48 protein-coding genes and 4 pseudogenes (1 of these 52 running past the window's edge) are annotated in these 57,671 nt (G+C 56.7%); 21 read left to right on the top strand and 31 right to left on the bottom strand.

Annotated features, from left to right (window positions below; translation table 11 throughout):
• The 3 genes from AC07VH_RS28990 to AC07VH_RS28980 form a co-directional block, all read right to left on the bottom strand.
• Positions 1 to 657, bottom strand: partial view of a protein kinase domain-containing protein gene (locus AC07VH_RS28990; RefSeq protein WP_494789505.1) — the 5' portion only. 765 nt of this gene lie to the left of the window's left edge; only the first 657 of its 1,422 coding nucleotides appear in the window; the start codon lies at positions 655 to 657; its stop codon lies beyond the left edge, outside the window.
• 631 nt (positions 658 to 1,288) lie between these two features.
• Positions 1,289 to 1,906: a hypothetical protein gene (locus tag AC07VH_RS28985; protein WP_494789506.1), complete on the bottom strand. Its 618-nt coding sequence runs from the start codon at positions 1,904 to 1,906 to the stop codon at positions 1,289 to 1,291.
• A gap of 79 nt (positions 1,907 to 1,985) precedes the next feature.
• On the bottom strand, positions 1,986 to 2,285 hold the full coding sequence (locus AC07VH_RS28980; RefSeq protein ID WP_494789507.1) for a hypothetical protein: 300 nt from the start codon (positions 2,283 to 2,285) through the stop codon (positions 1,986 to 1,988).
• A gap of 416 nt (positions 2,286 to 2,701) precedes the next feature.
• Here AC07VH_RS28980 and AC07VH_RS28975 point away from each other — a divergent pair.
• Positions 2,702 to 2,803, top strand: a pseudogene (locus tag AC07VH_RS28975) (DUF2274 domain-containing protein); the annotation flags it as partial.
• A gap of 220 nt (positions 2,804 to 3,023) precedes the next feature.
• On the opposite strand, the gene AC07VH_RS28970 reads toward AC07VH_RS28975, so the two are convergent.
• From AC07VH_RS28970 to AC07VH_RS28950, 5 genes are all read right to left on the bottom strand, one after another.
• Complete coding sequence (locus AC07VH_RS28970; RefSeq protein WP_489627769.1) at positions 3,024 to 3,257, bottom strand: competence protein CoiA family protein; 234 nt, start codon at positions 3,255 to 3,257, stop codon at positions 3,024 to 3,026.
• Between the two features lie 191 nt (positions 3,258 to 3,448).
• On the bottom strand, positions 3,449 to 6,949 hold the full coding sequence (locus AC07VH_RS28965) for a DEAD/DEAH box helicase (protein WP_489627768.1): 3,501 nt from the start codon (positions 6,947 to 6,949) through the stop codon (positions 3,449 to 3,451).
• On the bottom strand, positions 6,936 to 7,715 hold the full coding sequence (locus AC07VH_RS28960) for a HamA C-terminal domain-containing protein (protein ID WP_489627767.1): 780 nt from the start codon (positions 7,713 to 7,715) through the stop codon (positions 6,936 to 6,938). The genes AC07VH_RS28965 and AC07VH_RS28960 overlap by 14 nt, the downstream gene beginning before the upstream one ends.
• Before the next feature lie 223 nt (positions 7,716 to 7,938).
• Complete coding sequence (locus AC07VH_RS28955; protein ID WP_489627766.1) at positions 7,939 to 8,268, bottom strand: hypothetical protein; 330 nt, start codon at positions 8,266 to 8,268, stop codon at positions 7,939 to 7,941.
• 47 nt (positions 8,269 to 8,315) lie between these two features.
• On the bottom strand, positions 8,316 to 8,675 hold the full coding sequence (locus AC07VH_RS28950) for a helix-turn-helix domain-containing protein (protein WP_489627765.1): 360 nt from the start codon (positions 8,673 to 8,675) through the stop codon (positions 8,316 to 8,318).
• A gap of 238 nt (positions 8,676 to 8,913) precedes the next feature.
• Here AC07VH_RS28950 and AC07VH_RS28945 point away from each other — a divergent pair.
• Positions 8,914 to 9,643, top strand: a pseudogene (locus AC07VH_RS28945) (IS5 family transposase); the annotation flags it as partial.
• A gap of 104 nt (positions 9,644 to 9,747) precedes the next feature.
• Here the strand turns inward: AC07VH_RS28945 and AC07VH_RS28940 are convergent.
• The 5 genes from AC07VH_RS28940 to AC07VH_RS28920 form a co-directional block, all read right to left on the bottom strand.
• Complete coding sequence (locus tag AC07VH_RS28940; protein WP_494789508.1) at positions 9,748 to 9,993, bottom strand: hypothetical protein; 246 nt, start codon at positions 9,991 to 9,993, stop codon at positions 9,748 to 9,750.
• A 58-nt stretch (positions 9,994 to 10,051) separates the two neighbouring features.
• Positions 10,052 to 10,357 (bottom strand): cyclic-phosphate processing receiver domain-containing protein, encoded by a 306-nt coding sequence (locus AC07VH_RS28935; RefSeq protein ID WP_489627763.1) that lies wholly within the window; start codon positions 10,355 to 10,357, stop codon positions 10,052 to 10,054.
• A 302-nt stretch (positions 10,358 to 10,659) separates the two neighbouring features.
• Entirely contained in the window at positions 10,660 to 11,196 is a 537-nt protein-coding gene (locus AC07VH_RS28930; protein ID WP_489627762.1) for a hypothetical protein, read from the bottom strand.
• A 99-nt stretch (positions 11,197 to 11,295) separates the two neighbouring features.
• Entirely contained in the window at positions 11,296 to 11,718 is a 423-nt protein-coding gene (locus AC07VH_RS28925; protein ID WP_489627761.1) for a hypothetical protein, read from the bottom strand.
• Positions 11,719 to 11,859: 141 nt separating this feature from the next.
• Positions 11,860 to 12,210 carry a DUF2185 domain-containing protein gene (locus AC07VH_RS28920; RefSeq protein WP_489627760.1) on the bottom strand — a complete coding sequence of 117 codons (351 nt, stop codon included), beginning with the start codon at positions 12,208 to 12,210 and terminating at the stop codon, positions 11,860 to 11,862.
• A 629-nt stretch (positions 12,211 to 12,839) separates the two neighbouring features.
• Between AC07VH_RS28920 and AC07VH_RS28915 the strand changes: the two genes are divergently transcribed.
• Genes AC07VH_RS28915 through AC07VH_RS28895 form a run of 5 tightly spaced genes read left to right on the top strand, consistent with a single transcriptional unit; the run spans position 12,840 to position 15,419 of the window.
• On the top strand, positions 12,840 to 13,256 hold the full coding sequence (locus AC07VH_RS28915; protein ID WP_489627759.1) for a PAAR domain-containing protein: 417 nt from the start codon (positions 12,840 to 12,842) through the stop codon (positions 13,254 to 13,256).
• Positions 13,257 to 13,258: 2 nt separating this feature from the next.
• Entirely contained in the window at positions 13,259 to 13,762 is a 504-nt protein-coding gene (locus tag AC07VH_RS28910; RefSeq protein WP_494789510.1) for a DUF4123 domain-containing protein, read from the top strand.
• Positions 13,749 to 14,093 carry a hypothetical protein gene (locus tag AC07VH_RS28905; RefSeq protein ID WP_494789511.1) on the top strand — a complete coding sequence of 115 codons (345 nt, stop codon included), beginning with the start codon at positions 13,749 to 13,751 and terminating at the stop codon, positions 14,091 to 14,093. The genes AC07VH_RS28910 and AC07VH_RS28905 overlap by 14 nt, the downstream gene beginning before the upstream one ends.
• Before the next feature lie 2 nt (positions 14,094 to 14,095).
• Positions 14,096 to 14,683 carry a Tox-REase-5 domain-containing protein gene (locus tag AC07VH_RS28900; protein ID WP_070259999.1) on the top strand — a complete coding sequence of 196 codons (588 nt, stop codon included), beginning with the start codon at positions 14,096 to 14,098 and terminating at the stop codon, positions 14,681 to 14,683.
• A gap of 19 nt (positions 14,684 to 14,702) precedes the next feature.
• The gene (locus AC07VH_RS28895; protein ID WP_494789512.1) at positions 14,703 to 15,419 is read left to right on the top strand and encodes an immunity 52 family protein; all 717 of its coding nucleotides are present in this window, start codon (positions 14,703 to 14,705) and stop codon (positions 15,417 to 15,419) included.
• An 82-nt stretch (positions 15,420 to 15,501) separates the two neighbouring features.
• On the opposite strand, the pseudogene AC07VH_RS28890 reads toward AC07VH_RS28895, so the two are convergent.
• Both AC07VH_RS28890 and AC07VH_RS28885 read right to left on the bottom strand, forming a co-directional pair.
• Positions 15,502 to 15,678 (bottom strand): annotated as a pseudogene (locus AC07VH_RS28890) (transposase); the annotation flags it as partial.
• A gap of 19 nt (positions 15,679 to 15,697) precedes the next feature.
• The gene (locus AC07VH_RS28885; RefSeq protein ID WP_494789513.1) at positions 15,698 to 17,356 is read right to left on the bottom strand and encodes a glycoside hydrolase family 13 protein; all 1,659 of its coding nucleotides are present in this window, start codon (positions 17,354 to 17,356) and stop codon (positions 15,698 to 15,700) included.
• A 479-nt stretch (positions 17,357 to 17,835) separates the two neighbouring features.
• On the opposite strand from AC07VH_RS28885, the gene AC07VH_RS28880 reads away from it, so the two are divergent.
• On the top strand, positions 17,836 to 19,011 hold the full coding sequence (locus tag AC07VH_RS28880; RefSeq protein ID WP_141169613.1) for an ATP-binding protein: 1,176 nt from the start codon (positions 17,836 to 17,838) through the stop codon (positions 19,009 to 19,011).
• A 217-nt stretch (positions 19,012 to 19,228) separates the two neighbouring features.
• On the opposite strand, the gene AC07VH_RS28875 is transcribed toward AC07VH_RS28880, so the two are convergent.
• Genes AC07VH_RS28875 through imuA form a run of 3 tightly spaced genes read right to left on the bottom strand, consistent with a single transcriptional unit; the run spans position 19,229 to position 24,526 of the window.
• Positions 19,229 to 22,378: an error-prone DNA polymerase gene (locus AC07VH_RS28875; RefSeq protein ID WP_494789514.1), complete on the bottom strand. Its 3,150-nt coding sequence runs from the start codon at positions 22,376 to 22,378 to the stop codon at positions 19,229 to 19,231.
• Between the two features lie 2 nt (positions 22,379 to 22,380).
• Positions 22,381 to 23,850, bottom strand: coding sequence for a Y-family DNA polymerase (locus tag AC07VH_RS28870; protein ID WP_494804044.1), 1,470 nt, complete (start codon positions 23,848 to 23,850; stop codon positions 22,381 to 22,383).
• Entirely contained in the window at positions 23,783 to 24,526 is a 744-nt protein-coding gene (gene imuA, locus AC07VH_RS28865; RefSeq protein ID WP_489627751.1) for a translesion DNA synthesis-associated protein ImuA, read from the bottom strand. The genes AC07VH_RS28870 and imuA overlap by 68 nt, the downstream gene beginning before the upstream one ends.
• Positions 24,527 to 25,350: 824 nt before the next feature.
• Between imuA and AC07VH_RS28860 the strand changes: the two genes are divergently transcribed.
• The 4 genes from AC07VH_RS28860 (at position 25,351) to AC07VH_RS28845 (ending at position 28,034) form a co-directional block, all read left to right on the top strand.
• Positions 25,351 to 26,061: a PspA/IM30 family protein gene (locus AC07VH_RS28860; protein ID WP_494789516.1), complete on the top strand. Its 711-nt coding sequence runs from the start codon at positions 25,351 to 25,353 to the stop codon at positions 26,059 to 26,061.
• The gene (locus AC07VH_RS28855; protein ID WP_494789517.1) at positions 26,054 to 27,097 is read left to right on the top strand and encodes a hypothetical protein; all 1,044 of its coding nucleotides are present in this window, start codon (positions 26,054 to 26,056) and stop codon (positions 27,095 to 27,097) included. Before AC07VH_RS28860 ends, AC07VH_RS28855 begins: the two co-directional genes overlap by 8 nt.
• Before the next feature lie 10 nt (positions 27,098 to 27,107).
• Entirely contained in the window at positions 27,108 to 27,350 is a 243-nt protein-coding gene (locus AC07VH_RS28850; protein ID WP_489627748.1) for a hypothetical protein, read from the top strand.
• A gap of 126 nt (positions 27,351 to 27,476) precedes the next feature.
• Complete coding sequence (locus tag AC07VH_RS28845; protein ID WP_494804045.1) at positions 27,477 to 28,034, top strand: hypothetical protein; 558 nt, start codon at positions 27,477 to 27,479, stop codon at positions 28,032 to 28,034.
• Between the two features lie 80 nt (positions 28,035 to 28,114).
• On the opposite strand, the pseudogene AC07VH_RS28840 reads toward AC07VH_RS28845, so the two are convergent.
• From AC07VH_RS28840 to AC07VH_RS28820, 5 genes and pseudogenes are all read right to left on the bottom strand, one after another.
• Positions 28,115 to 28,216, bottom strand: a pseudogene (locus AC07VH_RS28840) (hypothetical protein); the annotation flags it as partial.
• Positions 28,217 to 28,456: 240 nt separating this feature from the next.
• Entirely contained in the window at positions 28,457 to 28,888 is a 432-nt protein-coding gene (locus tag AC07VH_RS28835) for a tetratricopeptide repeat protein (RefSeq protein ID WP_489627747.1), read from the bottom strand.
• A gap of 221 nt (positions 28,889 to 29,109) precedes the next feature.
• Positions 29,110 to 29,826 (bottom strand): PD-(D/E)XK nuclease family protein, encoded by a 717-nt coding sequence (locus AC07VH_RS28830; protein ID WP_494789518.1) that lies wholly within the window; start codon positions 29,824 to 29,826, stop codon positions 29,110 to 29,112.
• Between the two features lie 299 nt (positions 29,827 to 30,125).
• On the bottom strand, positions 30,126 to 30,407 hold the full coding sequence (locus AC07VH_RS28825) for a hypothetical protein (RefSeq protein WP_489627745.1): 282 nt from the start codon (positions 30,405 to 30,407) through the stop codon (positions 30,126 to 30,128).
• A 3-nt stretch (positions 30,408 to 30,410) separates the two neighbouring features.
• On the bottom strand, positions 30,411 to 31,463 hold the full coding sequence (locus AC07VH_RS28820; protein WP_494789519.1) for a PRTRC system protein D: 1,053 nt from the start codon (positions 31,461 to 31,463) through the stop codon (positions 30,411 to 30,413).
• A gap of 57 nt (positions 31,464 to 31,520) precedes the next feature.
• Between AC07VH_RS28820 and AC07VH_RS28815 the strand changes: the two genes are divergently transcribed.
• The 5 genes from AC07VH_RS28815 (at position 31,521) to AC07VH_RS28795 (ending at position 36,635) form a co-directional block, all read left to right on the top strand.
• Positions 31,521 to 31,877, top strand: coding sequence for a hypothetical protein (locus AC07VH_RS28815; RefSeq protein WP_494789520.1), 357 nt, complete (start codon positions 31,521 to 31,523; stop codon positions 31,875 to 31,877).
• 790 nt (positions 31,878 to 32,667) lie between these two features.
• A complete protein-coding gene (locus AC07VH_RS28810; RefSeq protein WP_489627743.1) occupies positions 32,668 to 33,747 on the top strand; it encodes an integrase domain-containing protein in 1,080 nt (359 codons plus the stop codon).
• Positions 33,744 to 34,451, top strand: coding sequence for a restriction endonuclease (locus tag AC07VH_RS28805; protein WP_489627742.1), 708 nt, complete (start codon positions 33,744 to 33,746; stop codon positions 34,449 to 34,451). Before AC07VH_RS28810 ends, AC07VH_RS28805 begins: the two co-directional genes overlap by 4 nt.
• On the top strand, positions 34,442 to 34,780 hold the full coding sequence (locus AC07VH_RS28800) for a hypothetical protein (RefSeq protein ID WP_489627741.1): 339 nt from the start codon (positions 34,442 to 34,444) through the stop codon (positions 34,778 to 34,780). Before AC07VH_RS28805 ends, AC07VH_RS28800 begins: the two co-directional genes overlap by 10 nt.
• Positions 34,781 to 36,032: 1,252 nt before the next feature.
• Entirely contained in the window at positions 36,033 to 36,635 is a 603-nt protein-coding gene (locus AC07VH_RS28795) for a hypothetical protein (protein ID WP_494789521.1), read from the top strand.
• A 116-nt stretch (positions 36,636 to 36,751) separates the two neighbouring features.
• Here the strand turns inward: AC07VH_RS28795 and AC07VH_RS28790 are convergent, their stop codons facing one another.
• Complete coding sequence (locus AC07VH_RS28790) at positions 36,752 to 37,138, bottom strand: hypothetical protein (protein WP_489627739.1); 387 nt, start codon at positions 37,136 to 37,138, stop codon at positions 36,752 to 36,754.
• A 316-nt stretch (positions 37,139 to 37,454) separates the two neighbouring features.
• Here AC07VH_RS28790 and AC07VH_RS28785 point away from each other — a divergent pair, with 316 nt between their 5' ends.
• Positions 37,455 to 37,787, top strand: a complete 333-nt coding sequence (locus AC07VH_RS28785) for a hypothetical protein (RefSeq protein ID WP_489627738.1) — start codon at positions 37,455 to 37,457, stop codon at positions 37,785 to 37,787.
• Entirely contained in the window at positions 37,735 to 38,166 is a 432-nt protein-coding gene (locus tag AC07VH_RS28780; RefSeq protein ID WP_489627737.1) for a hypothetical protein, read from the top strand. The genes AC07VH_RS28785 and AC07VH_RS28780 overlap by 53 nt, the downstream gene beginning before the upstream one ends.
• Positions 38,167 to 38,327: 161 nt before the next feature.
• Here the strand turns inward: AC07VH_RS28780 and AC07VH_RS28775 are convergent, their stop codons facing one another.
• From AC07VH_RS28775 to AC07VH_RS28745, 7 genes are all read right to left on the bottom strand, one after another.
• A complete protein-coding gene (locus AC07VH_RS28775; RefSeq protein ID WP_494789522.1) occupies positions 38,328 to 39,995 on the bottom strand; it encodes a choice-of-anchor X domain-containing protein in 1,668 nt (555 codons plus the stop codon).
• Positions 39,996 to 40,007: 12 nt separating this feature from the next.
• Entirely contained in the window at positions 40,008 to 41,471 is a 1,464-nt protein-coding gene (locus AC07VH_RS28770; RefSeq protein WP_494789523.1) for an esterase/lipase family protein, read from the bottom strand.
• A gap of 25 nt (positions 41,472 to 41,496) precedes the next feature.
• Positions 41,497 to 42,471, bottom strand: coding sequence for a hypothetical protein (locus tag AC07VH_RS28765; protein WP_489627733.1), 975 nt, complete (start codon positions 42,469 to 42,471; stop codon positions 41,497 to 41,499).
• Between the two features lie 327 nt (positions 42,472 to 42,798).
• Positions 42,799 to 45,216 carry an AAA family ATPase gene (locus AC07VH_RS28760; protein WP_494789524.1) on the bottom strand — a complete coding sequence of 806 codons (2,418 nt, stop codon included), beginning with the start codon at positions 45,214 to 45,216 and terminating at the stop codon, positions 42,799 to 42,801.
• A 60-nt stretch (positions 45,217 to 45,276) separates the two neighbouring features.
• The gene (locus AC07VH_RS28755) at positions 45,277 to 46,560 is read right to left on the bottom strand and encodes a metallophosphoesterase family protein (protein ID WP_494789525.1); all 1,284 of its coding nucleotides are present in this window, start codon (positions 46,558 to 46,560) and stop codon (positions 45,277 to 45,279) included.
• Positions 46,561 to 46,562: 2 nt separating this feature from the next.
• Complete coding sequence (locus AC07VH_RS28750) at positions 46,563 to 47,966, bottom strand: recombination directionality factor (RefSeq protein WP_494789526.1); 1,404 nt, start codon at positions 47,964 to 47,966, stop codon at positions 46,563 to 46,565.
• 143 nt (positions 47,967 to 48,109) lie between these two features.
• Entirely contained in the window at positions 48,110 to 49,012 is a 903-nt protein-coding gene (locus AC07VH_RS28745) for a site-specific integrase (RefSeq protein WP_494789527.1), read from the bottom strand.
• A 221-nt stretch (positions 49,013 to 49,233) separates the two neighbouring features.
• On the opposite strand from AC07VH_RS28745, the gene AC07VH_RS28740 reads away from it, so the two are divergent.
• On the top strand, positions 49,234 to 49,554 hold the full coding sequence (locus AC07VH_RS28740) for an H-NS histone family protein (RefSeq protein WP_494789528.1): 321 nt from the start codon (positions 49,234 to 49,236) through the stop codon (positions 49,552 to 49,554).
• A gap of 378 nt (positions 49,555 to 49,932) precedes the next feature.
• On the top strand, positions 49,933 to 57,671 hold a 7,739-nt coding region (locus AC07VH_RS28735), incomplete at its 3' end, for a hypothetical protein (protein WP_494804043.1).

Raw genomic sequence — 57,671 nt, 5'->3', positions numbered from 1 at the left:
AAACGTCAGCCCCTTCCAGAGCTTCGCATTTGGTTCGTCAAGCCTGAAGAGGTACTCTGGTGAACTGTATTGAGCAGTCGCTAAGAACGGGCGCTTGTTGCCGTGGTCAGTAATTGCCGCGTCCACGCCATCAGCGGCCTCAATGTCGCGTGCCACCCCAAGGTCGAGCAGTTTCAGGGACGAAAAGTCCGGTGACACATGAATGTTCTCGGGCTTCACGTCACGATGGACGATCCCCAGCTTCTCCAGATACTGAGCTGCACCCACTAGTTGCAATAGCAAAGTAGAGACGGTCGAGTCCGGCACTTCGGCAAGAACGTTTTTCAGCCCTGGCCAGTCTAGATATTCCATCTCCATGAATGCAGTTTCCGCAAATTCTTCAACGCGAAAAGTTTGAATCAGATAAGGGCAATCGTGACCGATCAGGCGGCGCTGCACTTCTAGCCGCCGTCGTTCAACATCACCACTAGCGCCTTCAAAGAACTTGGGGTCGAAAACCTTAAATGCCCGTAGTCCGTCCGCTGTTAGCACCTTGAAAACAGCAGCCGAGCCACCGGACGCCACGTACACGGGCGGGTTGGAATTGCCTAGATGCTCCAGGAAATTTAATAATTTTGCGGTTAGGACATCAATTACTTCTTGACTGAGCGCTGGCATAGATTCCTCCTTGCAACCAGCATATCAGTGCTTTGCAAAAATGCCAACTTAGTCAATACGATTTATTGCCACGGACTGACGTCTTAGGGTATCGTCTCCATGCTTCGCATGGCCGCATTCATGGCACCATCGCCCCGAGAAGACCTGACCAGCGCGAACGATAAGCGGCCATGGCAAGCTTCTGTTTTGGCGAGATACCGGCAGGTGTCATGTCGCGCCGGCCGTGAGCGCAACTCCACCGCCAGCGTGCCAAGCCACCGATCTGGCCGGGCGCACGAAGCAGATGACGGGCTAGTTTATCGTAGCCAACTGTGCCGCTATCGCGCGCAAAAGCAGGCTCTCTGCTGTTGCCTCTGCCAGCTATGCAATCCTTCGCCGGCAGTTATGGCTAGGGAAGGCCTGCTTTTGCTAGCGCGCGGTAGGAGCCTGTGCAGGGCAGGGGAGATAGACTCAGCCCCGATCTCGCCGTTGGATCAGGCAGCTACGAGGTCGCGCACCCGGTGCTTCGCAGGACACCTAAGCCTCAACACGATTCATCGGTTTTTCATCCTTCAAGAACCATGGATCAGGAAAGTCTAAGCTACTGGCGGCGATTCAACGGTACCGTCCGCTTCCGCCCCTTTACGGACGTTCAAAGAAGCTGCTTAATTCGTCGCAAAGCGCGCGATCCAGCAACTGAAACTTGAGGATGAACATGGTCAGCACATGTGATGGCGATCGGCAGAAGCGCCCTTGACGGTCGCTTCTCGATTTCCATGGCAACTGCCTCACCCAGAAAGAAGTCGGCGTCATTGGCGAGTAATTGAAGCAACGGCAGATCTTTAAGGTCCAGCGAAGGCAGAAGGCTGACGATTAGGTCATTGCATTCCTGACGGTGGAGCGTGAGAATGAAATTCGCTAGTGCCGCCTGGTCCCTAGCGACAGGGCTCAAACGCGGATGTAGCTCAGATACAGACAGCCCTTCGGCTTGAGCCTTACGCACGGAGTCTAAGAAATCAGTCACGCTTTCAAACACCATTCGCGAATCGCCGTCGTGCGAAAGAAAAAAAACACTTCCAGCCAATGGCTCGACCGTAATTAAAAAATGATGGTTGCTTGTGTTTTCGTCATCCAATACGTAGCCGTGGAGTTCTCGTACTGTCGGGTGAAACGCAAAGAGTTTGCTCTGCTCTACCACCGTCTCCGCGTCAAAGAGCGAACTGGATGTCCAGTCGGCGCGCTTTAGCTCATCGAAATACTTTTGCAGCATAGAATCCCTTGGCGATACTGAACGTCTGAAATTGGCCGGTTGCCGTCGTTGCCAGGTCCCGCCCCGAAGCGGACGACTGTTACTTGTTAGCTTTCCGGTCCAAGACTTCACCCAGGGAAGTGTCCGGGAACTTACGCCAGTCTCGAGGTTCCGTACTCCGGACAAGATTTTCAACAGCAGCCATGGCGTCGCTGTTCTCAACACCAACTACTGTCGCGAGAACGTGATTCTGCGCATGCCGCTCTGAACGGTTCGCTCGTGCTTTAGCTAGCGGGATGCCTTTGCGTGAGGCCTTGCTGTTTTCACCATACGTGTTGCGGCGGTCTTTCTCGTAGCTGAGGCACTTTTTCTCTTGAGGAGTTTTCGGTTGCACTGCCATCTATCTTTCCCTTTCACATCCATAACTGAAGGTCCGCTCTTGGCTGCGGACTCAATCGATCAACGCAACACTTTAACTTAAATGCATCGTTGCAGAGCGGAAATGATGCGAAACAGAACTCGAATCGATCGCGCCGCGCCCCCGCTAATGCAGGGATTAACGTTGCACGAGGTTTAGCCACGGAAGAGTTCATGGCGGAATCCACCGAAGCTCAAGCAGCTTGTGCTAGAGCGCGGCATGAGTCTCTGCAGGGCAGGGGGAGATAGACCCAGACCCGATCTCGTCGTTGGATCAGGCTGCTACGAGATCGCACACCAGGTGCCGGGGTGGACACCCAGCGCCCTAACGGATCCATAGGTTCTCCATTTTTCAAAACTATGGATCAGGAGAGTCTAAGCTACGAGTGGCGATTCAATGCGATGATGCTGATCCAGCACATGCTGGAAGCGTTCATGGCAGGGGACCGGGGATTCGGAAAAGGGAGAGCGACCAAAGCTGTGCCGTTGAAGTCTTCTTGACGAGGCCAAAGCCCACGCCTGCATGTTCAAACCGGAATGGACCTCCCAAGCGAGCGGTCACAGCAAGGCCAGCGAGGTAGAAGATATAAGGGCCAGCATTGAAGAAGACGTGGGCTGCAGCACGCTTCCACTTCTCGATAAATTGCTTGTTCGGTCCCATCCAGTGCATGACGGCGAATTCCTTGCCGTCGAGATTGATGACGCGCGAGCTGAGGTCGAGCTACATGCTGAAATGAGTTCGCAAAAAGGAGCTTTCGCTGTGTATGTGTACCAACCAAAACATTCGATGCTCGCGTCGATAAAAGGCTTCTCGTGCGATTCGCTCATCCTCGCTGATCGAAGAATGCTGCAGCTCAAGCACAGTTGTGCGCGGGGTGCCGCTTCCGACCAGGATGTCAGCTCGGTGCAGTTCTCCGGTCGCTGAGTCGCGCAATGCGACTTCGCGGAAGGACATATCGAAGTGTTCTTTCCAACCGAGGTGCTAAGGTCCTTCCGGCTCAGTCTAGGGATCACAGTCGCCCGGCTTGTGCCGCCAGTTGGGCGCATTCTCGATAGGCATAACGGCGGTTAGCACGTCGCCACAGTCGCGGCAGGTGCGCGCTTCTGGTCATCGATCCAGGCATAGAGCATCTTGGCCGTTCCCGTTTAGGCATCGACAGCCGGCCAGCGCAACTTTCCGCGGCCGACGCGTAGGGCATCCACGAGCCGGGTTTTGCCCGGCAAGCGTCCCGAGAATAGGCTGGGCTTGGGATCAACCGCTGGCTTCTTGAAGACGGCGATCCGCTGGTAGTCGGGGGTTGCCAGCCAAGTCCGGCCATCCCCTTCGTCAGTGACGATTCGATAGAGGCCAGCGGGCGGGGAGGACTCGGTATCGAGCAGGCGCTTGTAGCGTTCGACGGACCATTTCTGGATGCTTCCGCTGAGAGCTTCGGTTCGGAAGCGGGCCCATAACGCGGAGGTCTCGGGTGTTGGCCAGTCGCCTGCGTCGGTTTTGGCAGTAATCTCGTCGGATTCAAGCCAGGCCCGCATTTCTGCGGGCGTGACGAAGACTGGCTCAGCATCTTCGATGGCTGCCATTGCCGCGCGCCGTGACGGTAGGCCTGCGCGGATCAGCATCGCCATCATGAACTGCGGGACACCGGTTTCGACCGTAGCCGCAGCACCGCCCGCCACCGTATCCGGCGACCAGCCGAAGGACATGCGCCGGGTGCGGACGGCTTCTAGCGCCCAGACTAGCCGATAGGTGAAGGCATCTTCGACCGCCCGCATGTTCTGCGGTCCAATCTTGGAGACTTCTTCCCCGGACACCCAACTACGTAGGATAGCTTTCCAGTTCGGCGGCAGCGCGTTCGCCTGGTCGGGGATGAAGGGCCGCATGAACAGCAAGCGCTCGCCGAGTCCGCAGAGAGCATCGGCGAGTTCGTTGATGTCGCCGTTTAACGCTGCACTATCTGCCTGGTCGATGAGTTCGGCCAGCTCGTCCGCCATAGCATCGATGAGGAGGCCAGCTTCGAGTCCGACTCCCATAGCGAAATGCCCGCGTCGCGTCGGGGCCGTGGTGGCTTTCCAGATGAGACCAGCGCGTGCTTCGAATACCTTCCGGTGCAGTGGAGCGACATCCTCGTCCTCCCGAGCAATTTGGCGAGCCCAGAGCGACCCCCTGAGCGCCTCGTCCAGAAGCTTAGGTAGATCGGCGCGATCAGCGTCTAGGGCTTCGATCAGACCGAATACGGTGGCGTCGAGGCGTTCGACGAGCTGCGACAGTGGCTCCTCGTCGATGGTTTCCTCCTCGTCGTCCGTCTCGTCTTCATCGTCGGAGATAGCGTCGTATTCCACTGCGGCGGCCAGTCGTTCTGCCACCTCTGCTTCTTCGTCAGGTGACCTCCAAGCCTTGCGGGCGTTGGCGAGATATTCCCAAGCGTCATCTCGATCCAGGACGCCCTCGCGCGATAGCCGCTCAAGGATTTCGGCAACGATTTGGATAAGGCCGCTTTTAAGCGTCCTGGCCTTGGCAGAGACGACCAGTTCCCTCCATTCTTTCTTTCGCCAATTGATTTTGTCGAACATGACATGGACGATCAGCCCCTCGACATCGACGAATGCACGTCCGGCGCGGCCGGCCACGTTCGCGAACTCCTCGCCTTTGATCTTTTCTGAGGCGCGATATAGCGCGGGCACAAGCAGCACGGCAGCGTTGAGATTGAGGCCCTGCGAGAGCGTCGGCGAAGCGACAATGACCTTTAGCGCTCCTTCGGATAGGAGCAGTTCCAGTTCCCGAAGGAACGGGCTCGGCAGTCGGCCGTGATGAATGGCAACGCCCACCTTCAGGCTGGCCACGGCTGGGTGATCCTCGCCCAGCCATTCCTTGCCGACTTCCAGGGCGCGGGCGATCGAAGCCTCGTCTTCCAGCAACGAGTCCAGATAGCCGCGCTTGCAGAGGTCCACGACTTGTTTGCCGTAGCTCTCTACCCAGTTTGCTTGGGTAGAGAAGATCAAGGTGCGCTTGCCCTGGCTCGCGAACTCCCATGCCGCGAACAGAGCGAGGTGCGAGTTCTTGCGTGGATAGGGCTTCTTCTCCTTTCCGAGCGCTGTTTTTTCCGCGACGAATTTGTCAAGGAAGGGGCCATCGTCGTCTAAATCGAGCCGTAGTAGCGCGTCCTTGCCTCTCCAGGTAAGCGCGCCGAATCTCTGGCGCGTGGGGCGCCAGTCGGAACGCACCGGCTCCCCGGGTTCGTCGGAGCGAATCCAGGCGGTAAGGTCGTCGAGTTCGTCGCCGCTCGGCAGGATCGCGGAAAGGCAAACTATTCGGCGTTCTGCCGCATCCGCGCGCCGGAGCAGGCGCTGCACGAGAGTCTCATAGCGGATTTCGCGCTCACTAGGACCGATCATGTGGCCTTCGTCGAGTACGATCAGGCCGACATCGTCAATCAGCGACTGGTCGCTTCTCAGCGCGAAGTCGAGTTTTTCGGGTGTCGCAATGATGATCTCGCGTGTGCGGAGGGCGTCTTCATCACCGGCCGAAAGACCGCTAGCGCCGTAGAGAGAAGAGACGCCGAACCCTAGTGGCGCGAAGGTCTTCCTGAAAGAGCGTTCGGTCTGGGCCGAAAGAGCGCGCAGCGGTGTGACGATCAGCACCCGGCGTGCGGAGGATAGGGTCATTAACGCGGCAATCTCTGCCACCCGTGTTTTGCCCGCGCTGGTCGGCAGGGCGACGACCAGATCGTCCGTGACGTCTGTGGAGCGCTGGGCGGCTTCGCGTTGCGAGGGCCATAGCTCCACCTCCGAGGTCTTGCGGACGTAAAGCGAGGAAATGAATAACCGCCGCAGGTCGGGATATTTTTCCTCTGCACCCTCGGGCGGCTCAGTCGGTAAATTCTGGTGTAGCGAGTGTTGCCACAGGTCGTCGATCAGATGACGGCATAGGTTCGAGATCCACCACAGCGGGACGTTCTCAGCGTTGTTGGCAAGCCCGACAGCGGTGGTAAGCAGCACTCGTGCGGCTTCGATCGGCTCGACCTCGCCCGTCTCAAGCCCGAAGTCGAAAAATGCCAAGGCACGGCAGATCGTCGTATTGAGAATTGTCGACAGTACTTCGTCGACGTCAGCGTCTTCGCTCTGCAGCGCCGCCGCGATCTGCTCATCGCCGTGAGCCCCGTCATCCAACCAGTCGCGAACGAAGCCGCGAAGTTGGTCGAGATCGCGCAGTATCAGGTGTCGGATCGCTATTTCGCCTGGCGAGACGTTAAGGTCTTCCTCGGTCTCGTTGAATATCGAATAGGCGACGGCCGAGAAGCCTGCTAGATGGTAGGCTGCAGCAGCAATGGTGCGGCGGAATCCGCGATCAGGCGACTCTGGGTCGCCATTGCGCACGAGGGCTTCGAAGGCGTTGGCTGCGCGCTCAAAGGCCTTGCCAGTGAGTTCCGAAGCACCAGCCCGAGCACGCAGGGCCATTGCGCCTCGAAGCAGGGCAAAACCGTGCTCGGCAAGATCTGTTTCGATGGTTGCGCCAAGTGGCGGAGCGTTTTGCGGCAATACGCCATCCTCGCGCATCAACGACCAAGCTGCACCGCGATAGAGGAGGCGCCCGAGGATACCGTCAACAGTAGCGGCCTTAAGAAAGGCGCTTAATTCTTCAGTTGTCTCCAAGATCTTCCGCCTCCAGGTACATTGCCGCAATGAAATCCTGATGGTCTTCGACGTGAATGTTCACGACGTAGTGGTCCCTGTTGGTTCCAGTGGCTTCAAGGTTCTCTTTCAGGGAAGCGTGAGGGCCGTTACCCGACACGGTGAAGAGCATGTGGTCGATGCGACCGGCGCGCATGGACTTAAGACCCACTTCGTCGCGAAGATCGCGCCCCAGCGCGTTATCGCCAGCGTCGTTGCTGTCCAGCAGGCGATTGGCGACAAACAGCAGCGAGTCCGGCGTGCAGCGGCCATTGTCGCGGTCGAGGACCTTGCGGGCGGCGGTGACTGTGGTTTTGCCAAGCTTTTGGTTACTTTTAGCCTCACCCTTTAGTAGCCAGAGCTTATTGTCTTGGCCGTAGCCCGCGCCGATGAAGTCATCGCCGCGCATGGCCATGTTACGGCCGTCCTTGTAACGGAGCCGGCGCACCGGCACCCGCAGACCGATCTCTTCCTCCACCAGTTCAGTCGCGAGGATTTCGCCAAGATCGCCAGAGCGCCCCGTGGCTGTCTGAGGCATTGCCTCGCTGAGGATCTTGGCAGCAACCTTGTATCCGAGCCGCCCTACATCATCGGCGATGCGTTCGAGCCGGTCATAATGCGAGCGAATAGTCTCAACAAGATCCTCCCGGATATCGTCACGGCCGCCGACCTTCTCGACATAAGTCCAATAATACCTGCGCTTGTCATTTTCTTTAGTGGACTCACACCACTTCTCATATAGCCCCACGGCACTTCCCCCCGATCAATCAGTTCCAGTTCTGATAGCGGTCATGGGGCACCGGCGAGCACACCGTGACGACTGCTATTACCTAATATCCACTCCACGAGCACTTCCAAAAAAGCATCGTGAGTTGGCGCGCCGTATGCATCCGATCACTATTCACTGTAACCGACGTAGGATGTAACGATGGCGACCTCACAGATGATGGAGGTGACGGACAAGGGCGAGATTAGGCCAGCATGGTGGCGCTGTCAGCTTCCTGCTGTGCGCGCTGATCTTTGATGATCGCGCGGGTTTGCTTGGCAGTAAGCGGGGCTTTGGTCTTCGAGTCCTCATAGAGATCGCCATAAGCCAAGACTTTGGCAACGGTGTATCGCTTCCCATTCGGGCTGTTTTTTGTCATTTGCAGTGCGATGACTTCGGGGTCAACGTTCTCTTCGAGCATGCGACCGGCGCGCTCAACAGCAGAGCCTGCCCGCGATGCCGGGCTTGAGACTTTTTCGATTAGATCGGCGGCACCGTCAGCGACGTTCCCCACGACGTTAGTAGATTTCGACATGCTTGGACTCCTTCTGAACTCCCACTAAGGGGCCTTGCTTGGTGAATTTAGGCAGAAGACAATTTCTTAATCTGTGCCACGCGTGACTGAGAAATACCAATGCGCTTTGCTACGTCCGTCTGTGTTAGCCCTTGGTTGAGCAACGACAACACAGCGCTATTTCGATCTTCAATAGTTAGTAAGTGAGGCGCAAGTTGAGTCGCCTGACTTACATCACTTGCTAACCATTCGTTATGCTGGACACGTCCATCCCGATGCTGCACGTTCGTTGACACCATCCCGGTTCGGTTATCGACCTGAAGAGAAAAACGCACGACATCCGGGTTGTTAGTCAGGTGCTGCGCCAGCTCGCCGAACTGCTGATGAACCTCATTGGCCTGTAAAACCGGAAGTGGTACGGGCGCCATAGGCCTTGGCATCTTGATTTGCTCCGAGATGTTATTTCTAATATTAACTATATTAGAAATTCCTGTGGCATGTCAACATCGCTCGCAGACTGTTGTGCGGCATGGTGTCGGGATTGTTGGAAGACCTCACAGAACCTCGCGCAGTTGGCGAAACGCTGCTGTCGGCCTTGTTCGACGTCATGGCCCTAGTGGGGGCTAAGTTCCTGCGGAGAGGGGAAGCAGGTGCGCAGCAGTTATCGAGAGCGGACGTCCTCGCATTGACGATCGCGCCGCTTTGACCGGCATCCTGTTCGTCCTCAAGACAGGCTTGCCTTGGGAATATCTTCCCCGTGAACTGGGCTGCGGCAGCGGCATGAGTTGCTGGCGGCGCCTGCATGCATGGCAACAGGCAGGTAGCTGGCAACGCATCCATGACGCCATGCTGCAGCACTTGCGGGAATACGACCAGATTCAATGGGAACGCGCCAGTGTCGACTCGGCCAGCGTGCCATCCCCCCCTCGGCGGACAGCATACCGGCCCCAATCCCACCGACCGCGGCAAGCTCGGTTGCAAGCACCATCTGCTCGTCGATCAACGCGGTCTGCCTCTGGTGGCGAGCATATCAGGGGCTCAGGTACATGATTCCCGCATGCTGATTCCATTGCTTGAAGCTGTCCCATCCGTATCAGGACTGGCTGGACGGCCGCGCAAACGCCCGGCAAAACTGCACGCCGACAAGGCCTATGCGTCGCGTGCCCATCGCGCCGGGCTACGTAGCAAAGGCATTGCACCACGCATTGCCCGCTATGGCATCGAGTCGCGCGAACGCCTGGGTAAATGGCGCTGGGTGGTCGAACGCACACTGGGTTGGCTGCACCGCTTCCGCCGATTACGCATCCGCTACGAGCGCCGTGCCGATATCCATCAGGCATTCCTCTCGCTTGCCTGCATACTCATCTGCTGGAGATGCATTCAGCGGTTTTGTTAGGCGTTCTAAGTCTTTCTCACTAAATTCCGGGTAGTACGTCGGTCTGCATCTGGCCGCTTGACGCTGTTGGCAGCCCCCTACGCGGATGTTAAATCATCGTTTAGTTATTCAACGAAAGACAAGGCGCGAACTGCCTGTTCGCTGCACAGGAATGCTCCTATTTGGTCCTGTGCCGAAGGTGAAAGACCGCTGTATTCTTCTTCCAGCCACGATTTGGCAGTAGCGGTATCCCAAGGGCCAAGTGAAGCCATGTAGTCATCATATTCATCTTGAATCTCGCGCCAAGACGCATATAGTTTCCTAGAAATCAGTACTTCTTTTCTAGTCAGGATAATGTGCACTTCCGTCATGAAATATCCCCTATAGAATGCGCTTCACATACGCAAACCAAGTGTCTGCTCTTGGGCGTCAACTGACTTGACGCTCGATAACCAACCGGCGGATCGCAGCGATTCCTGCCTCCATCTTCTCACGTGCGGAGCTGTTGGCCGAATGAACGAAGATAATTGGAGGACTAAAACCGCGCAACGCGACCGCTTCCTCAATCCACAGAATGACGTCATAGCCGGTGCCGCGCTCGTCATCTCCAAGATCATGGTCAAGACTAATCTCGGCAACCTCGCCGGCGGCAAGTAGTGCTACTGCCTCGTCAGGCCAATATACTCGGGTCCAACCCTCCGGCGTACTTCGCTCATCATCGAGATAAACCTTCATTCCTTCGTTCCCTTGGATAATTTGATGAATATTTCTTCCCTTCCAATAATACCCTGTGCGAATGCTCCGAAGCTCGGACAACCTTTGGATTGAGCGCGGTAGGAGTCTCTGCAGGGCAGGGGACATAGACCCGATCTCGTCGTTGGATTAGGCTGCTACGAGATCGCACACCAGGTGCCTAGCAGGACATCCAGGCTCCTAACCGGATCCACCGTTTTTTCATCTTTCAAGAACCAAGGATCAGGAGAGGCTGAGCTACTGGCAGCGGTTCAACGGCACCGTCCGCTACCGCCCCATACCGGTCATTGAAGTATTGCTCCTGACTCTGGAGCTAGGCTAAATGGGCGCCAGCCGCCTGGTGGGTCCCATTCACCATCACCACGAATCCGACCCGCGCTCGCATCGTGAAGGACTACACCGTCGATCCCAAGCGGCGACTGCTCCCAGATCAGACCTCCTGTATGGTCAAAAGCAAGAACTTCAGATGCCGAAGTTACAAGCACTGCGATGCGGCTATTTAGGTTCTCAAGGTCGCGCGAATCGTACAGATGGCCAAAGTAACCGTCCAGCTGATGGCGACGAACTTCGCCAAGGTAAAGATCAACGACGAACACGAATTGCCCAAAGCCGATGTAAACGATGCCCTCAGCGAAACGTGTGCTCTGAAAGCACGAGTACCCTGCGCTGGCAAGAATGTTTACGCGAGTCACCGGCGCACTATGGTGAGCGATCAAGACACTGGCAACGATGTTGGATTCTGAGGTTGGGCCGCGAGCAACAAGGACGCGACCATGTTCACTGTGCTCGCCAAGACTAAGAAATTTAACTTCCATCTGCATTTGTTTCCAAGGGATACGTCGAGTGACCGCTTCTGGTTGCCGTCGTTGGCCGGTTGCGCCCCAAAGCCGCCGTACAAATGAAATGATAGCAGGCAAAGCTCAGTGCTTACGACGCCAGTCAAGGTATTCAAACTCGCTGTCGTCCCTGTCCAATTCAACGCGGTAGTAGGAACGCTTCGCCATCTCGCTAGGGGTATCGTGCCAGTAAAGTTCAGCAATCTTCTCAACTGTTAGACGTGCAAGTAACCGGTTGTAATAGGAGCCTGTAATCTCTCGAGCGCGCTGACTCGGCACCCCAAACCGTTTCTTTATCTCATCGATAGTTTGCTCTAGCAGATGCGGCATCGTGCATTCTATCGGTGCGTCCGAGTCACGAAAATTGGTGACTAGTTGTTTTAATGCCGAGTCCAGAATGTATCTCGCTACGCTAGAACCAGAGTTGGTTGTGAGAACGAGTTCCCCCTCTTGCTCCAGCTCTACGAGAGACTGCAAAATCTTTTCTACGAGCTGCTCGCCATCCATATAGAACTCCCGATAATTATGAATTTGCCGTCAGCCCGAAGCTGCCAGTCGGCGAAGGTCCGCTCCTGGCCGCTAGCTGAAGTCCAGAGGATGGAAATCCGACATTGCTTTACGCAGCAAGGCATTCTGCGCCGAATTCGCTCAGTCTTCGGTAGAATTCCAGTCTAAGATTTCCACGAAATCCTCATCACCGGACTTTCGTTCGAATGCCGAGCCGATCGGAGCGTCTAGCAAAGGAATAATGGAACGATCATAATTGACGATCGTATTCATATTGTAATACGCGAGATTTTCGACGTCGTTTGCGTACTCATCAGTTTCTTGCCCTGACATGAAGCACCATCCACTATCGTGGTCGTGTCTAGGACTTTCTCGATACATGAAACATACCGGAAGACCATCGACAGTGACCATGTCGCTTGCTAGGCCTGCACCATAGCCAGAGACTAGCGGTTGAATCTGATCTTTCGGCAAGAAGTAAATTTTCGTCATACCTAACGTCTAACATCCAAGTTCAACTGCGGCCAAACGGCCGTTGGCGGTAACATTCTGATTCGCAATGACCGCTAGTGGCTGCGGACTCAATCGTTCAACGCAACACTTTAACTTAAATGCATCGTTGCAGAGTGGAAATGATGCGAAAGAGAACCCGAATCGATTGCGCCGCGCCCCGCGAACCCCGGGATTAATGTTGCAGGGGGGGGGGAGCCCCGGAAGAGTTCATGGTGGAATTCACCGAAGCTCAAGCAGCTTGTGCTAGAGCGCGGCATGAGTCTCTGCAGGGCAGGGGAGATAGACCCAGACCCGATCTCGTCGTTGGATCAGGCAGCTACGAGATCGCGCACCAGGTGCTTGGCAGGATTCCCAGGTCACTTACATGATCTATCGCTTTTTCATTTTTAAAGAACTATGGATCAGGTGAGTCTAAGGTACTGGTGGCGATTCAGTCTACCTTTTACATCGGAATCAATGTCCCAATTCGCATTTAGAACAAAGAAAAGCTCATTGCGCTCCGATCCAACCGAATTATTATTCATTTTGAATCGTGCATACCTGACGTATCTGGAAAATATGCTATAAATGCAACTTATTGCGTTGCAGCACCTATTCAGGAGCATCATTTGAGCAGACCTCTCATTGTCATGGGCGACAAGACCAGTCATGGCGGCACGGTTATCAGCGCCGATTTCACCTGTGACATCAATGGCAAGAATATAGCGCGCGTCGGCGACATGACGGTATGCCCCAAATGCAAGGGCACGTTCCCCATCACGTCCGGGCCGAGCGACCTGGTAGACGGCAGTGGCAACGGTTTTGCGCGTCACATGGATTCGACCGCTTGCGGTGCAAAACTGATTTCCGGCCAAATCACGACGATCTGGTTGGACCAGTCCAGCGTGGGCAACCCGGCTGATGTCGACGACAATGACGTGATGGAAACCGCCGGCAACATCGCCGCAAATACCGACTCCGGCATTTGCCTCGAATGCTTGATGTCTGCGGCGGCCGCCGGCGCGACCACCGTTATCCGGGAGTAACAATGTTGCTCGACGTCACAGAACGCCTGAATCAACTTCAACAATATCAATCGGCGTTGTGCCTGTACGCACTGGTCGACGGTGTTCAATATGAGACACGCCGCCAAGCACGCCTGATGCAGGATGCGACGCGCCATTCGCTGTTCACCGGCACACCCGATGCGGCGCTTGCGCATGCTGGCCCGTGGTTGGTCGACGTGGCGAGATCGACGCCTTCCTTTGTTGAGGATCTGGCCGTACTTGAGCACGAGGCGTCTTCTGTTACCTGGCTGTTCGCCGTACAGGACCTCGGTGGCCTGGCGCAACTGCTGCAATTACACTTGGAAACACGGCTACCGGACGGCCGCGCAGCGCTGCTTCGCTTTTGGGATCCGCGCGTGTTGGTGAAGCTGGCACAAATACTTGAGCCGGCACAGCGGGAGGCGATGTTTGGTCATATTCACGAATGGCACTTGCTGCTCGACGGCAAGCGGGCAATCATAGGGAGGCGCGATGCTGACGTTTAGCGAGGAGCAATGGCGTGCCGTTCAGACGGGCGACATGAGCGATTTCGTCATCGCAGTGGCGGACCAATTTTTGGCCAAGCGTGCCGACATGGCAAGCCAGCCAGGCCGGGCGACCGTGATCGAGCGCATGCTGGCGGCGTACACCTACGCCATTCGAATCGGTTTCAGGTCCACGCCGCATATCGTACATCTGATGTACCTGTCAGCCGACGCGCCCGGGATCCATGACGACCCGCTGGTCGATGCCTACCTGCGCAAGCCCGGCGCCACGCCGGAGCAGCGGTTCGACGAACTGATCGCTGTAATGGATAAAAAACTGGAAGGTGAGTAATAATGGGTGCGCTACCGATATTGGTGATACCAGCAGTCGTGGAGAAAATTTTGTTAGCCTTGGGTGTCGCCGCCGCAGGTGCCGTGATCACGGACGAGGCATTGCGCAAACGCAAAAAAGAGGCAGAAGAGGCAAAAGACGCCCGCGTCACCCCCCTCGCGCGTGCCGAGACGCGAAGCGATACCAAAGAAAGATGTCGGTGCCCGCCAGACAAGGGTACGCTTATGGCTGTTCCACACAGCATGTCGCCAGCCGCACGCGATTACCAAGCCCGGATTACTGGCTTCCTGATTGGCATGGAATGGGTGTTTGAAGGAAAGGACTTTGACGGCTTCCAATCCCGCCTGTGCTTGTTGCAGGAAGCAAAAGCGGATTATGACCAGTTTTTTAAGGAAAACGGTGAACTTAGATACGATTTTCAAAAAAGTATCTTCCAGAACATGGTATTGAAACAGGCCACCGCTCAGTCCAATATTGTCAAAAATAACCCTCCAGCCTCGCTTAGCTGGTACTTTCAAACGCCACTCGCGTATGAACACATGCTGCCCAGTCTAAGTGCATTGGGTATTACCACTTATTACACTCCATAATATTATGATAATAAAATCCTTGTTCAAACGCGATGCAGCGAACACATCCATTGCGTTCCGACCTTCCGTCCAAAAAATCGCGACGATTGTCCGCTTCTTGCAAGAAACTGAGGCGTTTGGAAAGAACTGGTTTCTGTCGAAAGAGACAGAAGCAGAGTCGTTTCTGTATCCTGTTTTCGATGCCTCGGGAGAGCTTACTACTGCGGCCGAAGCCGTACTCGAGGCCGAGTTTAAGGATGAGAAATTTCGATATCTCAGTGCTTGGAATGGCGAACTCGGAGACGGCGAGGGCGCGAGTATTGCGCTTGGGTTCAGCGACAGTGAGTGGCCCTCTAGGAGTCTGGAAATCAGCGATCAAGGCGTCGGCGCAAAACGGCTTGGTATTGATGGCGTGAAAGAGATGCTGTCCATTATCGCGAGGTCCCTGCGGCCGGTATTGATTACGGTTGCACGTAATCAGTATTTTAAAAAACAGGTCTTCAAGGATCGTCCCGGTGTTGGCTGGATGTTGTACCTGCCGCGCATACTCACGGTCCAACAGGTGCCAGAGGCACGCGCTTTAGTGCCCGTGATGGCGATGGATGAGCAAGGTAAAGACAAACAGATCGGCACCATCATCGTGAGTGTCACCGACGAGCCTTTCAATGATGAGAATCCTGAGCACGTCAAGATCGCTAATGCCATTGAAATTCGTCTCGTCGATCAGGACTTGCTGCCTCGTTATGTCGATATTTGACGAAGGATAACTCACTTCGATGGTACGAAAATATCCTGCCATGCAGGGGATAATCACTGTTCGACAACAAGGTTAAGAACGCCTAACAAAACCGCTGAATGTATCTCCAGCAGATAAGTATGCAGGCAAGCGAGAGGAATGCCTGGTGGATATCGGCACGGCGCTCGTAGCGGATGCGTAATCGGCGGAAGCGGTGCAGCCAACCCAGTGTGCGTTCGACCACCCAGCGCCATTTACCCAGACGATCGCGCGACTCGATGTGATTGCACAGCATCGTTTTACCCGCGCCCCGCCTCACACTCATACGCGATCACAAACGATTCGTATGGCTGCAGGCTGAGGTGGTCGGTCAAGCTGTCACGCTGGGCATAGTTGCTGATCAAGCCTTGCCCGGCAATGCCGTGCAGCATCGCCGGCAGATCCAGTTCGAGGTGTTCGCCGGAGAAGTTGTTGACGACAACCAGCTGTTGGCTTCCCAAGCTGCGCCGATAGGCGAACACCTGCGGGTGCTGCTCCAGCAACGGCAGGTATTGTCCGTAAACCATGACGTCCCAGTGCTTACGCAGTTCGATCAGCTTCTGGTAGTGGAAGAAGATCGAATCGGGTTGATCCAGCGCGGCCGCGACGTTGATTTCGGGGTAATTTGGATTCAGTCTTAGCCATGGCGTGCCGCTACTGAAACCGGCGTTGTGTGTGCTGTTCCACTGCATTGGGGTGCGTGCATTGTCCCGTCCGTTGGCGTGGATGCCGGCCATCATCGTCTCCGGTGACACGCCGGCGGCCGTGCGTTCGTGGTAGAGGTTGAGCGATTCGATGTCGCGATAGTCGTCGATGGAATCAAAATGGACATTGGTCATGCCTATTTCCTCGCCTTGATAGACGTAGGGAGTGCCCTTGAGAAAATGTAGCGCGGTGGCCAGCATCTTGGCCGACTCGACCCGATAGCGGCCGGGATCGCCGTATTTGGATACGGCGCGCGGCAGGTCGTGGTTATTCCAGAACAGTGAATTCCAGCCGGCATCGGCCAGCTCGGTCTGCCACTTACTGATGATCTGCTTGAATTCAAACAGATCGAATGGCCGCGGCTTCCATTTTCCCTCCTTGGCATCGTGGGTCATGGTGATGTGCTCAAACTGGAAGACCATCGACAGCTCCTGACGCGCCGGGTCGGAATACAGCTTGGCGGTCTCCGGGGTGGCGCTCCACGTCTCGCCCACCGTGACTACATCGCGTGCGGCCAGGGTCGCTTGGTGCATTTGCTGCAGCAGCGGGTGCAGTTGTGTGCCGTTGGCGATAATCTGCTGGTCGACCTGTTTGCCGATGAGATCGATCACATCCATGCGGAAGCCGCCGATGCCCTTGTCCAGCCACCAGTTCATCATGCGATGCACCTCTTCCTGTACTCGGGGATTTTCCCAGTTCAGGTCCGGTTGTCGTTTCGAGAACAGATGGAAGTAATATTCACCGCTGGCGGCATCGTATTCCCATGCACTCCCGCCAAAATACGAACATTGCTGGTCGGGCGGGGAGCCATCGGCGCCTGCATTGCGCCAGATGTAGTAGTCACGGTAGGGGCTATCCTTGGATTTCTTCGCCTCGACGAACCAAGCATGCTCGTCAGAGGTGTGGTTGACCACAAGATCCATCAGGATACGGATGTCGCGCTTGGCCGCCTCTGCGATCAGCTGCTCCATCTCGGCCAATGTGCCGAATTCAGCGGCGATATCCTGATAGTCGGAGATGTCATAGCCGTTATCGTCCATCGGCGACCGGTACACCGGCGACAGCCAGATCAGGTTGATTCCCAGATGTTGCAGGTAGTCCAGTCTGCCGATGATGCCGGCCAGATCACCGACCCCATCGTGATTGCTGTCTTGAAAACTACGTGGGTAGATCTGATACACGACGGCGTTATGCCACCATTGCTTATCCAACATGATTATCTTTCTCGCTTATGGATTGGCGGCACTGTCTTGCAACGTGCCAAGGGATCGCCAGGGGGAGGGCAGACCCGATCTCGTCGTTGGATTAGGCAGCGACGAGATCGCACACCACGACCCTGGCAGGACACCCAGGCCCAACACGACCCATCGGCTTTTCATCTTTCAAGAACTATGGATCAGGACTGGCTAAACTAGCGGTGGCGATTCACCATGTAGACGTTGACGACGTCATCGCTATCAACCTCCAAAACGTGAACCTGCAACACAAGCTCGCTGCGGCTGCGGCTGCATCAGTCGGATATAACATCTTCGCCATCGCTTATGGCCGAAAAGGCTAATCCGTACCGATGAAAAAAAGAAGCCCGCTGGAACTTTCTACAAGGATAGAAGTCTAACAAAATCTACTAAAGTATAAGCATGTATAACGTGAAGACCTTATACTTTACTAGAATTTCCTATCAATGGAGGTTTGCATGGACCCCGTAAAAAACCCTTTCGCACCCGGCGCAGGTAGCCGCCCACCGGAACTCGCAGGGCGACAGGCGATTATCAATGATGCGCGCGTGGCTATCGATCGAGCCCTGCTTGGAAGACCTAGCCGATCTCAAGTGTTCCTGGGCCTTCGTGGCGTAGGTAAAACCGTACTTCTGAATGCTGTTGAGACCATGGCCAACGAGCGCGGCCATCTAACTTCCAGCATCGAAGCGCCGGAAAGTAAGCCGCTAGGAGAATTGCTTTTGCCGCGCGTACATCAGGTGCTACGCAAGCTCTCTCTTATCGACAATGCTAAAGGCAAAGCATACGAGGCACTGCGTGCGCTACGATCCTTTGCCGCTGTGTTCAATTTTGAATACGGAGACATGTCAATCTCCGTCGATCCCGAAGTAGGAGTAGCAGACAGTGGCGACCTGGAGAACGATCTTCCTGAGTTGTTCGTACGTATTGGCGAAGCTGCAAAAGCCGCAGGAAAGGCTTGGACGCTCCTCATTGACGAGCTCCAGTACCTTAGCCAGAAGGATCTGGCAGCTCTCATCGTTTCGCTCCACAAGATCAATCAGAGTGAGCTCCCCGTCTTGTTTTTCGGTGCCGGATTACCCCAAGTAGCAGCATTATCTGGCGAAGCCAAATCCTATGCAGAGAGATTATTCCACTTCCCAGAGGTCGGTGCCCTGTCTGAAGTCGATGCCAAGGCAGCCATCCGACAACCTGTAAATGAAGAAGGTGCAGTGATTGATGAGGGGGCTCTAACCGAAATATTCCTTAAAACCAAAGGCTACCCTTACTTTTTACAGGAATGGGGCCACCAATCCTGGAACCTTGCCGTCGGGGATACGATCACCCTTCATGACGCAAGACAGGCAGAAGCAACTACCCTGAAGCGTCTGGATGAAGGCTTTTTTAAGGTGCGTTTCGATCGATTAACTCCGAAAGAGCGCGAGTATGTCATCGCTATGGCAAGGTTAGGGAACGGGCCATACCGCTCTTCAGATGTGGCCGACGCGCTCGGTGAATCCTCGCAAAGCCTAGGGCCGCGCCGTGCCCAGATAATAAGCAAAGGAATGATCTACAGCCCATCTCACGGAGACATCGCATTCACTGTTCCGATGTTTAATGACTATCTCACTCGCAATTTGGCCAATCTTGGCTGACCGGAGCCTTGTCCTCATGCCTGCCCAGATCCCTGCACGCATGCTTCACAGTATAAGACGTGACCGCCAGGGATAACGGTTGGCAAACTGCACGTGTCCGTGGCCGGGAAATATGCTTTGAATGGGCTGTTCACTGTCCCAGGCAGAGGATGCGGATTGAATCGCTACGATTGCTGTACGCACTTTGTTGCCATCATTAATTGCGCAAGGACACTCGTTAGTGAAAGTTCCTGCTCTTCGTGTCAAGCTGGCCGAGCAAATGCGAGCAATCGACCAGCCGCTTGGCGATCAAGTTGCGCACGCCACTCTTCGATTGCCAGATACCGTACACCCCCAAGAGTGAGGCATTCATCAGTTCGGCGCGCTGCTTTTCCACCAGCGTGGGCCAGACAATGATGTTGATGGTGCCAAACTCATCTTCCAGGGTGAGGAAGATCACCCCCTTGGCCGTCTCCGGCCGCTGCCGCACGGTAACAATGCCACACCCCCTGGCCAGCTGGCCATCGCTGAAGGTGTTCAGGATATCCGACGGTACAAAGCGCATCTTGTTGAGCCGTTCACGCAGGAGAGCGAGTGGATGACGGCCCAGTGTCAGGCCGACATGCCGGTAGTCCGCCACGATGTCATCGGCTTCCGTGGGCGGCGCCAGCTCCAGCACGGGTTCGGCAATGGTCGTCGCACGCATCAAATCCCGCTCCGGCACGCTCGCCGCGGCATCCCACATGGCCATGCGCCGGTTGCCCGTCAGCGTTACCAGGGCATTGGCCGACGCCAGCGCCTTCATATCCCCCGCATCGAGTTGCGCGCGCATGGCAACATCGCGCGTATTCTTGAATGGTGCTGCAGCGCGGGCTTCTTCGATGCGCCAGGCCGCCTCTTTCACCATCCCGTTGATATTATTTAAACCAAGGCGTACCGCCAGTCTGCCGTCCGCCATCGGCTCCAGGGATGCTTCCCATCCGCTCGTACAGACATCGACGGGTCTTACCTCGACGTCATGCCGGCGCGCGTCCTGCACCAGGGAGGAGCGGCTATAAAAACCCATGGGCTGGCTGTTGAGCAGGGCGGCCAGGAACTCGGCGGGATGGTGGCACTTGAGCCAGCTGCTGGCATAGGCCAGCAGGGCAAAGCTGTGCGCATGGGATTCCGGAAAACCATATTCGGCAAAGCCGCGTATCTGGCCAACAATCGACGAGGCAAACTCGATGCTGTAGCCTCGCTCGGCCATGCCGCTCATGAGTTGATCTTCGAACTGTTCTAGGCCACCTTTTCTTTTCCAAGCGGCCATGGCGCGGCGCAGGCGGTCGGCTTCACCGGCCGTAAAACCGGCGGCCGTCATGGCGATCGACATGACTTGTTCCTGGAAGATCGGTACGCCCAACGTGCGCCGCAGTACCGCCTCGATTTCAGGGCTGGGATAGGTCACTGCTTCCAGGCCCTGGCGCCTGCGCAAATACGGATTGATCATGCCGCCCTGGATGGGCCCTGGCCGGATGATGGCCACCTCAATGACCAGATCATAGAATTCGCGTGGCTGCATGCGCGGTAGCATGGACATCTGCGCCCGCGATTCGATCTGAAACACGCCGACGGTATCCGCTTTGGAAATCATCTGGTAAGTGGCGGCATCCTCGTGGGGAATATCGGCCAGTTCAAAGCGCTCGCCACGCTGCTCCGAGATCAAGGCCAGGGCGCGGGCAATACACGACAGCATGCCCAGCGCCAGAACGTCGATTTTTAAAAGGCCCAGTTCATCGATGTCATCTTTATCCCATTGAATCACGGTGCGCTCCGGCATGGCGGCGTTTTCAATCGGCACCAGGCGGGAGAGGGGGCCGCGCGAAATGACGAAACCGCCCGGATGCTGGGAAAGATGACGTGGAAAACGCATCAGGCGCTCCGCAATTGCCGCCCATTTTTCGGCGATCGGGGAGTGCGGATCGAGTCCGCAGGTGGTAAGCCGCTGCTGCAGGTCGGCCCGCCCACCCCAGCTATGCGAGGCCTTGGCCACCTTGTCGACCACCGATAAATCCACGCCCAGCGCGCGCCCTACATCGCGCAGGACACTGCGCGGGCGGTAGGAAATGACGACGGCGGTCAGGGCGGCCCGCATGCGGCCATATTTGCGATAGATGTATTGAATCACCTCCTCGCGCCGCTGGTGTTCGAAATCCACGTCGATGTCGGGCGGCTCATCGCGTTCGCGTGAGATAAAGCGCTCGAAGAGGAGGGTGCCACGCGAGGGATCGACTTCGGTGATGCCGAGGCAGTAGCACACGGCCGAATTCGCCGCTGATCCGCGCCCCTGGCAGAGGATTTTTTGCGAGCGGGCGAAGCGCACGATGTCAAATACCGTCAAAAAATACGGTTCGTACTGCATGACGCCGATCAGTTCCAGCTCATACTCGAGCTGCGCCTGCACGTTGTCTGGAATGGCGTGCGGGTAGCGCCAGTGCGCCCCAATATAGGCTTGCTCGCGCAGGTAGCTGGCCGGGGTCTGTGCCTCCGGCACGATCTCGCCCGGATACTCATAGCGCAGTTCATCAAGCGAGAAGGTGCAGCGCTGGGCCACGCGCAGGGTTTCATCGAGGGCGTTGCGCGGATACAGGTTACCCAGCCGCAAACGCGAACGCAGATGCGCTTCGGCATTCGAGGCCAGTTGATAGCCGCATTGCGCCACTGGCGTATTCAGACGAATCGCGGTCATGGTGTCCTGGATGATTTTCATCGAGCGCAGGTGCATGACCACATCGCCCGTGGCCACCACAGGAAGGCTGAACTCGGCGCCGATGGCTTCGACCATGGCGCGGTGCCGGTCATCCTGCGCGCGGTGATGCAACGTCAAAGCGACGCGCGCGCGGCCTGGTGCACTACGCACCAGCCACTCGGCTTGCCGCTCGATCTCTTCATAGGAGGTGTTATATTTGGGGCACAGAATAAGCTGGCAGCCAGGCAGCCCTTTTAAGTGAGCGAGAGGCCCGGTGGGGTTGGCGATGTCGCGCGGCCACACCAGGTAACTCCCCTTGTCGGCGCGCGTGCGCGCAGCGGTAATGAGTTCGCTCAGGTTGCCGTAGCCGTCGCGGTCCATGGCCAGGATCAGTACGATAAAAGCTGGCGTGCCGTCTTCCGGGGTCACTCTCATCTGGCTGCCAATGATCAGGTGGATGTTCCACTCCCGCGCGGCCACATGCGCCTTGACCACGCCGGCCAGGGAGCACTCGTCGGCCATGGTGATGGCCTGGTAGCCCAGCTGGGCCGCGCGCGCCACCAATTGATCGGGCGGAGAGGCGCCGTGCAGGAATGAGTAATGGCTCATACACTGCAGCTCGGCATAGTCGGGCAGCGTGGAAATTGGCAGTTTGTCCATGATCAGCCGAACATGCCGTGCAGGTACCAGCGGCCGTCAACGACACGCTCGAGGTAGATCCAGTAGCAGGTGGCATCGCTTCCTTGCGCGATGTAATAGTCGCGGGCCGCGATTTGATCGTTCCACCAGCCGGCCTCAATGCGTTCCGGCCCCTTGAGCATTTTTAGCGGGGAACCATAGAAGGGACGTTCGCCGCGCAGCAGCAGTTGGATAGGTTTAGGTAGCAGCCAGAACGGGCGCTCAAACGCCTCATCCTCGGCGTTGACTGCCTTGCGCTTTTCGGTGGCGGCAGCCCAGGCATTGCTTTCCTCCGGCCGATGGTCATGATGCTCGACAGGCGAGAGGACGTTGTCGCTGCCAAGACGGGCACTGAGTAATTCCAGTAGGCGCTTATAGTCGGCGGGGTTGCCGCCCGGGTCGGGAAACAGGTCTTGTGTCGGTGGCGCCATCGCGGTGAGCAGGCGCGCTTCCAGGCGCAGGGCGATGACCGGGGCAACCAGTTCCGTGCGCGCCAGGCGCTCCTTCAGCAGCCGTATCAGGTGTTCATCGCGCCAGGTCGGCTCCGCCAATCCGATCTCGATCGGCGTGGGCGGGATCGCAGTCTTGCCGCGCTCATGCTCCAGCAGCAGAACAAAAACGCTCACCGCCTGCTGGCGCGCGACCAGCCAGCCGACAAATTGCTGCAGCAGGCCAGTGGCGCCGTCCAGCAGGGCATCAGCGTGTTCGATCCGGTCAAAGGTTTCGATGCGCGCAGAGAAGGTCTCGGGGATGGCGATCCATGCAAACAGTTCAGGAGCGAGCCCATAGGCACGGTCGAGCTCATCGAGCACTTGCTTGTTCATCCTGCGTTGAATGCCAGGGCGGGGCAGGCGCCGTAGCGCCGCCAGACGATCAGCACCAATGTCGGTGAGCCACTCCAGGTGATTTGCCGTGCCGGGCAGATACGCGCAGGGCATGCGATCGAGCTGGCGCTCGAGTGAGCGCATGTGCACGGTGCGCCGCAGAATGATCTGGCGTTTGGCGGGCTGCCAGCGCGACAGCAGCCAGGCCCCCATGGCCGTCGGCGCCGTGCCGAGTTGTGAAGTCACCCCAAGCGCTTGCAGGGCAGCGCGAATGCGCCGGCTGATGGCGGCGCGTCCGTTAAATAGGCGCAAGCTGGCGGTCACGTCCAGCAGCAGGCTGAAGTCGCCGGCATGCGCCACTTCCGGGGTGAACTGGAGGAGGGCGAGCGCGATGGCATTGCTGGTGATCAATTCACGCTCAACATTACGCTCCAGGATCACGGTATCTGGCGAGACAGCCGCCACGCCGCCAGGGCGCATGCCGATACGCACGCCTTCGGCATAGGCTTGTTGCGAGACCGTGATAATGCGGCCCTTGTCGACCACCGCATACGGCCCCGGCTCACACCAGCGCGGCCTGAGGCATTCGAGAGGCAACAGTGGGAGGTGTACGCTGAACCAGAACCGCATTTTGATCGTCCAAAAATCGTTGACGGGCCGGCATGTCAGCCAGCGGGATAAAGAGTGGCGCCTCATGATGTGGGCCACGCCGTTTAACAATGTGAGTGGAAATGCCACCGGCGGCAGGGCGCAATGCCAGGCGCAACGGCGCTGGTGACGCATCTGCCGCTGCGCTCATCGGCCGGACCAGCCAGAAGAACGTCTCGGTGGTCTGTGCCGCCAGATTGAGGCGCCGCAGTGCTTCGTCGCGGATATTCGTCTGCCACAGCAATACCGCACCGCAGCTGCCATTGCGCAGGATCTGCTCCGTGGACCAGAGCGCATCGGCGGTGCTGGGGGCGCGTATCCAGAGCAGGTTCGCGCAGCTCAGGTCCATGAACTTGCAGGCGGCGGAGTTGGGCAAGTACGGCGGCTGCACCAGGGCGATCCGACGTTGTTGCGACAATTGCGCCAGCACTGGCCGTAACAAGTGCATTTCCCCGATACCAGCTTGCTGAACTAGCAACTCCGTGAAGGTCGATTGCGGCCAACCGTTGCCCGGAAGCTCGCGATCCAAGGCGCTGTGACCGGTAGTGACGGTGCTGCTTGTTCCTCGACTCAGTTCACTTGCCCGCCAGACGTCACGCAGCAGGGCGCTATTGGCCAATGCGGTGGTGCTGGTGCGTTGAAGGGGCGGTGAAAGCATGGCGACTGGCGAGCGAGGTTATTGATTAGTCTCAAACTACTGTACATAAACACAGTATAGGCTGAGAACGTCAAAAACTGCAAGGTCCATGAATTTCTTGAATTGAAACTAATAGTTGCGATGGTGCAAGAGAGTAAATAGGGAAGCATCATTTCATATTTGTTGCTGCGCAAACTTCAGTTCGAGCTGCAAGTGCCCTCGGTGTGGTGCGGCGCGCTACAAGAATGTTCGAGAACACAACCTGACCATTTTGGTTTGTTCTGAGCACTGTGGGTGGGACTATCAATGCAGTTCTGGTGGTTATGCGCCTATAGGGCCAAAGCCCGCATTTTGAATCGGAAAATCGTTCTGGGCGGATAACAGAACTGGGTTTGAGCCCAAGATGAGTGGCCGGATATTTGGAGCGTTCCTAAAGTCGGTAAGTGTCGCCAAGGCCAACCTCCTGGCTGTTGGCCTGGTCGGAGAATTTGCCGCAGGTATGTTTCGAAATCAGTGCCCAGTTTGAGGAAAATACTCAATAAAACTACTTTTCAAAGGCTCACCATCGTTCCATGCCTGGTCCATCCCCTATCTGGGCGCACGGATGCCAACCGTGCCATGCCTGCGTCGCAAGCTCCACCCTCATTTTCATCTCCCTTCCGCTACGGTTTCACGTCCTTAGATTTCTCACGAGAAAGTGAGCCTTGATCCATCGCAAAGAGCATTGTTTTTACAGGATTGAGGATTGACTTTGCAGATAGTGGGATGCACGATGGATTCGCTATGGATGCACATTGGATGCAACTATAGCGAAGTACAGATGCTCGTTATTAGGGGGAATCGACATGTTTGGATTGCTGAAAAAAATCTGGATACAACTGACCGGCGTGCTGCATGATGTCGTCGATAACAATAGTGATGTCGGACGCATGGCGCGTCAGGGCGTGCGCGAACTGGAGCAACAGATCGGCAAGGCGGAGGACAGCATAGCTGCCGTCGATGCCGAATTGCGCCTGATGAGAAAGGACCATCAAACCGCCTTGAAGGACGCAAACAAGTGGGACGAAGTTGCCCGCACGGCGGCCAACGACGGCCGCCGCGAGGAGGCTCTGGGTGCGATCAATAACCAGGTGCTGGCGGAGGAGCGCGCGCAGGCGTATGAGAAGAACGCCAACGACCTGGCACCGTCGCTCACCGTGCTGAACCAACAGCTTGCCGAGCTGCGCATGCAGAAGCAACAGCGCGATACGGCCGCCACCCTGCTTGAAGCGCGCAGCAAGGTTGCCAAGGCCAAAACCAATGCGGCGCGCACCATCGGCAATGTCGGCCAGAACCCCGGCGTAGATTTCGAGGCGCTCGATCGCAAGGTCGATCGTCAGGCGGCGACAGCTGCTGCCCTGAGCGACATGGCGAGTGCGCGCGCGGCCGTCCATCCTGAACGGCATCTTGCAGATATTCGCCGCCGCGATTCCGTCGCCGCCAAGGCCGCCAAGTTGGGCCTGTTGACGATAGAGCCGGCTTCCTCAGGGCAGATTGTCGGAGATAAACATGAGTAGGCGTTCATACCTGTCACTGCTCCTGCTGGTGACGGATCCCGTGATCGCCCAGCCGCTAGCTGTATCCGCTATGGGTGGGGTTGGTTCGGCGATATGGCAGATATTGGACGTCTTGAGCATCGTCATATGCTTGGTCGGCCTGGGGCACATGTGTGTCATGTTTTTTCGCGTTATGACCGGCCGTTCGAGTGACGAAAACTTATTTGCCGCGGTACCGATAGTGTTGTCAACAGTATTCGGGAGGGGGTTTATCGGATTGATATTTGGTCGACTGGCTCAACAAGAGGACATTCGCCCCAGCCCGTTCTCGCAGCTGATCGAGTGGGTGGGCAACCACCGGAGCGGCCTGGCCCTTGGGGCCTGTAGTATCGCAGCGGCTGCCGGCGTTGCGTACATGGCTTACCGGGCGCACGACCGACGTACATTGTCGCGTAAGGCTCGCCGCCAGGTGCGTGAAGTGCTCAACGCCCTTGACATTGTCGAGCACTACCGCATGTACTGGGTCGGCACGTGTCCAGTGCACGAAGTCGCGAAGCGTCTCCGTTCAAGTCGCATCGAGACCCTCGATGCTACGAGGGATCAACTGTTGGAACTGCTGGAGCATACCCACAACGGTGTGCCGCTGGGCAACGAGATGCTGAAAAAATTCAAGCGCTTCAAAAACGACGTGGAGAAGATGGCCATCGACGGCGCCGACACACGAGTTGTATGGCCACCTGGCGCCGAGGTAGTTAACAGTTGCAGTGAGCGGCGCGATGGCGCTAAGTCGGGAGCCACCCTCAGTCAGGAACGGCCGGACCGGACTGGACGGCATGGTATCGACTGTGTTTCACGACCATACACTCAGTCCGGTGAACATGTTGCCGGTGGACTTAGCCTCGCTCCGGTCGGCCTTGTCCCCGCCGCAGCGACTGTGCGACAGGCCGATTTCACCCACGGCCACGCTGGATGCCGCATGAGCGATGACAGCGGCGCGGTATCCGGAAGGGACGGCTTAGGCTGCGGCGGTAACGAGCCTGATAGCAACTATCAGTAGGAGAAATTGGATGGACCCTACACAACCGCAAAACATTGTGGATGCATTAACCGAATTGAGCAGAACGAATGAAGGCAAGTCGAATACTGCGCGCCTGCGTGAAATCCTCCCTGTGGTTGAGGCCACGCTGCAATCAGGCGTCACTCTGGAAAAAGTGTTGCTGACCCTGAATGACCAGGGTTTCGACTTGTCGATGACGGGCTTCAAATCGGCGTTGCAGCGCCTCCGTAAGGAGAAACGGTCCAAAGCATGAGAGGGGTGCCGTAGTCGCAACTGCCCTCGGCGATTTGACACAATACTCAATCAATCCACCATGCCATTTCTATTCGCCCTTACGTTACTTGGATGGGCCCACATTATCGCGATGTTCCGAACGCTCATGAGCGGCCGCCAGCCCATCTTCCACGTGCTCGCCCTCTTCAGTTTTATGCTGGCCTTTCTGGACGCAGTCTACCTTTCTCCGCTTAACAGCCGAGGCGTGCCAGGTGATGCGCGTAACTGGGTACCGATGGCCGCGCTTGTATTCGGCCTTCTCAGCATGTTCGCCTTCGGATGGCAGTTTTACTCGATTTATCGCAGTGGCGGCGATAAAACAAAATCAGGATGGAGCTCCGGCTTGAGTCTGGTGTTTGTGGTCTTGGGGGGATACATGGCCGGCACAGCGGTTGACCACATGACATTTTTCAGCGATCCTAACAGCTCCGGAAAGGCTGCTGCCGACGCGCTCGGCGTGAAAGACGTTCAGTGTGAGCAGATGGTACTGGTGCGCCTGACCAGCACTGGAGCGGACTACCGCTGCCCCGTTTCGATTTCGCTTGGCGTCATGTCCTCGACGCCTTTCGTGCCCTGGCCATCGTATTTGCCCGGCCATAGCCCCGAACTGAAGGCCGCGATCGAAATGGCTTTCCGCGAGACGCACCGCCTTGACGGCAAGTAACAGCTAGTCATAGTGAGTGTTGTCAGTTTTCTGGCGCCGGTTGAGCGATGTCCATGCCTTGATGAGAGGATTGAGACGAAGGGCTTGCATTCGGGGCAACGAGCATGGCACTTGGCAACGCTCTTGCGTAACTTGGCCTCGCCAATACGGTTGACGAGCCACATCAGGCGCGCCCGATCCATGTCACTCTCAACCACAACATGGAATTGATCTGGCGGAAGTTCACCGATCATGGCGACATCCCGCGTCGTGCCGCTTTACTATTTCAAAAACTTCTCGTTGAACGCCTTTTGCCTTTGTTTTTCCACATGCTTGTCGTATCTGTCCATCGCCAACAATCCCGCGATACTCGCGAGTAGGAGGACGACGACGATCATAAGAATTTTACGCATTTGGCACCCCGACACAATTCACCATGTTTGCTAACTGGTTAGCCCGGCTTCCCGAAGTATCTGCAAAAAGATGTGCCCATCCTCTTCCTCGGTAAAGATTTCCTCACCGTCGAGCATGTACGCCTTGAGCAACTCTGAAATGCCTGCCTCTTCGTTTTTCAAGGCCAGTTCCGTCTGTCCAAGGCGATAATGCACAAACGGGTTCTCCTGGCCGTCAGGACCATTGAGCGCGTCGAACAATGCCTCGCGCGCCGCAGAAAAGTCCACAAGTTGGTAGAGCGCATCGCCGATCGACGCCTTCAGCCAGGTATACGCTTCCCAGTCAGCCTGCGGCGGAGGGAGCAGATCAAGGGCCTGCTTCCATCTCTCCGCTGCTTGGGTGAATTCGCCTTGATCGGCCAGGTCATTGCCCATTTCTGATAGCAAATCGATCTGCTTGCTTACATTGGAAGGTAAGTCCATTCAGTTTCCCTTTTGCTGGTGTTCAAGCGCGCGGTTCATGTCATCGAGTTCATAATACGGAACCCCTTGGGGAAAGTCAGGCTGAGGCATCTTCTTTATGCGCCATATCAGTAAATCGCAGTTCATCCCATTTATTATCGCTCGCAAGAAACTCTGACCGTCCAGTGAAAGCATCAACACGTGAGGCATTCACAGAGGGTATTCTCTGAGCACCATATGGCCTACGGCGTACTTTCAGGATATGTTTTGCACTCTCTCATGAATTCACATCGGCGACACTGTGATGACGATTCCGCGTGGTCGGCTGAAATCGTTTGATTTAATAAAGCCATTCTGCGGTGATAAAGCGCGGTAATTTGTTTGTGGTTGAGTAAGAAAACCTTCATGGCTCTACGCTCAGGTATCTCAGGGTGCTGAACAACGACAAAGCCATAATTATTCACCTTGGCTCCGCTTACCAATTCCAGAATCATCTTTTGGACAGAGAGTTCGATCACGTCCGACATGAACACGCGCTCAAGACGACGGATTTTGTACTCCATCAACGTGAGTCTTCCTTTGTGGCGATAGGCCCGATCAACACGCGCGATGAGTTTGATGGGGTGATCGAGTGAGAAAGTTTGCTCTGCGTAAGCCAGGCTGGCGTAACGCAATTCGTCCGGGAACCACTTGGGGCGCGTTCGACACCTGGCATGCCGTCTCACTCCACGTACAATACAGAGCAACAGAAGCACCCAACCCACATGCAAGAGGATCGATAGAACTGTGGAAGTGCTCATTTTTTTTCGTGAGTGCGTGCGACAAGGCGAAGTGGCACCTGGCGCCTCTTGTGCGCTTGTCGATGTCGCGGCCAGCACAGTTGTTCGCGTAATATCAAAAACACCTTCCGAGCGGGTCTCACCATGTGAAAGCGCATCTTGTACGCTGCCGATAGCCATGCCGGCATTATTTGGTACAGCCGCCTGTGGAGTCTGGTAGTGCGTGTAGCCAATTGCTTGGGCCTGATGAACGCCCGTTCCGGCAGGCTTGGGAGCGCTAGTGAAGCGGCATCCAAGTCCAATGTTTCGATGAAGAACGTCACGTGTTGAAGCTCTCCATAGGCTCGTGCCTGCTCGCGCTCGGACGAGCAGCGCGGGCCAAATCTGTCGGCCAGGACGATCTTGCGTTCGCAATACCCCATTTCAGCCAGTTGGCTAGCACTGAGTCGAGGTAGCTCTTCGTTTTTCATGTTTCACTCCTATTCGCTTCTTGATGGGCCAAAAAGCTCCATCGATGCCAAGGCGACAACGGCATCCTGCCCCGGCGTGTTTGGTTTACTACTTGGCCTAGTGAGCCACTGCGCCTCCATGGACGATGCGGTTTGTCCGCATTGCTGTACTACCAGTCCCGCATAGGCCAGTGTGCGCAGCCGATTCACGCGGCGCGGCCCCTTTGGGAACTTGATGAGATCGTCATACAGGGGAGGGTTGTCCGCGCGTTCCAGTTCTACACTCAAGCGGATGGTCAGAGGTGTGCCCATGGTTTATGTCGCCGTGTTTAGCGGCGCCGTGCCACCTGTCCGAGCCGATGACGCGTCGGCCTGCTTGGCCAGCTCAGTGCCGGCAAACTGAAAACCCTTGACGTTGGCAAAGATCGGATCCTTGAGTTCCTGCAGCTCGTGATGCGGGAAGGCGGTTTTCAGTGCTTTGCGATAGAAGAAGGCGCCACCGCCGACCAGAATAATATTGTTGATGTCGGCAGCGTCGCCCACGTAGTGCAGCATCTCGGCGACAGCCTGCTCCGGGATCTTCTGCGCGAGCGGCAGGTGCTGGGCAATGTCGTATTCCTTTTGAAAGATGACCGGCTTTTTTCCCGTTCGCAGCGCCACATCGATCGCGTCGTATTCCCGGTAGTGAGAGCCTGTGGTTCGGCTGATACCTTCGGTGATCGAGTGGAGCACGTCAAACATGCCGCGCGGTACTGAATGGCTGCGCTTGTCAATTTGCTGCATGCCTTGCGTCACCAGCCAGTCAAACGTCCGCCGCCCCGGATCGATGATCAGATTCCGTTCCTTGCGCATCTGAGCAAGGCGTCCATGGGTCAGTCCGCAGTACATCAAGGCCCCGGACGGCTGAGCAATTGCTTTGACGCGCGCTACCGTGATCTTTTTGCCTTCGGCCAGGACGTGTTCACCGGTGACGCGGCGTTCCAGCGCTGCTACTTGCTTCTTGAGCTTATACGTGGCCACGGGCAGACCAAGTACCAGTAGATCGATCCGGTCGACACGCATGTAATGCAGTGCACCCAGTAGCAAAGCCAGATATTCGGGCGTTGCACTGTAGCTGTCGTGCTGCAGCACATTGGCATTGAAGATGTCGGAAGCGAGATGTGCGTCGGGCCCGACTTCGTAGTTCAAATCGTCAACCGGGACGCAGATGGTACGGCGTTTGGTGCCCCAGGTTTCTTGCTCATAGGCCGTTTCACATGGGTGGGCCTGTGACGGGAACATCGCGCAGCGCACATCGCCAGGGCTGACCGCTGCAATGAATTTGGTGTTTCCCCGGCCAACGTCCACGGCCCGCACGATGGGTTCCACTTCGTCCTCCTGATTGCTGCAAGTGATCAACAGTAATAGTGGGGTGGTACGTACTCCATGGGAAAAGCCTGGCTTTTTTGGCAGAACTTGTCGTGTGTGCGAATTCAGACGCGCTGGGGAACGAATGGAGTCGCGCTGCGGCGCAGCTATATTGGCATCTGCTGGCGTGAGAACGCATCGCATCTGCGCTGGAATCGTGCCGCACCGCAGACGTATGTTGGTTGTTCATCTGTGCACTTGGTTCAGTCCGTTCCGATGTTCAATACCATTTACAATCAGAGGAATGACGACGCGGCGTTCTTCATAGGGAGAAATCCTCGCCAGAAGCACTTACCAAATAAATTCGACCTCAATCACAAATTTTCAGCGCCGAAAATCGGCTTGACATTCGAAAAAACTGATCATATTCTGTGACGACTGTCTGGACCCACTTCCAGGGACATCGCGTTCCGAATGTGGCGCTGGCAAGCGTGGTATGCCGTTGCAGTCGTTACCTGTCTATCGAAGCGAAGTTGGTCGGCCGCGCCCTGCGGTCGAGTTGAGTGGTATGTCAGTGAAGAAGTAGGTCGGGCTGCCCCTGCCGGGGGTAACTGCTCGCGCGTGATTTCTCGTCAAGAGACGCTTGTCAAATCGGAGAGGGCCTTGCGGCGCTCCGTCGCTAATTTACGATCCTGGTAGTGTCGATGTATCGCCTGCGGCCGCGAACCGCAGGAGAGTGATTTATCACCTATTCAATCTTCCTGCTGTACGAAGAGCCTATCGCGGTGCCTTGTTGTGACGTTGCCGGAGAAGCTTCGATCAACCTGGTTAGTGCGCAATCACGAAGCGGCCTGGTGGTAGGGCTGATGGGATGACCGTGAGGGAAGAGGGGCAAGGTCCTGGTTCAATTGAGAGTGGCCGGGGCACCTAAATGTCTTTGTGGCGCAAGCGCCGCACTGCTCGCGCAAGACGCGGGGACTAACACAGAAGGAGAAATTCGCTGGTTATTCGCATGAGCATTTTTAAGACACCGCGCCTTCGGGCAAACAGAAAATCCGCCATCGACGCTGAGATAGGGACAGCGCGTTGGAATGTCTAGAGTACATCTCCCTCGTTGGCGCAGCAGGCCGGGCGCCGATGCCAGTTGAAGGCCACACCGGGGGCATGCGCGCCGGACAGTGCAGCATGCCAAATCGACAATCCTGAGTATCGGGAGGGAGAAGTCATGACCCACAACACACAATGGAGGGAGCAGCTCGATGCGGTGCTGGACGCATTTAATGAAAAGCATGCCAGCGCAGGGAAGGGGATTTCGCATAGCACCAGACAGGCGCGCAGCCAGGGCTTGTACCGGATATTCGCGTTACTGCGTAAATTGGGATTCAAGCCAGTACCTGAAAACCTGGCGGAACGGCACGTGCGCGCGTTGATGGCGTATTGGACGGCGCAGCCGTTACCGGCAGATGTGTTGCTCGACATGCCGATGAGCATACCGCGCCGGGCGTATCCCTGCAGCGCGGCCTACATTCAGCAGCAAATGAGCTTTATCCGGGTCTTCGCCAGCTGGATCGGCAAGCCGGGCCTGGTGCGCAGTGCCGAGAGCTATGTGAGCGATCCGGCGCTGGTACGCCGGTCCTATGGGGCGCTGATCGACAAGGGGTGGGAGAGCCATGGCCTTGCCGTCGAAGAGGTCATTGCCGCCGTCGATGCGGTTGACAGCCACGTGGGAGGGCAGCTGGCGATGATGATCGCTTTTGGCCTGCGCCGCAAGGAGGCCGTGATGTTTTGCCCGCGCGCAGCTGAAGTACCGGCGTATGCCTTGCCGGCCCAGCATCCTCGATCCGATCACTATATTAGTTTTTTGCGCATCAAGCGTGGGACGAAGGGTGGCCGGCTGCGCTATGCCGCGGTGCGCACAGCCCAGCAGAGACAAGCGCTGGCGCGCGCACGCTGTCTCGCCCGGCAGGACTGGGGGCATATCGGCCATCCTGGACTGTCCTTGAAACAGTCGCTGGACCTGTTTTCGAATGTGGTGCGTTCAGTGGGGCTGACCAAGAATGACCTGGGCGTTACGCCGCATGGCTTGCGGCACCAGTTTGCCGGTGATCTGTACTTTGATATCACGCAGGTGCAGCCGCCTGTGCGGGGCGGCGAGCTGTTGATCGATCGTGAGGTCATGGCGGACGCCTATCGGCAGGTGGCCGAGCAGCTGGGGCATTGTCGGAGGCAGATCAGCAACGCGTATTTGGGATCGCCGGTGGGCCGGCGCAATGATGAAGTGGATTTAATGGGAGCGGCATCATGAAACGGGGACATTGGCAGCGTTGGTCGTCAGGACATCCGCGTGCGCGGTGGGTCAAGCGCACCGTGGCCGGTGATGGTAAAGAAGAGCGAATCGAGGATGGAAAACCTGGCGGCTCCCGTGCGCCGCGTGCGCCGCGCGAGCGCTATGAAGCCGTTCTGGCCCGTTCACGCGGCGTGAGCGGCATGCTGTTTCGATGTGCGTCGCAGTTGTTCAATGCTGTGCGTCTGCGCCGGCTGCCTGACCATCGCCGGCGTATTGGTCAATCGCGCGCGGTGTTACGGGCGGTGCGGCAGTTCACAGGGGAGGGGTACGCGGCACGGTGCCTGGCTTATTTGCGCAGTGTGGATCCGCTGGTATTTGAAGAGGTAGTGCTCTCGGCCCTGGAAGACGCCGGGCTATTTGTCTTGCGCAACCCGAGGTACTCCGGGGATGGCGGGATTGACGGCAAGGTGTGGTTGCCGGGGCATGGCTGGTGTGCGGTGCAGTCGAAGCGCTATGGCGGCCATGTGAACCATCATCACGTGGCGGCCTTTGGCGAGGCCATTTGCCATCATGGTGTGGGGGCCGGACTATTTCTGCATACCGGGCGCAGCGGTGCTGCCGTGTATCCCCATCTGGCCAGAAGCAACGTGGTGCTAGTCAGCGGAGCTAGTTTGGTACAACTGGTATTGGGGAGGCGCGCGGGGGAGGTGGTATGGAACTGAATGCGGAGAGCCGCCAGTTGTTACGAGCATGCCGGACGGCCGGATCCACCTACACGGTGATCGAGAAGAGCGGGAGCAAGGGTATTGAGGTGGCTGATGCCCGTCTCGCGGCGCAAGCCTATTATGATGCGCCGGTCGAGGGGCGGCCGTTTGTTATCTGCAATTTCAGTCACACATCGTGCGTGATTGCTGACACGCGGCGCGTCTCGCGATGTGGTCGTCTGGAAAAGCATGTGATCGTGACTTGTGACGATGGGGGAGAATTCATGCGCTGTTTTAATCAATTGGTGCATGAGCGCTTTAGACTGCTGCAAACAAGCCAGATTTGAGAATGAACGACGTGCCCGTCAAAGCAGCGGGTTGTTATAGGCAGATAATTTTTTCGGACCCGGATGTATTTCAGCAGGTGAGTCGACCGTTCCAAACTTCTTCGCAGCAGTAACGGGTTGACAGGCATCCGGTTGCCGAAGGGTGACTGCAGCCGATGACTGTGTCCGGATCGCTATCGGTGATCAGCCTGGGAACGCATCGAGCAACCTTGAACTATCGATTTTCGGTGAACTTTCGTCCTGGTGCGGCTTGAATTCGTCAATAACTACTGCAAAAATAAGAGTGCTTTCTGTGAGAATCGCTCTCACATTGCTCCTGCCGCATCCATCGCGGATGTCTGGCAGGATCTTGCCACTCACGTGGTGAGCGTTGCGGTCGTCACCCGTCATTCAGTCGTCGAGTAGGATTTCGACACGTTGCTTCGGCAACCGATCTTTGCCTGGTCACTTGCCAGGCTGATTTGCGCAAGCAGAGGATCGTTTGCGTCAAGGAAGTACAGTTCACTGGATACTTCTCAGGTTAGGCCCCTGTTCTTAGGAATGGTGGGCCTTCTTTCGCTTGCCTATCGGTTTTTAACGATAGCCAGGCATATCTTCTCGTGTGCGGGGCATCGCGGTCCCCGTGCGGGGCCATGGTGCCTTCTTTTTTTGGAGAGCAATCATGTCCCAACGACAATTTCTACAGGATCAGCCATACCCGCTTTGCATTTTGCTCGGCGGCACCGGGTTACGTGAGGTGTGCGGGGAGGTGCATGTCGCGTGTGCACTGCTCCGGTCAAGCTCAGGCGACTCTCGGATATCGCACGCTTCGGCACGCGGGCAGATGCCAACTCAGTTTCATCTTGGCAGTATGTTTCCGTACCTGAGGTCAGGCATAGGATCGTTGTTCACCTGTGTTGTTCACATCGCGACGAAGCGCTGGTTGCGGCGAACCCAGCTGATGCGGCGCCTTGCCCGGAGTGATTCACATTCCAGACAAGGCGCTTGCTGAGGAGGCCAATATGGGAACCAGGGTATTTGGAAGGGGCGTCGAGCCTGGCGGAATGGAACTCGACAATGAGTACTTTGAGGCGGAGTGTCCGGCATGTTCGCATGAACGGGCCAGGTATCACAGCTGGGAAAGCGCCGAGTCTGGCTCGATCAATCAGCACTGGAGCATTAATTGCCCCGCATGCGGTTATTCGTTGCCAGATGAGGGGGAGTGCTAAATAGATTGTCTCGCTTGCTTTTTATTGGGGCGAGGCGTGTGTAGATGAGGGAACACCAGCATCCGATGGGATGCCGGCGTTCCCTTTTGTTTTTGGTGGAGGACATCATGCAAAACGGTGGAGAGGTAAGGACCGGAAAGCGGCGGCGCTCCTTGGTCGAGGTTGAAGAAGAACGGGTTTGGGCGAGCCTTTATCGGCACGCGGCGGATCCGATGATTGCCGCCGAGTTGGTGGCGCATCTGGAAAAGAGCAGTGAATTGCGCTTTCAGCATAGTGGCCTGTACCTGCGCTGCAAACATGTGCTGCGAAGGGAAAAAGCGCGTCAGGTGCGCCTTCGAAGGATGGGAGCGGGGATCCGTTGGGTCATGCATATGGCGATCGGTGCTCCTCTTGGCTTTGCTACAAGGCTGTGCAGGTCGACAGGAACGATCTTCCTGGCCTGTCTGCCGGAACGCGAGGAAAAGGCTGGCGCTCAGCTACGCAGCTTGACCACTGGGGATGCCAATCCGGTGGATTCGGGCCAGGGGGTATCTCCGTCAGAAATTGCTCACCCCTTGCGTGACAACGCAGCGGCTGACGCTGGGCAACAGGCCAATATCGGCGCATCTCAACGTTCGGCAAAGCGAGCTGGGGGAGGGGGGCGTTAATTCACGATCGCATTTGGGAGCGCTGCGATGAGGTCGCCCTTCAAGGATAAGCATTGTTGCTGATGATGTGATCTCTGGGAGCCGCCTGATGCCTGGGCGGATTCCCAGCAAGCCAGCTATCGGTGAAGTATTGAGCAGGCCGACATGCGGCACGATGCCACCGTCTCGTCGATAAGCTTATGCAGTAGCCGCGTCTCGTCAGCCCGTCCCTGTAAATGCTGTTTGCATTGCTCGACGTAGGCGTCGAGATCGGCGAGCCTTCTGATACCGACAGGTTCGAAGCCGGTGATGTAGCGCAGACGCTCGACGTCTCTCGACGTCAGGCGGATATGTACGCCAAGTTGCAACATATTTTCTCCGATTGCAGCCCTCATCAGATCCGTCATCCAGCACAGATCGTTTTCCGTATATGTGTTGCTCAGGATAGTCATCCATCGAGCAGATTTCAAGTTGCCAGCCTGTACAAGGCTGGCCTCGTCCAGGCTCGTGCCATGTGCCGGCATCGATTGCCCAGGGCGTTTCAATCCCCTCAAGCATGGAGGTCATCATGAAACATCAATTTTCACCTTGGAAGAGGAGTGGGACACCATGCGCCAGCGCAGCTGGAGAGGTCGATCCGCTCATCGAGCAGTTAGAGGCGCTGCCTCCCGGTACGCGGGTTGTAACCCGGGACGGCGCGCAGTTTATTCGAACAAACAGGACGTGCATTTGCTTTTGCGACCTGACGACAGGGCATCTGTGTTCAGCAAAGGATCTTTGCTATGTACATGGAGGTTCCACTGGCGGTGAGATCGGGCATTTGCACTGAGGAGTATTGTCATGAACGAAGTCATCAACATAACCATTGGTTTGATTTATCACGAGTACCGCCGTGCGCTTGACATCCGTTACGACGAAAGGCGGCGACACGACTTGATGAGCGTGATGTTGTATCGCGCCGAGGAGATGGGATATGACGACTACAAGCGGGGCAATGAGCAGGTGCCGCGCTTGTTTAACCAGGAAGTCGGACTGCGGGACGCCTGGTTGATGGGTTTTGCGCAGGCAGCGATCAGCGACAGTGTGGAGCAGTTGAGGGAGTTGCAAAGGAGGCGTCAATATGATCCTGCCGAAGAGGCAGAACGTCACGGAGGCGATGATGGACGATACTGATGAGGTGCACGGAATGGCCGTGGTGCGGCAATACATGGAAGCAACTGACCGGTGGCACCCGGGTAGCCTTGATCCAGTGTATCTGGAAGCATTTCAGGCCGCACTACACTTGGGCTACGAGGATTTCTTTGACGGACGAGAGGAAATGCCGCTGGTGTTCCTGTTCAATGAGTCGCTACAGAAATTGTGGCTGGAAGGAATCCGTCTGGCCAGGACGGCGGCCGACATGCGGTTATGCCGTGCGCACGGTGGATGGAAATGCGATTGTGCCAATACCGTGGACGGTATGTGCTGGAGGTCCCGTTTGCGTCAATTGAAAGTGAGCGAGCGGAAAAGTAGGGTGGCGCGCCTTGTCTCATGGTTTGCGTATGCGCCTTGAGTGGCCATGCTGACAATGGTGAGTCATTGATACAATGTACCTGCAGCGCTGGGGGCACGCAGACGTATTGGGGATGATGAGCGGTAGGTCGCTCATCGTCCCTGATCGTCCAGACTCGCCTTCATGCAGGACGCGATGTCCAGAGACGAAGAAGTGCACCATTAACGCAAGGTTTGGAGCGCCCTTGCATCCCTGATATCAATAATGCCGTCGTGGTTGATATCCCTGCGATCGCCGGGAATAGCGGCCCGCAATCCCCGATACTGTGTCACCAATGCCATGTCGGCACCGTCAATGCTGCCATCGTTATTGAGATCGCCATTTTTACTAGGCAAAAATTGCCAGCGGGAATAGGTGTCGCTGGTTCCTATCGACGTGAGCCGCGCGCTATTGCCTCCCCCTACCACGACGAGCGAGATCGCCCGGTACGGCCCATCAACGGCAAGGAATTTCTCGGAGCGAATGTTGACGACAACCGTGTTGACGCCAGCTGCAAGCGAGCGCGAAGCATTGAAGAGGGCGATATCTTCTCCATGTTGTCCCACAACCTTGAAGGAGATCTGATAAAAGCCGGGAGAACTCACTTGTATCGGGAAGGCGACGTCGAACGACGCAATGTAGCCTTGCTCAATGACTGGTGTCATGGTTAGCTGCTGTTGCAGGACAATTGGTTCCGTACACAGATCTTCCAGCGTGACATTGAACATCCCGGCATCGCGCTTGCGAAAACCCAGGGTCAATTCGGATGCGCCGACCCGCAGGCTTTCAATCAGCGCGACGCTGTACGGGCCGTCGCTGGCCAGCGTTTGTCGAATCGTCTTGGCATCGAACAACGCCGTGACGCTGGCGGCGCCCAGTGGGAGCAGTCTGGATTTACGGATGTCCATGGTTTTGCCGTTCGGCGCGCGTAGCCGTATTAAGGTGGCATACGTGGCCGCTTCCAGCACATTGAAATTTTGCAATACTTGCAGTCCGCTGACGCAGTTGCCAGCACTACGCACGACGTTAAAGGCACTGCTGCCCGCGCTGAGCAGTGGATTGATGACGCGAACCTGCGAAACTGCCGTACGCTGTATCGGCCCTTCCGGTGTCTGGATTTCAACTGAACCAAGAATATCGTAGGTACCGGCAGTGGCAAAGGTATAGTCGATGGTGTAGACCCCATCGTCGGCGAGCCCGTCAGGCTGCTGTCCATTGTCGTGCGCGGCAATGGCTTGGCCCGGCGTGCCCTGGCCAACACTGATCGAGGAGAGCAGACCGCGGATTGGTGTGCCGTTATCGAGTACGATCATGCCAATAGCGACATCCTCGCCGGCCAGCAAGGTCGTACGTTCGATTGCGATGCCGACTTGGTAGCGCGAGCGGGCGCGCACCGTTGCCATGGCCACGGTTCTGTTGTGCGCGGCCGGGAATGTCAGGCGTAGAATCCAGGTGCCGTTTGACGGGGCGGGAAGTTCGGAGAGGGTGAAGACGCCACCGGGCAAGGGCGGTGTGAGTTGGCTGCCAGGATGGTACGTGAGGCGGGGATCATTGGGAACCAGTACGGCGGCGCCGGTGGGGGCGATCAGACTCATTCTGGCACCGTTGACAGGCACGATGACATCGAGCGCCAGACCATCCGCGCCCTGTACGACAAATGGCAAATCGAGCGCAGTCATGCCGGGAACGATATCGCCACTTACGCTGGTGGGCAGATTGAGTGCGACCGGGACATTCTGGGCATACGACAGTGATATGCTTGCGGCAAGCAGGAACGATACCCCCCATAGGTGCCAGGTACCTGTCCCGCATCGCATTGCATGCACCAACGCTTGTATGATCGTCTTCATTGCAGCTCCAGGTTATTTAAGCGGGATGGTGAGGTCTAGAATGCGCTCGATGTTCGCGCCGCTCTTGACGGTGGAATGGTTGGCGCCCACGTTGATCACCGGCGTGCCGTAGCCGGGATTGGCGGAATCTTCCGTGACGACAATGTCATTGAGCTGTGGTGCCGGAGCGACGACCGCGACATAGGTCAGTACGGTTCTGGTACCCCAGTATTTGCCAGGGATGGTGGATAACGTCATGTGCGCAGAGGTAAAGTCACGCAGTACTTGCCAGGTGCGGATCGCTGCATAGTGCACCTGCTCATAGGGAAATAATGGCGTCGACTCATTGAATGTCAACAGATTGTCATGATTGAGGTCAGCGTCGGCGCCAATGGTGTAGGTGTTGGGGATATTGTCGCGCTGGCCGGTACTCAGTGCGGCGGTCGCGGCATACGTCGTCAAGTCGGACAAGCCTGGAAACTGAGGTCCCTTGCCAAAGGTCCAGGTATCGACGTATTGTGCAACGTAGCCATCCGGATCCGCGCCACTATTGCGTTTCTCATCTGCAGCGGTCTTCTGAACGACGGATAGATCGGCCGCGACGCTTCCTAAATGCGGAGTGGATAACGTCGACAACGAAACGAGGGTAAATTCCGGTCCAAGTGCCTGCAGCGCTTGTGTATCCAGTCCTCCTTTGCTGTGGGCGATCACATGGACCTTATCTGCCTTCAATGGTGCCAGAAAGGTGGTGATGAGATTGTTCAGTTCGATAGCGTTGGCCGCGGCGGAGCCATTGCCTGCCGCGCCGGCGCCAAGTGAGAAGCGCGTAAAGAGCACGCCGCGCTCATTGAGTGCTCGGAGCACACCAGCTGCACTGGCTTCATCCCACGTGGTCAGATTGGCGTTGATACCGTGTTGCAGGATATACGGGGGCGTGGCTTCGAATTCGATCGATACCCAGTCGACCGCCATGCACCAGTATTCTCCTCCACCGGCGTTCGCGGTATCGATATCGATCTGCAGCGTGTTGTTTTGCCCAAATCTGATCTCCTCGATCGGGACAAAGATCGTGTCGTCCGTCCAGGTATTATTAAATCCGGCCAGTACTTTTTTAAATCGTGCATTGAACGACACGCGGTCAACCTCCGGTGCGATACCGCCTCCGGGAGCGGCCTGGTCATCAATGTCGTACACGGGAAAGCGTATGATTGCCTGGGCCGAGACCACGCCGTTGGCAACCAATCGGGACGGGTCGCGCAAGGTGCCATCGGCGTTCAATTCCCGATCGTTGATCAGCTTGGGCACTGGAATGGTGATGCGCAGTGGTCCCGCTCCCCGAAAGGTGCAGCCGGTATCAAGTCCTGGACCGCTATTGACGACATAGGTACCCAGTGTTTCCGTTGGCGGTGGGAATGGCGAGCTGTTCTGAGCGAGCGCGGAAGGGCCGGAAAGCCCGAGCGACAAACTCAGTACTAACATGGTCAGGTTGGATCGCATTGCTGTCTCCGTTGAAGTAGATCGCTCAGTTGAAGAACCTGGCCTGGGTGAGCACGAGACCATCGCCGGCAGGGACAGCGATACCAGTGAGCCGCTTACCGACATGGGAAGAGGATAAGGAAGTCGTACTTGTCATCCACACTAATTTTCCACTGTTCAGGCGTACCTGGAGCCGCTGGCCTTGGATGGCCGTGATGACGCCATCGATGGCTTCCTGGTTGACCGGTGTCGTTTGTTGTTGCGTTGTACTGGTGCTGGTGCTGGTGCTGGTGCTGGTCTGCGCCTGTGCGGGCATGGCGAGCGAAGTGAGCAGAGCGATGCTGATCCCGCCTGCCCGCAGGATGGCCACACGGCGGCGCCTCATTGTTATCAGGAGGGCAATCATCCCAGCCATGCAGAGGGCAAAACTGGATGGTGCTGGAACCGCCGTGGGACCGATCGCTATCCCAATGCTGCTGTTATCGAAGGCAATGGGCAGCCCGCCGGCACCGCTGTCGGTAAACAGCAGCGCCGGATCGGCAAGATTGACGCCGATGAAAGTGCCTGGGCTGCTTGCCAGCGTCTCGAAGGTCAGGGTTACAAAGCGAAAAATATCGTTCTGGCGGGCGTCAAGTACCCCGGCACTGTTACCAGAAATGCCGAACAGGTCAATGACACCGCCGGATATTGCGGTTTGGCCAATAAAGCCGAAGCTCCCGGCTTCACTGAATGCGAGCTGGTTGGTGCCACTGGCGGGATCGAAGAAGCTGGCATTGAGCAAGCGCACGGTGAGCGGATCGAAGACGATATCCAAGTCAAAGCCACTCAATGAGTCATTGGGGGCACTGGAGAGGCCTCGTACGTCGAACAGCACGTTGAACGATTGTCCGACGCTGACATGGGAGCTGGTAGTTGATACATTGATGACTGCAGCTGGCGCGGGGATGAGGATACCCGCAGACAATGCCAGGAGCAGCAGGCCATGCCCGATGTGGCGTGACAGGATGTGCAAACTTTTCACAGATACCTCGTCCGAGAAGTGGAAAGGAGACGACAACGCATGACATCGTCTGGCAACAGCAGAACTCAGCAATTTGCGTGCCGCCCGAGTTTTCCTCGACTAATCAACGGTTTATATAGTTGTGAGACGAATAAAACGCCGAGCTGTAAAATTTCCCGACGTATTCTGGTGCAGTGAAGTCGAGCGGGCGTGAGAGTTGACGGCGATTGGCCGTAGGCGTTGCACAAGAATTGCCTGCCGGTGAGATGCCGTCTTTCTTGAAAATGAAACCACGCTGGCAGGCTGGTTGCCGGGCGGTGTGATGGTGCCTGATGTGCAAGCAACAGGCTAGATGAGATCGATGGTGGCGTCAGCCAATGCGGCCAGCTCTGGCGTGTGTGAGATAAAAAACTCTTGTTGATAGCCACCCAGTTGTATGACCTGGCGCTTCATCGCAAGGAACATGCGTTTATGTTCGGTATCAAAGGCGCCATCTGCTTCGTCCGAAAAGAGCGTTTCGCTGCGCCGGTTGTTTGACTGGGCCAGATACAAGGCCATGGCGCGCGTGAGGCATTCGTTGATCCAGACGCGTTCGCCTCCGCTCATCTTGGACGCGCTCTTGGCGAAGCCGGTGTTGGCGTCGTGCACGATGACGTCAAATCCTTCCCTGGATTGCCCTTTGCCCGACTCCAGCAGCGTGCGAATGGATACCGTAAAGCGCGGCCCGTAGCACGCCATCAATAAATCGTTCGTGAGCATCGACAGGGCGGGGCCCGCGTCGTCAATGGCCAAAGCGATGACCCCATCGTTCCCCATGCATGTGGCGAACAGAGACCAGGTTGCTGTCTGCTCTTCAATATGAGCGATGCGGGCATCCAGCAATGCTAGCGTTTGACGTTGAGCCAGTAACTGGCGTTGAATCTCAGTCAGGCGGTGCTGGCGCCCGATCGCTTCGTGCAGTTGTGTTTCGCACTCTGCCAGCCTACCCGTGCGATGAACGATTTCCTGATCGGCCTGCGCGAGTCGAATCGGATTGAACGGCAAAGGCAGAGCGGAGAGTTGCTGTTCAATACGCTCACGTTCTATGCGAATACCCTGTGCGATCTGAGCGCGCTCAGCTGCAATGGCTGCCAGATCCTTGTCGATGCGTGCTTTTTCCTGTTTTTCGGTATCCGTTTCATGGTCGACGGCCTGCGCGAGCAGGTGAATCCGGCGGATCACATCGTCGATGCTGTCCCGTGCCTGCTCGATCTCGCTGGCGCGCGCAGCGACTTGCTGATTGGCTGAGCGTCTTTCCCGAGTTCTATCCAGGCGGTGTAGTGCGCGCGCCAAGCGCTTTGCCGTGTCCGGCATTGCTGCGATTTGCTTGTCCAGTTGCGACAGCACCTCGGTTTGCTGGCGCCGGGCGTGTTCCAACCGGCGCAGGGACCGCTCGTACTGTGGAATGATGGGGCGGACTGAGCGGGCGTGTTCGAGAAGCCGGCATTGTCCTTGTAGCGCGGTTCCCGCGCAGGGAACGAGGGCGGTGAGCGAGAGACGCTGGTGCAATGCTCGGGTTTGACATACCACCTCACCGATTTCCCTGTTGATTGCATCGATATTTTGCATGGCGAGTGCACGCTGGGAGGCTGCTTCCATATGCCGATCATGCAACTGACGGCAGGTTGCGGCATGATTGCTGCGGTATTCCTGCAGGCGTGTCAGGATCGGCAGCCTGTGAACGGCGCGGGTCACGCGTCGGTGATCGGCGTTGAGCAACCGCAGGTTCGCATGCCGGCTGACTGCAGCTTGATATTCCTGCGCATGCTCGTGCCGCCGCTGCAAGATCTGTTGGATTATGGCCTGGCCTGCAGCGATGAGGTCGTGTTCTCGTTCGTCGATTTGCTGATTGCGTGTTTGCACCCGATCGCGCAGGTCCTGCAGTGTTTGGTTGAGCTGCTGGCGCTGGTTCACGTAGGTCGCAGCGACGGCTTGTTCCGCCTTGAGTGTTGCCAGGAAGTTTTTGGCTTCATCCAGCTCTGCCAATGCTGCCTTCCTACGGCGTTGTAGGGTGTCAAGCACGTCGTCAGGCATGCTCAATTGCTGTGATACCTCGAGATTGTCGTTGATCTGTTGTAGTAGTAGGCGCCGCTCCTGCTGCAATCCGGAAAGCCCGCAGCGCAGCAGTTTCGCTGTCTCCGCAGCCTGTAGACCCTTGGTACGCACGCGCTCCAGTCCAAGCAGGTCACTCAATAGTACTTTGATTTCCGCGTTGCGGTAATGGGCCAGTTGGCGCCTGTTTTGTGCTGAAAATGCCGTAGTAAAAAAAGTGGTAGCTGGTCCGATGATATCCTCGATGCAGCGTTGGTAGGATTCCATCCGGCCATCGGACACGGTGCCGTCCGGCAGTTGCACGGGCTGCCATGCGCCGGCGCGGAGCTGATGCAGGTAGGCCTCGCTCCGGCGTTTGCCGTTGAGTCGAATGATGATCTGTGTACGGTATCTCTGTTCCCCCATTTCCCAGAGGAGTTCCTTGCGGTTGGCCGGCAAATACACCTCGTCATAGTAGGAAAAGCTACCAAGGCCGTCAGCACCTGCCTTGGATGGCATCGTCGCATAGGGCGTCATATTGTCTAACACAGTGGTTTTTCCTCGTCCGTTCGGGCCGACGATGGCCACTAGCTGGGCGCCGGCCGTGAGGCGCTCGAAATTGAGCGTCAATGTTTCTCTGTTCATCCCGTCGCGAATGCCGATGAAGCCCGTCAAGGTGAGGGAAAGGGGGCGCATGATGATCTCTCCTGGTCAAAGTGTCTTCTGATCTTGAGTATGAAGCGGGGGATGCGCACCTCAAGGCTGCTCAACCCCGCTTCGCGAAGCATTGCATCGGTTTGTCCAAGCGTCGCCAGCAACTGTTCCTGGTGACAGCGCAGCCATCGCAATGTCGGCGGGTGAGTGGATAGCTAGCTGGGCCAGGCACGCCAATAGGGGAGCTGCTGGCGTATCGACCTGCTGTGCCCACGCATGCACTTGCTCTTCAAGTTGATGGCAGCGTGCTATTCCCTCCGCTCTGGCACGGGTGATCGGGATCACGCGGCCTTCGAGCTTGATGCCTGCCGCGCCACGAAACAGTGCCGTGATCGCTTCTCGGTCGATGGTGGCGCGCTCCTCCTCAAGGCACTGCCAGCGTATACGCACCCAGGCGCCTTCGATGGGGTGGTTAGCGACGTATTGGTGCAGTGCATCCATCTCCGGTGGCCCGGCAAACGCCAGCTCCAGCATGCGGCGAACCGGCGTTGCGACGAGTTCGCAGCTAGCGCTGTCCGCGGTGACTTCCCACATCAGGAAACCCTTATTGCCTTGTTCGCCGTAATGCAAGCGTCCAATGGAGCCGGGGTAGGCGATCACCTGTCCGTTGTGGTCCCACGCTTGATGCAGGTGAATATGCCCCAGCATGAACGCATTGGCCTGTGCCTGAAACAGCGCGCCTGCGGTAAATTCATGGTCCATTCCCGCCATCGGCACCCCATGTTCTGCCATGCAGCCAATCACGGTACCGTGGGAGAGTGCGATCGTGGGTATGCCCCGCTGGCGCGCCAGCAGATTGCCTGGCGCGTAACCGGCCAGGAGGTCGGTCAGATAGTGTCCCATGGCCTGTCCGGCTTGTTCCGCACCGACACTGGCGGCCAAATTCGCCTTGTTCATGGTCGGAACGCACGAGCAGAGGAGAGCGCAGTCCGAGTCGCACCAGTCATTGGCATCGAAGCGCGAGTGTGTGGAAGCCGTCCATTCACGCCGGCGGTTGAGAATGACCTGCTGCAGGCGGTTGGCCAGGTGTATGGGATAACGGCCCCCTAGCAGGGAAAATAGATCCAGCGTACCGGGTGGTTCGTGTGAAAACGTCCCCTGCAACATCAGCACCGGGCAATGATCGGCCAAGCGCCGGATCTGGCGCGCGAGCGCCATCAACGCCGGCGAATGGGCATCCAGGGCATGATCGGTGGTGTCGCCGGTAATAACGGCGACTTCCGCCTGTCTTGCGATTGCCTGGTCTACGGCATAGGTGAAGCACCTATCGACCTCGGGCAAGGTCGATACTGCATAGTGCAAATCGGAAAAATGAGCGATGTGCATGACTATTCTCCCTTGGCTGGCGCTGTTGGCACGCGCTGCCTGGATGACGGCGTGTCCGACGCGCGCAGGCGGGCGTTGACCTTGTCACAAAAGCCTTCCGGATCATTCTGATAGCGTTCCAGTTCCGCCAGCACGCGTTGGCGGCCATTTACATTGCGCCTCCAGCCTGATCCCCATTGGCGGTCAGCAAAGAGGCCAAACCGATCCCGGTCTACGCCATAGGCCGCTGCCAGGTCAAACAGGGTGCTGATCGCTTCATCGTCGGTAGATGGGGCGTCCTGCGCAGGTAACGCAGACTGCATGGATTCAGGGGCCGGCTGCTCCTGTATAGATGCTCCGGTCTCCGCAGCCTGTTCCGGCGTTACGACATATCCATCATCGGGACCGCTACACGCTAAGGCCGCGTCTTGTTGTTCGTTTTTGCCCTGCAGGATATGGGCGGCCTGATCAGCCAGGTGCAGAGCGCTTTCATCGTCATGCTGGATCAGGAGGGAAGAGACATCGATTGGTGCTTCCAGTTCGATGATCCAGTGTGCGCTGCGCACGGATTGCCCGGTTTTTGGATCGATATGCGAGACATCGCGCAGCTTTTTACTCAAATAGAAGGGCGTGCGGTGCTGATCGAGGAAACCGGCCAGGCGGCCGCCGCGCATGAAGGAGATGGTTTCAAAGCGCTCGATGGCGCGGCTCATGGCATAAAAACTATTTGTGTGCAGGACGAAAGCATCGATCGAGGCAATGCCCGGAATATAGAAAATGAATTTCCCGGTCAGGTTGCATTGCCGGTTCTGAAATTCCGGACAGTTTTCTGGATCGCAGACGCCATTGTTTTCTGGCCGTAGTTGCACTGGGCGCCCGCCGAAGGTACGCACCACGCGTTGGCTGCGCTCATCAAAACGAACCGGGGCATACATTTTGCAGTAGCGCGTATGGCCATCCGACGCATATTCGCTCCAGTAGCGCTTGTCATTGCGCGCCCAGGCGGCCAGTTCATGTGGCATGACCAATTGCCAGGTGTCGGCCGGGAAAATGACTGGAAAACGATATAGCCGGATGACGCCGTCGCCGCGATTTTCGCCAAACGCCGCCAGAATCTGCGCTGCCAGGGCCGGATTGGGAAAGTCATTCGGACGTACGGTGAACCAGGCCACATTTTTGGGTACCAGCGGTGTCTTGATGTCCGGGAATGCCTCGGCAATCTTTTGTCCGATCTCTTCAAACGAACAGTTTGAGGCCAGCCCTTGCTCGTAGATTGCCTTCGCTTGCGGATTGTTCGCGGCCGCCTTGGTCAGCACTTTGATGCCGGCCCGAATCGTGCCGCCCGTGGGAATGCGGGCCGGCCGTTCGCCAAGGACCGTTGGCGGAGCGCCTTGCGGAAGCGAGCGATTGACGATTTCCTTATCCATGATGGTCTCCTTCACATAAAAATAAGCGATGAACCATCCTCTCATTGGCCGGTAGCGAGTCAACCCCGTGATCCTTGCTCAGACGCTTCGCTACGGAGCGAGCGAACCTAGGTAGTTCGAGCGATGGCAAGATCAGATCGTATTCAAGTGCCGGAGGTGTCTCGATGCGGTGGCTTGTGGCTACTCGTCGACAGCAAGCGTCGCACGGCACCGGTGCGTGTCCCAAGATAAAACGCGATCTCCTCGGGTGTGCAGCAGTCGGCGTGCAGGCGATGCGCGACGGAGCGGCGCGCGTACAGCACACCCAGGCCAGGCAGATTGGCATAGCGGAAGATACGCTGCAGGACATCGTGCAACCCCTTTTCGGCAGCAGCTTTCGTCGATGACGAACTAAACGACTCACCGGTCCGGCTGAGAAACAGGCTACTTTCGCCCTGGAGTCCCCGGTATTCGCTCCGATCGCTGACACCGAATCCAGCAGCCAGGCGCCACGCCAAATAGGCGTCGAGCCAGTACAGGACTGTTGCGTCGCGAAGCAGAAGCGGGCGTGCTATGCCATTCGAAGCGGCACTTGCCGGCAGCCATGAAGGAGAGCGGTGCTGGCCCGCCGCATCGACGTAATCGGCAACGGTCAATCTGGCGATCTCATTCGGACGTGCGCCGGTATGGATAAGCATGAGGAGAAGGGCGATATCGCGCTGTTTGCAGCGGCTATGCCGTGCCGTGTGCAGCACCAGCTGGTCAACGTGTGCCTGGGTAATGATCGGCGGTGAGGTTGTGGCGGCCTGTTTCGCCAGCGGCACGAAGTGTTCCAACGCCTCCAGGTAGTCTTTTGCATGCGCTCGTATCACGTGGGCGGTGGGAGCACTGTCTTCGTCGATGCCGATCACACCTACGACTGACTGTAGATCCCGCGCCAAATCGGTGACGGATTTGGACACCGTCGACTTGGTTACACGGAACCGCGCTGCGATCTCATCATAGGTCTGTCCCTGAAGCATGGCCAGAAGCCAGGTCGATGCGAAAGAAGGGGATCGTGGTTCCATACTTCGGCCTTCGTGGCAACGGTGATTTCCACGATTGTTGCCGGGCCAGTTGCATGGCTCCAGTCGAAATGGCCCCTTTAAACAAGGTGTTTCGATGGTACAAGGAGAAAGAAGACTGCGAAAGCACGAACGAAATGTTTTAGAATAAATTGCACTTGGCATGCGTGCTCAAGTCACATACAGGCGTCATCCAAAATTTGTAGTACTTTCAAGGAGTTCGTATGGATATCTCATCATTATCATTGCCTGAGTTAAAAAAGCTCGAAGCGCAAGCAGTTCAAGAAATCAAGGCCCGACAAAAAGGCGAGCTGGAAAAAGCCCGTACCGAAATGCTGGCGATTGCACAACGGGTCGGTGTGCCGCTGACGCAGTTGATCGCCGGCGTACCAAAAAATGCAGCAAAGGGGGGAAAGAAAGCAGTGGCTGCTCTGTATCGCAACCCTGATAGTCAAGACCAGCAGTGGAGCGGTCGAGGGCGCCAACCTTTGTGGGTCAAGTCTTGGCTGGAGAAGCATCATTCGCTTGAAGGTATACGCATTTAGCTGTTTATCTGGCTACAGGATATGGGTTGGAAGTTAATGAGACTATGATTATGTCGTTAGAGTTTGTCGCCTGTGAGGAGCTAGACATCTAGCGTGTTGCTCACTGAATCCGCTAAAAACCAACTTCAGTATTGCTGGGCACCCTGTTTAAGCTCTGATTTTTCTACCTTACATTGATTGAGTCCTTAAATAATTCAAAAATCACCTAAACAATTGCTGAATTATCTGGATACCTTGTTCAAGAGCGGTGGATTGCTCTCGAATAGGTTGTATGCCTAGTGGCAGATGGCAGATTTGTCGTCGCTCCTCTTCGGACAATCCCCCCCAAACATCAATATTGTGCTCGTCATGCGACGGGCATAACGACAGGGGAAACAGATGGTAGCGATTGTCAGCGGTAACACTCTGGGTTTGTTGGGCGGTTCGTCGGCGACGCTGGGGCAGCAAGGCGCGTTTGGTACCGCCGGTATCGGCAAGAGCCAGGAAAATGGCTACCTGAATGTTTCCAATGGCAACATTGTCATGCAACAGCGGGATGACTTTATCGCGTCGCGCGGTGTCGATTTATCCTTGACACGCACGTATAACGCTCAAGGAGCGATGGGCCAGCACTGGAAATTTGGCCTGAGCCGCGAAATCAGCGCTGTCACGGGTGTGATCAACGGCACTGGCAGCACAGTGGTACGTATTGCCGGAGATGGCAGCGAAGCACTGTATCGCTATGACGAGGCGCGTGGCGTGTATGTGTCGACCGATGGCGCCGGCGCCTTCCATACCCTGGAGTATGACGCAGCAGCGCAGCGCTGGACCTGGAGCGCAGGCGATGGCAAGGTGCGCGAAGTGTACGACGCCGCCCAGCACGGCCGCATCCTATCGTCTGCGGACGAGAACAGTCACCAGCTCAGTTATTTCTACGATGCAGATAGCGGATTGCTCGCGCGCGTAGTGACGGCCAGCGGCGATACGAGCTGGTTCGAGTACAGCAGCGGCGATCTGACGCAGGTGCGCGATGTGCTGGCGAGTGGAGAAACACTGACGCGGGTGCGCTATGGCTATGATGCGCAGCATCGCCTGACCTCGGTGAGCACCGACCTGACGCCGGACGATAATAGCATTGCGGATGGCGATGCCACGGTCACCATGTATGCTTATGACGGCGACAGCGAACGCATCGCCAGCGTGACGCAGACCGATGGCACGGCGCTGGCGTTCACCTATCAGCAGTACGGCAATGACTGGCGCGTGACCTCGGTGACCGACGGCCAGGGCCAGCGCACGCAGCTGGCATACGACCTTGTCAATAATGCCACACGCGTGACCGATGCGCTCGGTACCGTCAGCGTGTATGCCTACGATGCGCAAGGCCAGCTCACTGGCGTGACCACACCGGCTGCGCAGCATACCTATGTCTATGACGAGCAGGGCAATGTAATCCGTAGCGCGGACGCGCGCGGCAACACATTGGAAATGCAATACGACGCCAATGGGAACCAGATTCTGCAGCGCGATGCGCTGGGCAACACCATCACGCGGACCTATGACCCGGTGCGCAACCTGTTGCTGACGGAAACGACGTCCCAGATTGCCGATCCAAATGGCGCCGTACCAGACCAAGCGCAGACTGTGCACTATGTCTATGACGCGGTAGGGCGCCTGCGCTTCCAGATATCCCCACAAGGGCGGGTGGCGGAGTACCGTTATAACGCCAATGGCGAACGTGCCGTCAGCATTCAGTATGCGGGCAATGGCTACGACATCGGCACACTTTCTGCAACGGCGGTGCCGGGCGAGGCGCAGCTGGCCGCCTGGGTAGACGGCATTGCGGACAAATCGGCCACACTGCGCGAGGAGTATGCATACGATGTGCGGGGCCTGCTGATTCGCGCCACAAGTTATGGCGCGGTTGATGCTGCCGGGTTGGGTGTTCCCTCCACGCAGACGCAGCAGCGCTATGTGTATGACCAAAGTGGCCGCATGCTGCAAAGCATGGACGGCACTGGCCAGGTCACCCGTTACACCTACGATGTCAATGGGCGTCTGCTCTCGAGCATGGACCCGCAAGGAAACGTTACCTTGACGAGTTACGATGCAGACGGGCGGCAAGTTGTGGCGGGCTCGACGAGCGCGGCACTAATGACCTCGGTGTATGACCGTACGGGAGCCGTGTTATCTGTCATGCGCAGTAACGCAGCAGGCCAGGAACTGGATCAAATTGACTATTCCTATGATGCAGACAGCCGTTTGCAGCAGACGATTAGTCCATCCCAGCATCGGTCTGTCATTTATGATCCAAGTGGCCGCGTTGCCTGGCGTATAGCTGAAGCTGGCGTGGTGATTCAGATCCAATATGAAGGCAATGTTGTCAAGCAGACAGCTTACGCAAATCGTCTGACGTCCGATGCGCTGGCGGCATTGGTGGCGTTGCCTGATTCGCTGCCTTCGCCCCAGGCCGATGCCTTGCGTGATGTGGTGAGTTATCAGCTGCTCGATGAAGCCGGGAATGTGATCTATAGCATCGGTGCTGGTGGCAAAGTGATCGAACAACGCTATGACGAGCGTGGCAATGTCCTAGTGCGCACTGTGTACGCCCATCCGGTGGACCTTGGCCAGCCGCTGTCCTTGGCTGAAGTAGCGCAGCAGTTGCAGGCACGGCAAGATGCGGCAGCCGATATCCGAACGGTCAATCGTTATGACGCGGCGGGTCACCTTGCTTACACTGCCGACGTGGATGGCTTCGTGACGCAGTATCTGTATGACCAATGGGGAAATCTGGCAAAGCAGATTGCGTATGCCAGTCCTTTGGTAGGCTCGGCATGGAACCCTGGCGATCTGTTAGCTGTGACAGTAGGGGCCGGCGACAGGATACGTAGCTTTGTATTTAACGATGCCAGTCAAAAAGTGTATGCGATCGATGTGGTCGGTACGGTTACCCAATATTGGTACGATGGCGCAGGGAATGTGGTACGCAGTGCGCTCTACGCAAACCAGCTGGCATCGCTCGTCAATCGCAGCACCATCTATGAGCTGGCCCAAGTCGCATCTCAATTGCGTCCGGATCCCCTGCGTGACATTGTCAGCATGACTGTCGTTGACTCAGGAAAAAGATTGTCATACAGCATAGACGTGATGGGCTACGTGACGCGTCTTGCCAAAGATGCCGATGGTCACGTGATTCAGTCGGTGCGCTATGCGTTGCCATTGCGTGCATTTAATTCAGCGATGACGTGGACGGTGGCGCAGATCGAGGCCGCGTTGCAGCCGGATTCTGCTATCGATACCGTGGAGACGAATACCTACGATGCGTTCGGCAATGTCGTGAAAGTAACCGATGGCGCAGGCAAGTCCAGGTATAACTATTTTGATCAGCAGCAGCGGCTTGTACTTGAGGTAAGCGCGCAGGGAAGTGCGACTGGTATTACATATACCGGCAATCAAACACAGGTGGTGAGAAATCAAATCGCCGTTACCCTTTTATCGTCGGCAACAGTCGGTGCATTACCTGAGTTCGTTGCGACAGGCAACGCGGTGACAAGCAGAACCGCTTATGACCGTGCTGGTCGCCTGGTGGAAATGTTTAGCGGCAATATCTCCACCAGGAAATACGAGTACGACGGGTTTGGCGACCGCGTACGGATGATTGATTCCTTGGGGCGGTTCACCGACGCGACGTATGATGCTCGGGGCTTGCAATTTAGCATGACCTACCCGCGCACCGGACTCGATGCCACTGGCGTCCTGCGTCCCGTTGTCAACCGGCTGACCTATGACTTTGCGGGTAGGCTGACGCAACAGATTACGTCAGTGGGCCTGAAGGCACAAGAGAGCCGGGAGTATGAGTATGACCTGGCTGGAAAAGTAACGCTGCAGACTTTTGTCAGCAGCAGTACCCGCGTCGTCACGGATGCACTGGGGCGTGTCGTGGCGTTGACTGATGTACAAGGCGTTGTGACGCTGACCACCTATGCGGCCGATGGCGGCAAGACGATATCGAAGGAAATCAGCGGAGAGATCACGCTGTCCGAATACGATGCACGCGGGCGGTTGCTGCGCGAAACTCTGCCGAAGACCGGGGTAGATGCGTCTGGCGCATTGCATCCGGTGGTCAATACGTATAGCTACGACGCCGCCGGCAGGATGACGCAAAAGGTGCTGGCCCTTGGCCTGGTCGCGCAAGAGCGTACTGATTATGCCTATGACGAAGCAGGCAAGTTGCAGCACCGCATTTATACATTGCATGGTAGCCGGACTATCTACGATGGAGTGGACCGGCCAGTTTCTGAGACCGATGCCCAGGGCAATGTCACGCTGACCAGCTATGGGGTAGATGGTGGCAAGATCGTGTCAAAACAGGTCGACGGCAAGACGACTATCTATGAATACGATCAATCCGGTCAGCTGGTTCAGCCGGCAATTCCGGACGATACATCGGCACTGCGCGTGTATGATGCGCGCGGCTTGCTGATCCGCGAGACATTGCTGGAAACCGGGGCGGATGCGTCTGGCGCCTTGCATCGGGTAGTTAATACGTACAGCTATGATACTGCCGGCAGATTGACGCAGAAGATTGAAGCCGTTGGCCTGGTCACACAAGAGAGCAACGATTATGTGTACGGCCAGGATGGAAAACTCCAGCAACGCACTTATGTTGGTAATGGCAGGCGCGAAATTTTCGATGGACTCGACCGGCGTGTATCGTATGCCGATGCGCAAGGCAATGTCATACTGGCCACCTACGCGGCGGACGGCAGCCGTACAGAGGCGCGGCAGTTCAATGGCAAGTCTAGCACCTATGACTACGATAAAGCTGACCGCCTGACGCGATTGGTCGACCCGGACGGCGTGGTGAAAACATACGAGTATGACGTGCGCGGCTTGATGATTTGCGAAACGTCGTCGGAAACCGGAAAGGATGCAGCGGGCGTATCGCATCCGATAATCAATACGATTAGCTATGATGCCGCAGGCAGAATGACGCAGCAGATCATGGCCGTTGGACTGGTAGCGCAGGCAACCGTCGATTTTGTATACGACCAGAATGGAAAGCTGCAGCAACGCACGTATGCTGTCAATGGTAGCAAGACTGTTTACGATGGACAGAACCGGCCGGTCTCCGAGGTCGATGCTCAGGGTAATGTCACGCAGACAAGCTATGGGGTAGATGGTGGCAAGATCGTGTCAAAACAGGTCGACGGCAAGACGACTATCTATGAATACGATCAATCCGGTCAGTTGGTTCAGCCGGCAATTCCGGACGATACATCGGCACTGCGCGTGTATGATGCACGCGGCTTGCTGATCCGCGAGACATTGCTGGAAACCGGGGCGGATGCGTCTGGCGCATTGCATCGGGTAGTTAATACGTACAGCTATGATACTGCCGGCAGATTGACGCAGAAGATTGAAGCCGTTGGCCTGGTCACACAGGAGAGCAACGATTATGTGTACGGCCAGGATGGAAAACTCCAGCAACGCACTTATGTTGGTAATGGACGGCGCGATATTTTCGATGGACTGGACCGGCGTGTATCGCATACCGATGCGCAAGGCAATGTCATACTGGCTACCTACGCGGCGGACGGCAGCCGTACAGAGGCGCGGGACATTCATGGCCAGTCTAGCACCTATGAGTACGATAAAGCTGACCGCCTGACGCGATTGGTCGACCCGGTCGGCGTGGTGAAAACGTACGAGTATGACGCGCGCGGCTTGATGATCCGCGAAACGTCGTCGGAAACCGGAAAGGACGCAGCGGGCGTATCACATCCAGTGATCAATACGATTAGCTATGATGCCGCAGGCAGAATGACGCAGCAGATCATGGCCGTTGGACTGGTAGCGCAGGCAACCGTCGATTTTGTATACGACCAGAATGGAAAGCTGCAGCAACGCACGTATGCTGTCAATGGTAGCAAGACTGTTTACGATGGACAGAACCGGCCAGTCTCCGAGACCGATGTCCAGGGTCATGTCACGCAGACAAGCTATGGGGTAGATGGTGGCAAGACGGTATCCATGCAGGTCAATGGCAAGACAAGTACCTATGAGTACGACAAGACTGGCCACCTGATCCGATCGACCGACCCGGACGGCGTGTCAATCATGCGCGACTATGATGACCGAGGCTTGCTGATCCGCGAGACGTCGTCGGCGACTGGGAACGATGCAGCGGGTGTATCGCATCCGGTGATCAATACATATAGCTACGACGATGCAGGCAGATTGACGCAGTCGATTCTGGCCGTTGGTCTGGTGGCGCAGGAAACTAATGACTATGTGTACGATCAGGCTGGCAATCTGCAGCAGCGTACGTATGCCGGTAAAGATACGCGCAGCATCTATGATGGACAGAATCGTCCGCTTTCAATGATTGACACGCAGGGCAATGTGACGTCGACGGCCTATGAAGCTGATGGCAGCAAGGTAGTGTCCATCAGATTTCACGGCGAAACAAACTATGAAACATATGCGTATGACAATGCTGGTCGTTTGATTCGCATGACCGGTGTAGATGGTGTCTCGATACTGAACGAATATGATACGCGCGGCCTACTTATCCGTCAAACGTCATCGGCGACCGGGCAAGATGCAGCGGGAATATCGTATCCGGTGATCAATACGTACACCTACGATGCTGCCGGCAAACTGACGCAGTTGATCACGGCCGTTGGCCTGGTGACACAGGGAACCAATGACTACGTATACGACCAGGCTGGAAAGCTGCGGCAACGAACGTATGCCGCGAATGGTACGCGCAGTGTCTTTGATGAACTGGGCCGGCCAGTGTCGCATACCGATGCGCAAGGCAACGTGATGCTGACCACGTATGCGGAGGACGGCAGCAGGACAGAGTCGCGGCAGGTCAATGGCAAGACGACCACCTATGAATACGATAAAACGGGCCACTTGCTGCGCTCGGCCGCATTGGACGGCGTGACGAAAACGTACGAGTATGATGCACGCGGCTTGTTAACCCGTGAGACGTCGTCGGAGACTGGAAAGGATGCGTCTGGCGCACTGCATCCGGTGATCAATACGCTTAGCTACGACGAGGCAGGCAGGATAACGCAGCAGATTCTGGCGTTGGGCCTGGTAGTGCAGGAAAGCAACGACTATGTGTATGGTCAGGGTGGAACGTTGCAACAACGCACTTATTCCGTCAATGGTACGCGCAGCGTCTTCGATGAGCTGAACCGGCTTGTGTCGCATACCGATGCGCAAGGCAACGTGATGCTGACCACTTTTGGTGCGGACGGCTTCAGGACGGAATTTCGGCAGATCAATGGCAAGACGTCCACCTATGAGTACGATAAAACGGGGCATTTGCTGCGCTCGACCAATCCAGATGGCGTGGTGCAAACGGTTGAGTATGATGAGCGTGGCTTGTTGATCCGCGAGACATCCTCGGCGACCGGGCAAGATGCAGCGGGCGTATCGCATCCGGTGATCAATACATATAGCTACGACGATGCAGGCAGATTGAAGCAGTCGATTCTGGCCGTTGGTCTGGTGGCACAGGAAATCAATGACTATGTGTACGACCAAGCAGGCAATCTACAGCAACGTACTTATACCGGTAAGGGTACGCGCAGTATCTATGATGGGCAGAATCGTCCACTCTCGATGATTGACGTGCAAGGTAATGTGACGCTGACTACCTATGCCGCAGATGGTGGCAAGACGGTATCCATGCAGATCAATGGAGAGACATTCACCTATGAGTACGACAAGACTGGCCGCCTGATACGCTCGACCGACCCGAATGGCGTGTCAATCATGCGCGACTATGATGATCGAGGCTTGTTGATCCGCGAAACATCGTCGGCGACTGGGCAAGATGCTGCGGGTGTATCGCATCCGGTGGTCAATACGTACACCTATGATGCCGCCGGTAAACTGACGCAACAGATTATGGCTGTTGGCTTGGTGACGCAGGGGGCCAATGATTACGTGTACGACCAGGCAGGAAAGCTGCAGCAACGCATTTATGCTGGTAACGGTACGCGCAGTGTCTTTGATGGACTGGGCCGGCAAGTGTCGCACACCGATGCGCAAGGCAATGTGATGCTGACCACTTATGCGGAGGACGGCAGCAGGACGGAGTCGCGGCAGGTCAATGG

The sequence above is a fragment of the Janthinobacterium sp. GW821-FHT03C10 genome (assembly GCF_059420865.1).
The sequence above is the reverse complement of the archived record's forward strand: the minus strand, read 5'-3'. Positions and strand labels throughout refer to the sequence as shown.

Bases quoted from the DNA above. Each gene is read 5' to 3' on its own strand.
- AC07VH_RS28985 (WP_494789506.1), bottom strand. From the start codon at position 1,906: ATGCTGCAAAAGTATTTCGATGAGCTAAAGCGCGCCGACTGGACATCC.
- AC07VH_RS28980 (WP_494789507.1), bottom strand. From the start codon at position 2,285: ATGGCAGTGCAACCGAAAACTCCTCAAGAGAAAAAGTGCCTCAGCTAC.
- AC07VH_RS28970 (WP_489627769.1), bottom strand. From the start codon at position 3,257: ATGTCCTTCCGCGAAGTCGCATTGCGCGACTCAGCGACCGGAGAACTG.
- AC07VH_RS28955 (WP_489627766.1), bottom strand. From the start codon at position 8,268: ATGTCGAAATCTACTAACGTCGTGGGGAACGTCGCTGACGGTGCCGCC.
- AC07VH_RS28950 (WP_489627765.1), bottom strand. From the start codon at position 8,675: ATGGCGCCCGTACCACTTCCGGTTTTACAGGCCAATGAGGTTCATCAG.
- AC07VH_RS28940 (WP_494789508.1), bottom strand. From the start codon at position 9,993: ATGACGGAAGTGCACATTATCCTGACTAGAAAAGAAGTACTGATTTCT.
- AC07VH_RS28935 (WP_489627763.1), bottom strand. From the start codon at position 10,357: ATGAAGGTTTATCTCGATGATGAGCGAAGTACGCCGGAGGGTTGGACC.
- AC07VH_RS28930 (WP_489627762.1), bottom strand. From the start codon at position 11,196: ATGCAGATGGAAGTTAAATTTCTTAGTCTTGGCGAGCACAGTGAACAT.
- AC07VH_RS28925 (WP_489627761.1), bottom strand. From the start codon at position 11,718: ATGGATGGCGAGCAGCTCGTAGAAAAGATTTTGCAGTCTCTCGTAGAG.
- AC07VH_RS28920 (WP_489627760.1), bottom strand. From the start codon at position 12,210: ATGACGAAAATTTACTTCTTGCCGAAAGATCAGATTCAACCGCTAGTC.
- AC07VH_RS28910 (WP_494789510.1), top strand. From the start codon at position 13,259: ATGTTGCTCGACGTCACAGAACGCCTGAATCAACTTCAACAATATCAA.
- AC07VH_RS28905 (WP_494789511.1), top strand. From the start codon at position 13,749: ATGCTGACGTTTAGCGAGGAGCAATGGCGTGCCGTTCAGACGGGCGAC.
- AC07VH_RS28900 (WP_070259999.1), top strand. From the start codon at position 14,096: ATGGGTGCGCTACCGATATTGGTGATACCAGCAGTCGTGGAGAAAATT.
- AC07VH_RS28885 (WP_494789513.1), bottom strand. From the start codon at position 17,356: ATGTTGGATAAGCAATGGTGGCATAACGCCGTCGTGTATCAGATCTAC.
- AC07VH_RS28880 (WP_141169613.1), top strand. From the start codon at position 17,836: ATGGACCCCGTAAAAAACCCTTTCGCACCCGGCGCAGGTAGCCGCCCA.
- AC07VH_RS28875 (WP_494789514.1), bottom strand. From the start codon at position 22,378: ATGGACAAACTGCCAATTTCCACGCTGCCCGACTATGCCGAGCTGCAG.
- AC07VH_RS28870 (WP_494804044.1), bottom strand. From the start codon at position 23,850: ATGCGGTTCTGGTTCAGCGTACACCTCCCACTGTTGCCTCTCGAATGC.
- imuA (WP_489627751.1), bottom strand. From the start codon at position 24,526: ATGCTTTCACCGCCCCTTCAACGCACCAGCACCACCGCATTGGCCAAT.
- AC07VH_RS28860 (WP_494789516.1), top strand. From the start codon at position 25,351: ATGTTTGGATTGCTGAAAAAAATCTGGATACAACTGACCGGCGTGCTG.
- AC07VH_RS28855 (WP_494789517.1), top strand. From the start codon at position 26,054: ATGAGTAGGCGTTCATACCTGTCACTGCTCCTGCTGGTGACGGATCCC.
- AC07VH_RS28850 (WP_489627748.1), top strand. From the start codon at position 27,108: ATGGACCCTACACAACCGCAAAACATTGTGGATGCATTAACCGAATTG.
- AC07VH_RS28845 (WP_494804045.1), top strand. From the start codon at position 27,477: ATGAGCGGCCGCCAGCCCATCTTCCACGTGCTCGCCCTCTTCAGTTTT.
- AC07VH_RS28835 (WP_489627747.1), bottom strand. From the start codon at position 28,888: ATGGACTTACCTTCCAATGTAAGCAAGCAGATCGATTTGCTATCAGAA.
- AC07VH_RS28830 (WP_494789518.1), bottom strand. From the start codon at position 29,826: ATGGCTATCGGCAGCGTACAAGATGCGCTTTCACATGGTGAGACCCGC.
- AC07VH_RS28825 (WP_489627745.1), bottom strand. From the start codon at position 30,407: ATGGGCACACCTCTGACCATCCGCTTGAGTGTAGAACTGGAACGCGCG.
- AC07VH_RS28815 (WP_494789520.1), top strand. From the start codon at position 31,521: ATGGGAAAAGCCTGGCTTTTTTGGCAGAACTTGTCGTGTGTGCGAATT.
- AC07VH_RS28810 (WP_489627743.1), top strand. From the start codon at position 32,668: ATGACCCACAACACACAATGGAGGGAGCAGCTCGATGCGGTGCTGGAC.
- AC07VH_RS28805 (WP_489627742.1), top strand. From the start codon at position 33,744: ATGAAACGGGGACATTGGCAGCGTTGGTCGTCAGGACATCCGCGTGCG.
- AC07VH_RS28800 (WP_489627741.1), top strand. From the start codon at position 34,442: ATGGAACTGAATGCGGAGAGCCGCCAGTTGTTACGAGCATGCCGGACG.
- AC07VH_RS28795 (WP_494789521.1), top strand. From the start codon at position 36,033: ATGAGGGAACACCAGCATCCGATGGGATGCCGGCGTTCCCTTTTGTTT.
- AC07VH_RS28790 (WP_489627739.1), bottom strand. From the start codon at position 37,138: ATGCCGGCACATGGCACGAGCCTGGACGAGGCCAGCCTTGTACAGGCT.
- AC07VH_RS28785 (WP_489627738.1), top strand. From the start codon at position 37,455: ATGAACGAAGTCATCAACATAACCATTGGTTTGATTTATCACGAGTAC.
- AC07VH_RS28780 (WP_489627737.1), top strand. From the start codon at position 37,735: ATGATCCTGCCGAAGAGGCAGAACGTCACGGAGGCGATGATGGACGAT.
- AC07VH_RS28775 (WP_494789522.1), bottom strand. From the start codon at position 39,995: ATGAAGACGATCATACAAGCGTTGGTGCATGCAATGCGATGCGGGACA.
- AC07VH_RS28770 (WP_494789523.1), bottom strand. From the start codon at position 41,471: ATGCGATCCAACCTGACCATGTTAGTACTGAGTTTGTCGCTCGGGCTT.
- AC07VH_RS28760 (WP_494789524.1), bottom strand. From the start codon at position 45,216: ATGCGCCCCCTTTCCCTCACCTTGACGGGCTTCATCGGCATTCGCGAC.
- AC07VH_RS28755 (WP_494789525.1), bottom strand. From the start codon at position 46,560: ATGCACATCGCTCATTTTTCCGATTTGCACTATGCAGTATCGACCTTG.
- AC07VH_RS28750 (WP_494789526.1), bottom strand. From the start codon at position 47,966: ATGGATAAGGAAATCGTCAATCGCTCGCTTCCGCAAGGCGCTCCGCCA.
- AC07VH_RS28745 (WP_494789527.1), bottom strand. From the start codon at position 49,012: ATGGAACCACGATCCCCTTCTTTCGCATCGACCTGGCTTCTGGCCATG.
- AC07VH_RS28740 (WP_494789528.1), top strand. From the start codon at position 49,234: ATGGATATCTCATCATTATCATTGCCTGAGTTAAAAAAGCTCGAAGCG.